Origin of the sequence: Waltera intestinalis (assembly GCF_009695995.1) — a bacterium.
In the GTDB taxonomy this organism is placed as follows: Bacteria; Bacillota; Clostridia; order Lachnospirales; family Lachnospiraceae; genus Acetatifactor; species Acetatifactor intestinalis.
The window spans coordinates 1-57671 of record NZ_VUMU01000018.1 but is presented as its reverse complement, the minus strand read 5'-3'; the positions used below and the strand labels follow the sequence as shown (position 1 = coordinate 57671).

59 protein-coding genes, 4 tRNA genes, 1 rRNA gene and 3 pseudogenes (1 of these 67 running past the window's edge) are annotated in these 57671 nt (G+C 46.7%); 7 read left to right on the top strand and 60 right to left on the bottom strand.

The features are described 5' to 3' along the window. The 22 genes from FYJ59_RS12500 to FYJ59_RS12390 form a co-directional block, all read right to left on the bottom strand. Positions 1 to 242, bottom strand: partial view of an acetyltransferase gene (locus FYJ59_RS12500; RefSeq protein ID WP_154497966.1) — the beginning only. 382 nt of this gene lie to the left of the window's left edge; only the first 242 of its 624 coding nucleotides appear in the window; its start codon is at positions 240 to 242; its stop codon lies off the left edge, out of view. Further along, on the bottom strand, positions 242 to 874 hold the full coding sequence (locus FYJ59_RS12495) for a sugar transferase (protein WP_154497958.1): 633 nt from the start codon (positions 872 to 874) through the stop codon (positions 242 to 244). The genes FYJ59_RS12500 and FYJ59_RS12495 overlap by 1 nt, the downstream gene beginning before the upstream one ends. Next, a complete protein-coding gene (locus FYJ59_RS12490) occupies positions 871 to 2106 on the bottom strand; it encodes a DegT/DnrJ/EryC1/StrS family aminotransferase (protein ID WP_154497954.1) in 1236 nt (411 codons plus the stop codon). The genes FYJ59_RS12495 and FYJ59_RS12490 overlap by 4 nt, the downstream gene beginning before the upstream one ends. Positions 2107 to 2475: 369 nt before the next feature. After that, positions 2476 to 3921 (bottom strand): ISLre2 family transposase, encoded by a 1446-nt coding sequence (locus FYJ59_RS12485; RefSeq protein ID WP_154497950.1) that lies wholly within the window; start codon positions 3919 to 3921, stop codon positions 2476 to 2478. A gap of 115 nt (positions 3922 to 4036) precedes the next feature. Continuing rightward, a complete protein-coding gene (locus FYJ59_RS12480) occupies positions 4037 to 4405 on the bottom strand; it encodes a hypothetical protein (protein WP_154497944.1) in 369 nt (122 codons plus the stop codon). Between the two features lie 76 nt (positions 4406 to 4481). Beyond that, complete coding sequence (locus FYJ59_RS12475; protein WP_154497941.1) at positions 4482 to 4802, bottom strand: Rpn family recombination-promoting nuclease/putative transposase; 321 nt, start codon at positions 4800 to 4802, stop codon at positions 4482 to 4484. Between the two features lie 100 nt (positions 4803 to 4902). After that, positions 4903 to 6681, bottom strand: a complete 1779-nt coding sequence (locus FYJ59_RS13965) for a hypothetical protein (protein ID WP_205839543.1) — start codon at positions 6679 to 6681, stop codon at positions 4903 to 4905. A gap of 149 nt (positions 6682 to 6830) precedes the next feature. Continuing rightward, positions 6831 to 7175 carry a PD-(D/E)XK nuclease family transposase gene (locus FYJ59_RS12460; RefSeq protein ID WP_205839542.1) on the bottom strand — a complete coding sequence of 115 codons (345 nt, stop codon included), beginning with the start codon at positions 7173 to 7175 and terminating at the stop codon, positions 6831 to 6833. A gap of 26 nt (positions 7176 to 7201) precedes the next feature. Next, entirely contained in the window at positions 7202 to 9061 is a 1860-nt protein-coding gene (locus FYJ59_RS12455) for a polysaccharide biosynthesis protein (RefSeq protein ID WP_154497918.1), read from the bottom strand. A 100-nt stretch (positions 9062 to 9161) separates the two neighbouring features. Further along, a complete protein-coding gene (locus tag FYJ59_RS12450; RefSeq protein WP_205839541.1) occupies positions 9162 to 10799 on the bottom strand; it encodes an ArnT family glycosyltransferase in 1638 nt (545 codons plus the stop codon). 14 nt (positions 10800 to 10813) lie between these two features. Continuing rightward, positions 10814 to 11824, bottom strand: a complete 1011-nt coding sequence (locus FYJ59_RS12445; RefSeq protein WP_328597243.1) for a glycosyltransferase family 2 protein — start codon at positions 11822 to 11824, stop codon at positions 10814 to 10816. Continuing rightward, positions 11821 to 13095, bottom strand: a complete 1275-nt coding sequence (locus FYJ59_RS12440) for a glycosyltransferase family 4 protein (RefSeq protein WP_154497912.1) — start codon at positions 13093 to 13095, stop codon at positions 11821 to 11823. Before FYJ59_RS12440 ends, FYJ59_RS12445 begins: the two co-directional genes overlap by 4 nt. A 2-nt stretch (positions 13096 to 13097) precedes the next feature. Continuing rightward, complete coding sequence (locus FYJ59_RS12435; protein WP_154497909.1) at positions 13098 to 14519, bottom strand: glycosyltransferase family 4 protein; 1422 nt, start codon at positions 14517 to 14519, stop codon at positions 13098 to 13100. Positions 14520 to 14534: 15 nt separating this feature from the next. Beyond that, positions 14535 to 15668 carry an EpsG family protein gene (locus FYJ59_RS12430; RefSeq protein ID WP_154497906.1) on the bottom strand — a complete coding sequence of 378 codons (1134 nt, stop codon included), beginning with the start codon at positions 15666 to 15668 and terminating at the stop codon, positions 14535 to 14537. Between the two features lie 110 nt (positions 15669 to 15778). Further along, on the bottom strand, positions 15779 to 16579 hold the full coding sequence (locus FYJ59_RS12425) for a glycosyltransferase (protein ID WP_154497901.1): 801 nt from the start codon (positions 16577 to 16579) through the stop codon (positions 15779 to 15781). After that, positions 16576 to 17775, bottom strand: a complete 1200-nt coding sequence (locus tag FYJ59_RS12420) for a YveK family protein (RefSeq protein WP_154497898.1) — start codon at positions 17773 to 17775, stop codon at positions 16576 to 16578. Before FYJ59_RS12420 ends, FYJ59_RS12425 begins: the two co-directional genes overlap by 4 nt. Before the next feature lie 48 nt (positions 17776 to 17823). After that, complete coding sequence (locus FYJ59_RS12415) at positions 17824 to 19275, bottom strand: exopolysaccharide biosynthesis polyprenyl glycosylphosphotransferase (protein WP_235898039.1); 1452 nt, start codon at positions 19273 to 19275, stop codon at positions 17824 to 17826. 12 nt (positions 19276 to 19287) lie between these two features. Beyond that, positions 19288 to 20049 carry a glycosyltransferase family 2 protein gene (locus FYJ59_RS12410; RefSeq protein ID WP_154497888.1) on the bottom strand — a complete coding sequence of 254 codons (762 nt, stop codon included), beginning with the start codon at positions 20047 to 20049 and terminating at the stop codon, positions 19288 to 19290. 61 nt (positions 20050 to 20110) lie between these two features. After that, the gene (locus FYJ59_RS12405) at positions 20111 to 20989 is read right to left on the bottom strand and encodes a hypothetical protein (protein ID WP_154497881.1); all 879 of its coding nucleotides are present in this window, start codon (positions 20987 to 20989) and stop codon (positions 20111 to 20113) included. Beyond that, a complete protein-coding gene (locus tag FYJ59_RS12400) occupies positions 20986 to 21921 on the bottom strand; it encodes a DUF6077 domain-containing protein (protein ID WP_154497878.1) in 936 nt (311 codons plus the stop codon). The genes FYJ59_RS12405 and FYJ59_RS12400 overlap by 4 nt, the downstream gene beginning before the upstream one ends. 232 nt (positions 21922 to 22153) lie before the next feature. Next, positions 22154 to 22531: a sporulation initiation factor Spo0A C-terminal domain-containing protein gene (locus tag FYJ59_RS12395; RefSeq protein ID WP_235898038.1), complete on the bottom strand. Its 378-nt coding sequence runs from the start codon at positions 22529 to 22531 to the stop codon at positions 22154 to 22156. Positions 22532 to 22693: 162 nt separating this feature from the next. Beyond that, positions 22694 to 23623 carry a glycosyltransferase family 2 protein gene (locus tag FYJ59_RS12390; protein ID WP_154497874.1) on the bottom strand — a complete coding sequence of 310 codons (930 nt, stop codon included), beginning with the start codon at positions 23621 to 23623 and terminating at the stop codon, positions 22694 to 22696. Positions 23624 to 23811: 188 nt separating this feature from the next. Here FYJ59_RS12390 and FYJ59_RS12385 point away from each other — a divergent pair, with 188 nt between their 5' ends. Beyond that, positions 23812 to 24276 carry a divergent PAP2 family protein gene (locus FYJ59_RS12385; protein WP_022153172.1) on the top strand — a complete coding sequence of 155 codons (465 nt, stop codon included), beginning with the start codon at positions 23812 to 23814 and terminating at the stop codon, positions 24274 to 24276. 79 nt (positions 24277 to 24355) lie between these two features. Further along, entirely contained in the window at positions 24356 to 25528 is a 1173-nt protein-coding gene (locus tag FYJ59_RS12380; protein ID WP_154497871.1) for a DUF3048 domain-containing protein, read from the top strand. 474 nt (positions 25529 to 26002) lie between these two features. Here FYJ59_RS12380 and FYJ59_RS12375 read toward each other — a convergent pair whose 3' ends face one another. The 6 genes from FYJ59_RS12375 to FYJ59_RS12350 form a co-directional block, all read right to left on the bottom strand. Continuing rightward, positions 26003 to 26302 carry a heavy-metal-associated domain-containing protein gene (locus FYJ59_RS12375; protein ID WP_235898037.1) on the bottom strand — a complete coding sequence of 100 codons (300 nt, stop codon included), beginning with the start codon at positions 26300 to 26302 and terminating at the stop codon, positions 26003 to 26005. Positions 26303 to 26421: 119 nt separating this feature from the next. Then, positions 26422 to 26841 (bottom strand): transcriptional repressor, encoded by a 420-nt coding sequence (locus tag FYJ59_RS12370; protein WP_117466661.1) that lies wholly within the window; start codon positions 26839 to 26841, stop codon positions 26422 to 26424. 28 nt (positions 26842 to 26869) lie between these two features. Further along, positions 26870 to 27010, bottom strand: coding sequence for a FeoB-associated Cys-rich membrane protein (locus FYJ59_RS12365; RefSeq protein ID WP_154497868.1), 141 nt, complete (start codon positions 27008 to 27010; stop codon positions 26870 to 26872). A 26-nt stretch (positions 27011 to 27036) separates the two neighbouring features. Then, positions 27037 to 29532, bottom strand: coding sequence for a FeoB small GTPase domain-containing protein (locus FYJ59_RS12360; RefSeq protein WP_154497863.1), 2496 nt, complete (start codon positions 29530 to 29532; stop codon positions 27037 to 27039). Between the two features lie 142 nt (positions 29533 to 29674). Then, on the bottom strand, positions 29675 to 29896 hold the full coding sequence (locus FYJ59_RS12355; RefSeq protein ID WP_022154451.1) for a FeoA family protein: 222 nt from the start codon (positions 29894 to 29896) through the stop codon (positions 29675 to 29677). Positions 29897 to 29934: 38 nt separating this feature from the next. Beyond that, complete coding sequence (locus FYJ59_RS12350; RefSeq protein WP_118538857.1) at positions 29935 to 30147, bottom strand: FeoA family protein; 213 nt, start codon at positions 30145 to 30147, stop codon at positions 29935 to 29937. A 309-nt stretch (positions 30148 to 30456) separates the two neighbouring features. Here FYJ59_RS12350 and FYJ59_RS12345 point away from each other — a divergent pair, with 309 nt between their 5' ends. Further along, positions 30457 to 30822 (top strand): metal-dependent transcriptional regulator, encoded by a 366-nt coding sequence (locus tag FYJ59_RS12345; RefSeq protein WP_154497858.1) that lies wholly within the window; start codon positions 30457 to 30459, stop codon positions 30820 to 30822. Positions 30823 to 30923: 101 nt separating this feature from the next. Here FYJ59_RS12345 and FYJ59_RS12340 read toward each other — a convergent pair whose 3' ends face one another. Next, positions 30924 to 31334 carry an MATE family efflux transporter gene (locus FYJ59_RS12340; protein ID WP_154497855.1) on the bottom strand — a complete coding sequence of 137 codons (411 nt, stop codon included), beginning with the start codon at positions 31332 to 31334 and terminating at the stop codon, positions 30924 to 30926. Between the two features lie 224 nt (positions 31335 to 31558). On the opposite strand from FYJ59_RS12340, the gene FYJ59_RS12335 reads away from it, so the two are divergent. After that, complete coding sequence (locus tag FYJ59_RS12335) at positions 31559 to 32044, top strand: TspO/MBR family protein (protein WP_154497852.1); 486 nt, start codon at positions 31559 to 31561, stop codon at positions 32042 to 32044. Positions 32045 to 32276: 232 nt separating this feature from the next. Here FYJ59_RS12335 and FYJ59_RS12330 read toward each other — a convergent pair whose 3' ends face one another. From FYJ59_RS12330 to FYJ59_RS14310, 8 genes are all read right to left on the bottom strand, one after another. After that, the gene (locus FYJ59_RS12330; protein WP_262593674.1) at positions 32277 to 33527 is read right to left on the bottom strand and encodes a type II toxin-antitoxin system HipA family toxin; all 1251 of its coding nucleotides are present in this window, start codon (positions 33525 to 33527) and stop codon (positions 32277 to 32279) included. A gap of 3 nt (positions 33528 to 33530) precedes the next feature. After that, complete coding sequence (locus FYJ59_RS12325) at positions 33531 to 33848, bottom strand: helix-turn-helix domain-containing protein (RefSeq protein ID WP_022154457.1); 318 nt, start codon at positions 33846 to 33848, stop codon at positions 33531 to 33533. A 223-nt stretch (positions 33849 to 34071) separates the two neighbouring features. Continuing rightward, a complete protein-coding gene (locus tag FYJ59_RS12320; RefSeq protein WP_154497849.1) occupies positions 34072 to 34776 on the bottom strand; it encodes a hypothetical protein in 705 nt (234 codons plus the stop codon). A gap of 96 nt (positions 34777 to 34872) precedes the next feature. Beyond that, positions 34873 to 35103, bottom strand: coding sequence for a hypothetical protein (locus tag FYJ59_RS12315; RefSeq protein WP_154497844.1), 231 nt, complete (start codon positions 35101 to 35103; stop codon positions 34873 to 34875). A 153-nt stretch (positions 35104 to 35256) separates the two neighbouring features. Next, positions 35257 to 36468 carry an ATP-binding protein gene (locus FYJ59_RS12310; RefSeq protein WP_154497841.1) on the bottom strand — a complete coding sequence of 404 codons (1212 nt, stop codon included), beginning with the start codon at positions 36466 to 36468 and terminating at the stop codon, positions 35257 to 35259. Between the two features lie 543 nt (positions 36469 to 37011). After that, complete coding sequence (locus FYJ59_RS12305; RefSeq protein ID WP_154497838.1) at positions 37012 to 38121, bottom strand: hypothetical protein; 1110 nt, start codon at positions 38119 to 38121, stop codon at positions 37012 to 37014. Between the two features lie 20 nt (positions 38122 to 38141). Next, positions 38142 to 38921 carry a DUF6033 family protein gene (locus tag FYJ59_RS12300; RefSeq protein ID WP_154497832.1) on the bottom strand — a complete coding sequence of 260 codons (780 nt, stop codon included), beginning with the start codon at positions 38919 to 38921 and terminating at the stop codon, positions 38142 to 38144. Between the two features lie 166 nt (positions 38922 to 39087). After that, complete coding sequence (locus FYJ59_RS14310; RefSeq protein WP_154497828.1) at positions 39088 to 39861, bottom strand: PocR ligand-binding domain-containing protein; 774 nt, start codon at positions 39859 to 39861, stop codon at positions 39088 to 39090. A 286-nt stretch (positions 39862 to 40147) separates the two neighbouring features. On the opposite strand from FYJ59_RS14310, the gene FYJ59_RS12290 reads away from it, so the two are divergent. Next, positions 40148 to 40987 carry an endo alpha-1,4 polygalactosaminidase gene (locus FYJ59_RS12290; protein ID WP_154497825.1) on the top strand — a complete coding sequence of 280 codons (840 nt, stop codon included), beginning with the start codon at positions 40148 to 40150 and terminating at the stop codon, positions 40985 to 40987. 20 nt (positions 40988 to 41007) lie between these two features. On the opposite strand, the gene FYJ59_RS12285 is transcribed toward FYJ59_RS12290, so the two are convergent. The 12 genes and pseudogenes from FYJ59_RS12285 to FYJ59_RS12235 form a co-directional block, all read right to left on the bottom strand. Beyond that, the gene (locus FYJ59_RS12285; RefSeq protein WP_154497822.1) at positions 41008 to 41394 is read right to left on the bottom strand and encodes a hypothetical protein; all 387 of its coding nucleotides are present in this window, start codon (positions 41392 to 41394) and stop codon (positions 41008 to 41010) included. 56 nt (positions 41395 to 41450) lie between these two features. Beyond that, a complete protein-coding gene (locus tag FYJ59_RS12280; protein ID WP_154497819.1) occupies positions 41451 to 42920 on the bottom strand; it encodes a PTS transporter subunit EIIC in 1470 nt (489 codons plus the stop codon). Positions 42921 to 42997: 77 nt separating this feature from the next. Then, positions 42998 to 43477 carry a PTS sugar transporter subunit IIA gene (locus FYJ59_RS12275; protein WP_022154621.1) on the bottom strand — a complete coding sequence of 160 codons (480 nt, stop codon included), beginning with the start codon at positions 43475 to 43477 and terminating at the stop codon, positions 42998 to 43000. Continuing rightward, the gene (gene nagA / locus FYJ59_RS12270) at positions 43471 to 44601 is read right to left on the bottom strand and encodes an N-acetylglucosamine-6-phosphate deacetylase (RefSeq protein WP_154497816.1); all 1131 of its coding nucleotides are present in this window, start codon (positions 44599 to 44601) and stop codon (positions 43471 to 43473) included. The genes FYJ59_RS12275 and nagA overlap by 7 nt, the downstream gene beginning before the upstream one ends. A 21-nt stretch (positions 44602 to 44622) precedes the next feature. Continuing rightward, positions 44623 to 45354 (bottom strand): glucosamine-6-phosphate deaminase, encoded by a 732-nt coding sequence (gene nagB, locus FYJ59_RS12265; RefSeq protein WP_154497789.1) that lies wholly within the window; start codon positions 45352 to 45354, stop codon positions 44623 to 44625. 7 nt (positions 45355 to 45361) lie between these two features. Further along, positions 45362 to 46981, bottom strand: coding sequence for a phosphoenolpyruvate--protein phosphotransferase (gene ptsP / locus FYJ59_RS12260; protein WP_154497786.1), 1620 nt, complete (start codon positions 46979 to 46981; stop codon positions 45362 to 45364). A 36-nt stretch (positions 46982 to 47017) separates the two neighbouring features. Further along, on the bottom strand, positions 47018 to 47275 hold the full coding sequence (locus FYJ59_RS12255; protein WP_154497783.1) for an HPr family phosphocarrier protein: 258 nt from the start codon (positions 47273 to 47275) through the stop codon (positions 47018 to 47020). A gap of 247 nt (positions 47276 to 47522) precedes the next feature. Continuing rightward, positions 47523 to 47962: pseudogene (locus FYJ59_RS14180) on the bottom strand (GGDEF domain-containing protein). Positions 47963 to 48885: 923 nt separating this feature from the next. Beyond that, a complete protein-coding gene (locus FYJ59_RS14175) occupies positions 48886 to 49149 on the bottom strand; it encodes a hypothetical protein (RefSeq protein WP_235898036.1) in 264 nt (87 codons plus the stop codon). Continuing rightward, on the bottom strand, positions 49125 to 49439 hold the full coding sequence (locus tag FYJ59_RS12245) for a hypothetical protein (RefSeq protein WP_328597242.1): 315 nt from the start codon (positions 49437 to 49439) through the stop codon (positions 49125 to 49127). Before FYJ59_RS12245 ends, FYJ59_RS14175 begins: the two co-directional genes overlap by 25 nt. A gap of 17 nt (positions 49440 to 49456) precedes the next feature. Further along, positions 49457 to 50053 carry a sugar O-acetyltransferase gene (locus FYJ59_RS12240; RefSeq protein WP_154497780.1) on the bottom strand — a complete coding sequence of 199 codons (597 nt, stop codon included), beginning with the start codon at positions 50051 to 50053 and terminating at the stop codon, positions 49457 to 49459. Positions 50054 to 50376: 323 nt separating this feature from the next. Further along, positions 50377 to 51453: a GGDEF domain-containing protein gene (locus FYJ59_RS12235; RefSeq protein ID WP_154497777.1), complete on the bottom strand. Its 1077-nt coding sequence runs from the start codon at positions 51451 to 51453 to the stop codon at positions 50377 to 50379. Positions 51454 to 51671: 218 nt separating this feature from the next. On the opposite strand from FYJ59_RS12235, the pseudogene rbr reads away from it, so the two are divergent. Further along, positions 51672 to 52213 (top strand): annotated as a pseudogene (rbr, locus tag FYJ59_RS12230) (rubrerythrin). Positions 52214 to 52229: 16 nt separating this feature from the next. After that, positions 52230 to 52403 (top strand): annotated as a pseudogene (locus FYJ59_RS14470) (desulfoferrodoxin family protein); the annotation flags it as partial. A 90-nt stretch (positions 52404 to 52493) separates the two neighbouring features. Here FYJ59_RS14470 and FYJ59_RS12220 read toward each other — a convergent pair. The 11 genes from FYJ59_RS12220 to FYJ59_RS12170 all read right to left on the bottom strand — a co-directional run. Next, positions 52494 to 52566 (bottom strand) — tRNA-Lys (locus tag FYJ59_RS12220). A 156-nt stretch (positions 52567 to 52722) separates the two neighbouring features. After that, positions 52723 to 53094, bottom strand: coding sequence for a hypothetical protein (locus FYJ59_RS12215; RefSeq protein ID WP_154497774.1), 372 nt, complete (start codon positions 53092 to 53094; stop codon positions 52723 to 52725). 216 nt (positions 53095 to 53310) lie between these two features. Next, the gene (locus FYJ59_RS12210; RefSeq protein ID WP_154497771.1) at positions 53311 to 53970 is read right to left on the bottom strand and encodes a PepSY domain-containing protein; all 660 of its coding nucleotides are present in this window, start codon (positions 53968 to 53970) and stop codon (positions 53311 to 53313) included. Between the two features lie 86 nt (positions 53971 to 54056). Then, positions 54057 to 54800 (bottom strand): peroxide stress protein YaaA, encoded by a 744-nt coding sequence (gene yaaA, locus FYJ59_RS12205; protein ID WP_154497768.1) that lies wholly within the window; start codon positions 54798 to 54800, stop codon positions 54057 to 54059. Further along, positions 54797 to 55255: a thioredoxin-dependent thiol peroxidase gene (bcp, locus tag FYJ59_RS12200; RefSeq protein ID WP_154497765.1), complete on the bottom strand. Its 459-nt coding sequence runs from the start codon at positions 55253 to 55255 to the stop codon at positions 54797 to 54799. The genes yaaA and bcp overlap by 4 nt, the downstream gene beginning before the upstream one ends. A 51-nt stretch (positions 55256 to 55306) precedes the next feature. Continuing rightward, positions 55307 to 56263, bottom strand: coding sequence for an aromatic acid exporter family protein (locus FYJ59_RS12195; RefSeq protein WP_154497762.1), 957 nt, complete (start codon positions 56261 to 56263; stop codon positions 55307 to 55309). Between the two features lie 38 nt (positions 56264 to 56301). After that, on the bottom strand, positions 56302 to 56742 hold the full coding sequence (locus FYJ59_RS12190; RefSeq protein WP_154497759.1) for a flavodoxin family protein: 441 nt from the start codon (positions 56740 to 56742) through the stop codon (positions 56302 to 56304). 328 nt (positions 56743 to 57070) lie between these two features. Further along, a tRNA-Cys gene (locus tag FYJ59_RS12185) sits at positions 57071 to 57142 on the bottom strand. 13 nt (positions 57143 to 57155) lie between these two features. Beyond that, positions 57156 to 57227: transfer RNA gene (locus tag FYJ59_RS12180), tRNA-Glu, on the bottom strand. A 45-nt stretch (positions 57228 to 57272) separates the two neighbouring features. Then, positions 57273 to 57344, bottom strand: a tRNA-Asn gene (locus FYJ59_RS12175). A gap of 154 nt (positions 57345 to 57498) precedes the next feature. Next, positions 57499 to 57671, bottom strand: a 23S ribosomal RNA gene (locus FYJ59_RS12170); the annotation flags it as partial.

Below are 57671 nucleotides of genomic sequence, written 5' to 3'. Positions count from 1 at the left end.
AATTTTTGTTGCAGCTTTTCTCTAATTACGGAATTTCCAATTGCTACAACTACATCAGATTCCTCTTTATCATCTATTGAATCTGTCGTGCCAACAACAGGAAATCCCATGCAGAATTTTACATATTTGTCATCATCTAAAAAAGCAATTTCTTCATATCCACTTTTCATTGCAATATCTGCAACTACTTTTCCATGTCCACTGGCACCGATAATCAATAGTTTTTTCTTTTTTTCGCCCATTACTTATTACCCTTAAATTCTTCCATCGTCACAGCTGTTTCAGAGCTAATCCCTTCTCTTTTGAGCACTGTTCCCACAGTCTGAAAAATGATTTTCCAATCACCCAAAAAAGTAACATGATCCACATAGTGCACATCTTTGTCAAATTTGTCTTCCCATGTGATACTGTTTCTCCCGTGTACTTGTGCGTACCCTGTAAATCCAGGTCTCACTTCATGCCTTCTTGCCTGATTCTCATTATATAATGGTAAATAACGAACAAGCAGTGGACGAGGACCAACGACTGACATATCGCCTTTCAAAATATTGATTAACTCCGGGAGTTCATCTAAAGATGTACTTCGAAGTTTTTTTCCAAAACTTGTGAGCCTTACATCATCAGGTAATAGTTCTCCGGCTTCATTCCTGCCATCTGTCATTGTACGGAACTTATATAACGCAAATATTTTGCCATGTAATCCCGGTCTTTCTTGTTTGAATATCACAGGAGTTCCCAGCTTTATTCGAACAAGTATTGCCGTAATCAGCATCACAGGCGATAGCAAAATGAGCGCCAAGAATGCGCAGCAGAAGTCCTGCGGACGCTTTATATAACTTTCATAAAATCCTTTTTTGTGAGATTCCTCGCTCATCTAAAACATCCTTTAATAATTTCAATAATAATGTCTTGTTGTTCTGTTGTCATTTTATTATCACTAGGCAGGCATAATCCTCTTTGGAAGATATCTGAACCTATATCCAGACAACTACCTGCAATGTAAGCATTAGTTCTTGCTCTTCCATTACCATCACGTGTTATAAAACCATTCATTCGATAGATGGGCTGCATATGCATCGGTTTCCAGATAGGGCGACCTTCTGCATTATACTTAGCAAGTGTTTCCAAGATTTCAGTCGGACAGCTTTTGCCCGGCTCTGTAATATACAATGCTTCCCTCTCCCCTCTGACCTGCTGGCACATCGCGTCTTCATCTATCAACATACAGCTGAGCCAGAAATTGGGCTCCGTATTTTCAGCATCATAGGGATTCATTTGAATCGGTAAATCTTTAAAACCTTCCTTGTACCTTTCGTAGATTGCTCTTTTCTGAGCTATATGCTCTTCCAAATAGGGGTACTGTCCTCTCACTACTCCGGCAATCACATTGCTCATTCGATAATTGTATCCCAATTCCTCATGCTGATACCAAGGGGCATCTTCTCTTGCCTGTGTAGACCACTTTCTTACCTTATTGGCCGCTTCTTCATCATCTGTCAGGAACATCCCACCTGAGGATCCTGTTATAATCTTATTCCCATTAAATGAGATTGCATTATAGTTGCCAAAGCTTCCTGTCTGTACTCCCTTGTAAGTTGCGCCAAGAGATTCTGCTGCATCTTCGATAATCACTGCTCCATGTTTGTCGCAGATCGTTTTAATCTCATCAATTTTGCCCGGTGTGCCATATAAGTGTGCCACAACTACCACTTTTACCTCTGGATAGATTTCAAATGCCTTTTCCAAAGCAACCGGATCCATATTCCACGTATCATATTCCGTATCAATGAATACAGGATCTCCACCTTCATATTTCACAGGGTTCACCGTAGCATCAAAGGTTACGTCTGAACAAAATACTTTTTCACCCGGTTTTACACCGGCTAATTTCACTGCCATATGCAAAGCCGCTGTTCCTGCCGAAAGGGCTACCGCATACTTGCACCCGATTTTCTCACAGGTTAGACGTTCTACTTCATTAATATTTTTACCCACTGTTGACATCCAGTTCGTCTCATAAGCCTCGGTAACATATTGCAGTTCCGTTCCATGCATGGTCGGTGATGAAAGCCAGATTTTATTTTCAAATATTTCAAACTTTTTCATATGTCTCTTCCTCTTTATCTTATATTTGCCTTTCCTTAGCATACAATTAATTATGTGCAAAAAAGACAACCTGCATTTAGTTGCCATAATATTTTCATTATTTTATCACTTGTGGTGTAGAAATGCAATTTATTTGAGCATCCTGGTCGGGTAAATTTACTGTAGGAAATTAATAGACAGAGCATCCCTGAGATATGTTTCAGAATCAAAGTTTTCTCCATCATTATAACCTTTTTATTCCTTTTTACAAACCCCAAATGTGGTTTTTGATAGAGTAAACTTACTGTCAGTTGGAGAGTCGCAGAAGATTCCCTGCTATGGACTTGCTCAGATCGCTTTTCCATAGTCTACTTCTCCTGCATCGTTTTGTCAAATACCTCCCAGTTGCTCCCGGATCGCCAGCTTTTTTCGAATGTCTATACTCGGGATGGTTGCCTGCATTTTTTCGATGTATACCCTGTCATTGTCATGACGGTGGAGCAGCAGTTCCCTCATGTATCCCCTGTTTGGACGCACGGATATCCCTTCTGTTCCTGTTGCTTCTTCCTGTTTATGGTTCCGGCGGTACTTTACCAGTTCCAGGATCTTTTCTTCTCCGTAATCTTTCACATAGCATCTCAACTGACACATCGCATCCGCTCCAGCTTCACTCCAGCCCATTGGACGGGAACTCATCCGGTCGGAATACATATGACTCACATGTCCTTCTGCGCTGCACCCATAGACATTCTTATCCCGCATTCTTCTGACTGCGCTGTCCCAGTTATTCAGCAGGTATTCTTCACAGTCATTCACTGCTTTTTCGTTCGGTGCACATTTCCGAATAGCTTTTATGGTCTTCACGAACTTTTTCTTCTTTCCCTTATACAGGGCTTTCCACAGCCGCCCTTTCGCTTCCCCTGCTTCATCCAGCATCTGGTTGGCTGCCTTGTTTATGTATTTCATCATGTGGAACTTATCCAGTACCGGAACTCCCTTTTCAATGTATTCCGCCCCTGCTTTGATCCATGCTCCGCCATCTCCGCTGATATATACCGCTTTCAGATACCGGCTCTCATAGTTCGTGTCAATGTATTCCTGCATTCTCTCAAACAGATGCCTGTTTGCTTCCCCTCCGCTGCAAAGGTCTCCCAGATAGAAGACATTCTTCAGTTCCTTCCGTCCGGCCTTCTTTTCCTGACTTTCATACAGATACAGCAGTTTCCCGATCATGCTGCTTTTCTTCTCTGTTCCCGTTTTATCCTGCTTGTGGATGTGGTCTTCGTCTGCCTCGATATAAAGGTATTCCACACACTTTTTCTTCTCCGGTTTCGGGAAGGGCAGTTGTGTCTGGATCCCATGTACCTTATCCATGACCGCTGTCTTGCTGATCACCGAATCTTCTCCCAGCACTCTGGATGCACTCGCATAGCTGGTCTTTACCGCCTCTGCCAGCACCTCTGCTTCCGCACGGCTGCTCAGCCTTTCATGGGCATCCAGTTCCATCCATTCATCCAGAAGATAATGGCAGGTCCCGTCCTTACGGCTTCGGAACAGCGTGTGGGTAAAACGAACCGGTCCCACTGTAGTCAGCAACTGGCGTTCATCATGCCTCTGGATGGTATATTTTTCTGCTCTGGAAATATCCTCACACAGCATACGGTTCATGTCGGTGTACAGGGCTGCCATGTGCTCTGCCGCAGCCTTTCTAGTAGCCTCTGCAATCTGTTTCTCGTACAACTCCATGTCTTTCATCCCGGAGGAGAGAAAAAATTCATCCGCCTTTTCAAAATCCCTGTACAGCTTTTCTGCTGAGTATGCTATAATGTTTTTCATGAGAGTACCTCCATCGACTGTGTTTTAGATTCTAGACAAATCCATTATAACAGAGATGTTGGTGCTCTCTCTTTTTCTTTTATTCAACTGACAAAAACTTTACTCTATACTATTTCTACTTGTTGGTCTGCTCTTGGGTCAACTCTTTAATGCTCTTCACCCATTCCTCAAGGCTTTCAGCCTTGATTGCTTTCTTGAACCAGTCCTGCAGAATTTCCAGGTTCTTCTGGCTCTGAACCTTTTGAAGGATGCCATCCGGCACCTCGCCAAATTTAGCTAAAACCTCTATAAGCGAATTGGCCGTTCCCTGTGTTATTCCCTCTGCAATTCCTTCATTCCTTACAAACTCATCTTCCGTAATTCTATCCATGCGCGCAAGATTCTTATAGAACATCCTTATACGCATTCTCTCTAAGAGTCCAAATTCTTTCATCGTTTCAATCGCCTCCCGAATTCCTGGGTTCTTGGTCTTTGCCATCAGCATATTCAAATCCTCCTCTCCCTTCGCATTTAGAAATTCCATCCATTCCGCCACCGGACCACTTATCGTAACGTTCCCTTTAAGCTAACCCCTGAATGTACGCTTTTGACCAGTAGAATAACTGCCGCTTGTCCCAATGCATCTTGTTTTGCAGTTGTATTTCAATTGTTATTCTGCTTCCATCTCTCAGCTCCACTAAGGCATCCACAATCCCCTGTTTTTGCTTCGAATGCTCTCGCCACAGAAATGTATTTATCATCTTAGAAGACTTTATTTCCGTTAGGGGAATTCCCGTGACATCGCTGATAAAGCGTTCGCGGATGGTCTCATTTTCCAGTAGTTGCCGGAATGCGAAATCGCTCTTCGGCAGGATAAACTGCGCTTGCTTCGTTCTTCTCATGTGTCTCCTCCTGTCGTTGGCAGGAAGAGCCCAGTAAATTTGTCAATTCTTTTTGCTTTTTACCGCATATGTAACGTATTCGAAATCTTTTCTACTGGCACTAATTACAATCCTTCACCACATGCACTCCTTGTCCTATGACCTGATTACTAATCTGCTTGAATCCTCCACCTTTCACAAACACATTATTACATTTCACATTGCTGTTTATATTATAGATTAAATTATCTTGAACCGGATTATCCTCCAGAATACTGTTTTCTATGTTCAACAAACCATCTGACACTTGAATTACTCCCTCAGCACAATGATTTTGCGTAAAGACAGAGGATGCAATCGCGATATCCGATTCCTCTGCCTTACATGCAACACTGCAACAGCCTTGTAATTTTCCACCTTCTATGCATACCTTTCTGCACTGATGTATAAAAATTCCTTTTCTGTCCCTTGCCTCAATTTCAATTTGTTCCAGGTTTATTCCAGCGCAATTGTCAAATCGCAAGATTGGTTCTGCTTCCACTTCCTCCGGCACACAATCCTGCTGCTTAAACGAAATGCCATGCAATGTAAGATTCTTGCAATTTCGAAAACACAAACCATCTCCACCATACAATGTGATTATCTTGTGTTGTCCTTCCACCGTCAGATCTTCAACATTTTCTACTATGAGCATATTTCCCCTATATATCGGGTCACAGACAGCATGAACATTCTCCGTTTCCAACGGCGTAATAGAGCAATCTTCCAGCAGCTTAATATGACTGCATCTACCCAGCTTTTCTGCTAATTCCTCGAATGTATAGACTTCTGCATAATTTTCTGAACACTCAGTGATTTCTTGTGTTTTGGGCATACGCTTCTCTATCTCATATGTTTCATCATACGCATACTCGAATTCATGCAATGTATAAAAAATATATTTAATTGCATCAACGTAATCCTCTGCACCGTTATAGTCCTGACATATTTTTTCCAGACAAATTTCCGGTTCTCCTCCTTCAAACCGATAATATTGATCATTCTCTCGAATTGCCCGCTCAACATATTCCTCAAAAGATTGCTTAACCTTCTGACATCCCATTTCTACACTTTGCGCATCCCGAATGAATTTTAGCGTTTTTACCTGCATAATGCCCAGCGTCATTGGACGTTTTCCCAAGAGAAATATGATATTTTCACCCCAGCGCTGTGTTTTCGTCCGATTAAAGTTTTCATAAATCATAATGGAATAGATGACTCTCTGCAAATAATTTCCGGGAGCGATTTCATTGACAATGGAATCATATTTCTCCCTAAAGGCATCATACTTGTCCAAAATGTACTTTTTCTTCATTTGCTGTGTACATACCTTATTCTGACGATTTTTCGCGGATCGCCCAAATGTTCTGATGACAAACTGATACGCCAACGCCAGGAATACCAACCACAGCTGTGTACGAAATTCTTCTACTGTAGAGAGAATCCCCTTTCCCGGCAGAACCAAGGCATATTGCACCGCAAATGCCAGTATCGTCCCCATCATTGCCACCTTGAATTCATAACCCGGATTATATAATTGCCTTTTACCGGAAACGACCGTTATCATAAATCCTCTTACAAGGTAGTAGCAGGGAACGATATAAACCGCATTTTGAGCTAGCTGATTCATTTCAAAATATTGTAATGCCGCAGCAATAAGCAGCATATAGATTATGGGAGCAAAAACATTGTACTGAATATTTACAATCAAAGAGTCCTTGCTGTCTTTGCCAAATACAACATTCTGATAACCCTCACCACTTCCCGTAATATGCTTATCAGCAAGCATCTCTCGTCCGATTATTCCGGTTAATTCATAAAAAATAAAGGCACATCCAAAGCAAAAAATAACTACTGCCACGAGTTTTCTCCTTATGTAAAAGCAAAATACCACCAACAGGCGCACACCTATTGATGGTATTACATTTGTGCATAGCAAACTATATACTTCTTTCCACCCTTTTCCCACAAATGCTATTCCCAAATAGCCTTATAAGAAAATTGTAGCATTCATGTGGTTTTTGTCAAGAAATTTCTATTTCTGCTTGTTGGTCTGCTCTTGGGATCAGCATATTCAAATCCTCCTCTCCCTTCGCATTTAGAAATTCCATACATTCCGCCACCGGACCACTTATCGTAACGTTCCCTTTGAGCTAACCCCTGAATGTACGCTTTTGACCAGTAGAATAACTGCCGCTTGTCCCAATACATCTTGTTTTGCAGTTGTATTTCAATTGTAATCCTGGTTCCATCTCTCAGCTCCACCAAGGCATCCACAATCCCCTGTTTTTGCTTCGAATGTTCTCGCCACAGAAATGTATTTAGTGTCTGCTGATTAAACCGTTTCCGGTTCAAAATCAGCAGACACTAATTATCAAAGTTTATTTTTTAAATTGGTACGTCGGTACGATCTCCTTGATATCCTCGCGGATCCGATCCGTCTCCGCATAGGCATCCTGATAGATCTTGTCCAATTGCTTTTTGAAAACATCATCATCAAATTCAATCGGTTTTCCGATATAGATCATCTTGTTGGCAGTCTTCTTCAATCCCTCTTCGTTCATGAGAAGTTCTTCGTACATCTTCTCTCCGGGACGTAATCCGGTGAATTTGATCTCGATATCCTCACCCGGCTTGTATCCGGACAGTTTGATCAGGTTCGTCGCCAGATCTACGATCTTAACCGGCTCTCCCATATCCAGAACGAAGATCTCCCCGCCTCTGGCATAAGCTCCTGCCTGCAGTACCAGCGATACCGCCTCCGGTATTGTCATGAAGTAACGGATAATGTTCGGATCCGTTACCGTAACAGGACCGCCTTCTGCGATCTGTTTCTTAAACAGGGGAATGACACTGCCGTTACTACCCAGTACATTACCGAAACGTACTGCCACGAAATTGGTCTGTGACTTACGGTTCATCATCTGGATCACCATCTCACACATTCTCTTGGAGGCACCCATGACATTCGTAGGGTTCACAGCCTTATCCGTGGAGATCAGTACGAATTTCTCCACACCGTATTTATCTGCTGCCTGTGCGGTACGGTAGGTACCGAAGACATTGTTCTTGATCGCCTCATTGGGGCTGACTTCCATGAGGGGCACGTGCTTATGGGCTGCCGCATGGTAGACGATGTTCGGACGATATCTGCGGAAGATATCCTCGATGCGTTCCGTATTGCGGACAGAGGCGATCAACACTACCAGATCCAGTGTCGGATACTTACGGATCAGCTCCTGCTGGATCGCATAGGCATTGTTCTCATAGATATCGACGATAATCAGCTGCTTTGGCTGATGCCCGGCGATCTGCCGGCACAGCTCACTTCCGATGGACCCGCCACCGCCGGTGACCAGTATGACCTTATCCTTCACATAGTTCAGGACTTCTTCTGTGTTGATCTCTATAGGGTCTCTTCCTAAGAGATCTTCGATCTCCACCTCTTTTAATTTTGCCACGGAGACATCTCCGTTGATCAGCTGATACATTCCCGGAAGGGTACGCATCTTACATCCGGTCTCTTTACAGATATCCAGGATCTCTTTTTTCACATGGGTATTGGCAGAGGGAATGGCGAAGATGATCTCATCCACATTGTACTGCCCTACGGCGTCTGCAATCTTGTCTCTGCCACCGACGATAGGCACACCACGCAAGAATTTGCCGTGACAACCGGGATTATCATCGATAATGCATTTGGGATTGAGATTCAAGTATCGGCTGGTCTCAATTTCCTTTAAGATAGCATTTGCCGCTGCTCCGGCACCGATAAGCATGACATTGCTGCCGTCCTTTTTCGTCTTTAATTCCGATCTCTTGGAATTGATCAGACGTAAGATCCGATAGCTGAATCGGATCACTGTAGTCATTCCGAATAGCAAGAACCAATAAATCACAAAATAGCTTCGGGGCATCTTCTGATTCAGAATATGGCACAGGATCATCTGTGCTATACTGGCGCAGGTAGTAGCAAATACGATATTCAGCAGTTCTGTCGCGCTGGCATAGCGCCATACACTTTTGTACAGCTTCCATAATGCGAAGAAGAGTAATGTCAGTATGATATTGTAAACAATAATATTTTCAAATTTGATAAGGTATTCCTGAGGGATTCCCTCGAAACTGAAGTCAAAACGAATGTATAATGCAGCAAATGAAGCCACAACAATAGACATTATATCTAAAAGGATCAACGCAATAATTCGATTGATTGGTATTTTCAAGAAATTCTGCTTCATCTTCTTACTTCCCTCTCGGCACATAAAAATAATCATAAGTCATTTTATTGTACCACGCAGGGAAGTAAAAAGCAATTTTCACATAAGAATCCACAAAAAATTAAGATTTCGATCGGTCTTTTACCACATAAAACCGGTCATAGATAGAAGTGATCTCATACTTCTCCGGATCGAACAGTTCTCTCTGCCCGGAATCCACGATATACACTACCCGCTCTCCGGACGCCTCATTGGCCGCTATGGTCTCTGCCGTGACGTTTTCATAGTGGTAGCGTTCTTTATACGGGCGGAGTTCCACGCCGTCCTGTACGTTGCTGATGCCCTGATAGTAATGTGCATCGATCTGGTGGGTGTACATAGTCAGGATCTCGCCTAAGGTAGCGCCGGCATCGATTCCCTGGGGATCCGGATAGATATAATAGGCATCGCAATCGATGGTATGTGCGTAGTTCAGCGCCTGAATGTAGGGATCGTAGTAATATGTCCGGCTGAGTTCTCCCCAGCTGCCAAAATACATCTGTGCCATCATCAGTGCCATCACGCCATAGACCGCTGCAATGGGTACGGACAGGAGGTGCACCTTCTGGATGCAGTGTGCGATACCGATGCCCCCGATGATCAGTACCGGATAGAATATGATATTGATACGGTTCACCGTCACATTTTTGGTAAGGATGCCTACCCACAGTCCCATGCCCAGCCATGCTAACAGTGCGACATAGGGGTAACGCTCCGTTTTATCCATTCGCCGGAGTCTGCGGAGGATGCTGACCAGTCCGATGACGAAGAACAGATCCGTGATATAGTACACCGGGCCGAATCTCACCATGGTGTTGGTCACGCTCTTGTCCCCGGATCCCCAGGTGGTAGTAACGGTCCATACGATATTCTCCCACAGCTGTTTCCAGGAAAAATTAGCGAACAGAATATCATTGCCGCGGTTGCTGGAGAGGAACGACGGGATCGTAAAAAGCGGTGTCTCGATTCCGGGCTTTCCCAGCAGGGTAAGCAGCATGGATAAAAATTCCGGCAGCACGATCACTAGGTACAGCACAAAGCAGGCTGCCAGTTCCTTCCAATTCACTGCCTGCTGCCGCAGGAGATAAATAGCAACCACCAGTAAAAACAGCGGTACCGAATAGTCCGCAATTCCGTAGGCATAGGAGCACAGTCCGAACATCACCATGGAAAGGTACAATAGCGGTTTCTTTTTTAGTCCGGCGATCAGCAGTACTACCGCGATCAGGAACACATGGGGGAACAGGTTGCAGTCAAAGGACCACCGGCTCTGCATATAATGCCAGGGGCTGATGATCCCCAGGATCAGCACGATCATGCCGGTCCATTTGCCGGCCAGCTGTCTGCCGAAGAGGTACAGTGCCAGCAGTCCCAGGCAGCTGATCACCAGCATCGGCAGTCTCGTGGATACCGTGGAGAATCCCAGGAGCTTAATAAACGGGATCATACAGTAGGACAGTAATACGCTCATCTGGCTGGTACGCCACGCCGTAAAATGCACCGGATACCGCATTCCGTAACGGTCTGTACCGTAGTCCGCCAGTGCTTTGGCATCCACGGCAGCCATGGCTTCGTCCTGATGTACGCCGATGGGCGGCGCTCCGAAATGGTATGCCCGGATGACGATAGCCGCCAATAGGAGCAATGCCACCAGCAGCAGCTCTATTTTTTTCGATTCCAATATCTTCTGTTTCCATGGATATTTCAATGAATATTTCAATGAATGAATCCTCCTCATTGCAAATGTTTCACTTTTCTGTGCAGCACCCGGATCCCTTTCGGTGCTATGGCGAACAGTGTATGATAACACTTATTCTTTTTCGTAAGGTAAGGGTTTCTCATGGCGCGCCACCATCCCTTCCGCAGGCTCTTCACGACGCTGCGGTAGAACGCATTGTCCCCGGTCATCTGTGCTATGGGAATATGCAGCATGTAGTCAAGTCTCTGGAAGACACCGAAACGGAAGGCGATCTCCGTCAGCTCCGGGTATCTCGCCTCCACCAGCCGCAGTACCATATCCGCGTTATCGATGTTGTCCGCGAACACTCTGGAGAAGCGGTTTTTATCTCTGGTGTTGCTGTCCGGGCGGTAAAAGACATGATAGGTCTGGCCCGGAATGCACGCGATCCCGGGAACGATGTTCTCCTCATCCGTCAGCAGCTTCACCAGCAGGTGGAAATCCTCGTTCAGCGCTCCCACCGGGAATTTTCCCTTTGTGAACAGATCCTTTTGCAACAGCTTGGTACAGAAAGAGCAGTCTTCCCGGTGCATCAGCAGCTCTTTTAAGAAATCCTCTGCCGGGATCACCTGTTCTTCGGATACCGGCTCACAGATGTTCGGCAAGATGTTACCGTCCTGATCGATCTCATCCCTGCCCACCTGAGCAATGGGCATATGAGTAGTCGCGATCGCCCGGTACAGGCGCTCGTACATATCGGCATCCACATAGTCATCACTGTCCACGAATCCCACGTATGCTCCGGCGGCCTGCGTCAGTCCGAAGTTCCTCGCGGAGGAGGGACCTCCGTTCTCCTTGTGGAAGACGCGGATACGCGGGTCATTTTCCGCCAGCCGGTCGCACAGCGCCGGGGTGTCATCGGTGGAGCCGTCGTCGATCAGCAGGATCTCCAGCTCCGGATAGGTCTGCTTCTGCAGGCTCTCCACGCAGCGGGGCAGATAAGGTATGATATTGTACACCGGCACGATCACACTGATCAGCGGCTGGTTGGTCTCATTACTGTTCACGTTCTGTCCTCTTTATTTCTTTCCGTTAAATATCGATACATCCGTCGCTCCGGGATCACCGGGGCCGGGGAGCAGGGGCCGTCTGTCCACAGCAGAGGGACAGATGGTGCCGGAAGGCACTGGTCGCCTGCGCACAGGGCTGGCTCTGCTGGTCCTGTGCCGGGATCACCGGCGAGGAATCCCATCTCACGACTCAGTCTGACCAGTCTCTCCGCGGCGGTCCGTGCATTCCATTCCGTCCGGACGGTCTGCTGCGCCGCTTCTCCCAGTCTGCGGCACTCTGCCGGATCCTGCAGCAGCTCTGCAACGTATTCCTGCAGCTGCTGTTCACAGCCGTCGTGATAGAGGATCCCGTTTTCCCTCTGTCGAATCATCCAGGGAGCCGCTCCGATCATATGATCCGTCACGACGGCGCAGCCGCTGTTCATGGCTTCGTTTACTACCGCTCCCCAGCCTTCCTTCCGGTCACTGGTGACGAGGTAGATCTCCGATTCCTCCATAGCTGCCCGGACCTCCTCCGGGCTCCGGAAGCCTGCGAAGGTGATCTTATCCGTCACGCCAAGCTCTTCTGCCAGGCTGTGTACTTCTTCCTCCAGTTCTCCTCCGCCGATCATCGTAATGTGAAAAGGAATCTCTTCCAAATGTTCTTTCAGATAAGCGGCTGTCTTCACTACCAGCTCCGGATGTTTCCAGTCGATCATCCGCGCCGCCCACAGGATGCTTCCTTTTTTCTTGCGTGAAAACGGTTCCCCCGGCGCATACTCTCTGGTCTCGGGGAAATACCCGAACCGCAGCATTTTCTCCGGATAGGCATGAATGATCCCCAGGTCGCAGGGCACATAGGCTCCGGCACACAGGAAGTACACCGGTGCCTTGCGGTATCTGGTGTGGTCTTTATACTTTTGCAGCAGTCCTCTGGGAGAGATGGCTTTCCATTGTCCTTCTTTATACAGCCGCTCGTTGTAGCGGAAGATAGGTTTTCCCGCCGCCAGGCGTTCCCGGATGTAGCTCTCGTCATCGCATCCACCGAAGATCACTACGTCAGCTGTCAGCAGCAGGTTCTGCCATTCCGGGCCGTCCGTAGTCGTACCGTCCGCCTGTACATAGCGCACGTACGGTCTCTCCTCGGCCTGCCACCCCATCTTCACCCGTTCTTCTTCCATCGGCTGGGTCTGCAGAAAGCAGAAGCTTCCCTCCAGGAGTTCATACAATGCGTCGCAGAAGGACAGCTGGTGGTGATTAAAATAATTGGAAACGAATACCACCTGCATTCTCAGCCCTGCCTTTCTGCTATCTTTGCATAGATTTCCTGCAATTTTGCAAAATTTTTCTCTTTATCGTAGGTTTTTCTTGCATGTTCTCTTGCATTTTTTGAGTATTCCAGCATTTTCTCCGGGGAACTCCACATTTCGATAATGGATTTTTCCATGGATTTTACAATATTTTCCAATTCTGTTGTTTTTGATCCTTTTGAATTGCATGTGTTATTTTTATTTTCAGCCGTATCTGACGTATTTCTGCCGGTTTCAGCCGTTTCTGTCAGCCGGTGTCCTTCACACCACAGGCCGTCCCTTCCGCCGTCAAACAGGCTGGGGATCCCGCCCACCTTCGTGCTGACGCAGGGTACTCCCAACAGCATCGCCTCTCCCAGAGAGTTCGGCGAATTTTCCAGGGAAGAACAGCACAGGAACAGGTGACTTCGGAGGAATCGTTCCCGCATCTGTTGTTCTGTCAGTTTCCCTGTGAAATGCACGCAGTCTTCCAGCTGCCCCTCCCGGATCAGATTCCGGAGATACTGTCCGTAGGCGGAGATCTTCAGCTTCTGCTTCAGCGTGTGGTATGCCGTCAGATCATTTCCCGCCACATACACCTGCACATCGGGGAATTTCCTGCGGATCCCGGGCAATGCTTTCAAGAGATAATGCAGGCCCTTCAGCGGATAATCTCCCTGACTGACGAAGATGCTGTGGGGGTCACAGTGCTCCGGGTCCCAGCTGCCTTCATAGAAGGAAGCGCGCAGGGTCTCATTCATAGGATAATACTGTGCTTCGGGATTCCACCCGGTGGTCACTTCCCGGTCCCATGCCGTCCTGCCGGTGATATTTCCCGCTAGACCGATGGCTTCTCTCTCCATCACACCTCTGCGGGCGAATTTCTCCTGCTGACTGCGCAGGCTGTCCCGTTTCACCAGATCCCGGAAGGTCACTTTGCGCTTCACACGCTCCGGGAGATCGGCGAAATAGGCTTCCGCACAGAGGCTGCAGATGCCCTGGATCCCCAAAAGGATCCTCTCCGGATGCGGATAGGCACGGCAGACCGCCAGCGTATGGGGATATTCCGTACCAAAGCAGTGGATCACATCCGGATCATAATCTTCCATAATCTTACGCAGTTCTTCTTCCAGCTCCGGCTGGTAACGATCGGGGTGTACTGTATCCTCGCAGAATCCATAACATGTGATATTGTATTCATCCGTCGCGCAGGGGTTCGTCCGGGGTACCGGCACGCGGAGTCTCCACGGTGCTTCCGCATCTGCGGGTGCCGGGAACGCCACTGCCAGCGTCATATCGGTGTCTTCCCGGTCCACGATCTGCGACAGCAGTCCGGACAGCCAGCCTTCCTTATTGGAAGCTTCTCTATGCAATGCCTCGGCGATCACCGGGAGCATGATATTGCAGACCCACAGTACTCTCATAAATCAAATCCTCTTTTAATTAAATATCCAATTCAGGTAAGGTAACAATCTGATCTCCACATCGTACATGCCACGTAACAGCATTACGAAATACAGCAGATATGCCGCGACGACTCCGACAATGCACAGGTTGCGGAACCATCCCTTTTTCGCATTCCATAGCACGCCCGGGATCAGGAAGATCTGGGACTGGATCAGGTAATAGGCCACCCGGGACACCTCCGGGATGAAGGAACCACAGGTATAGAGCACCAGTCCCGCCAGGTTCAGATAGAAATAGTAACGGTTCCTGCGATCATCCCGGATACTGTCCTTCCAGTAGATCAGGCACAGGATCAGCACCGCCAGACATTTTCCGATATTCACGTAGGACAACTGGCCGTTGTCGAACATGGAATCCTTATAATAGGGATAAAACTTAAAAATAAGATTCCGATAAAAGCCCTGTCCGAAGATCAGGGATAAGATCAGCAGGAGCCCAACCGCGTAGTGCCATTTTTTCAGTCGTACCCGCGACAACAGATCTGCTGCGATATAGGCCGGAATGATCAGCAGCACCGATTTATGGATCGTACATCCCAGCAGCACCCAGAGGATAAACTTGCCGTACTCGCCCCGCAATACGTATTTTTGCGCATACATGGCCAATGCCAGTGCGAAATAATACCGCACGGAATTCATGCTGTTAAAATAGAAGCCCTGGGTCAGCAGTAAAAACAGGGACACTACGTACCAGTCCGCCTGATCATGCAGTGCTTTCAGGAAGAAAAACACCGTGACCAGCGAAAAAAATCCGAAGATCGGCAGATAGGAGCCCTCGCCGAAGATCCAGTGGAACAGCTTCACCAGCCCGACGAAGCCTTTTTCATAGGACACATGGCGTCCCTGGTCGATCAGCTGGAATTTCAGCCAATAGACCCAGTAGTCACCACCCACCGCAATACGGCAGGCCGAGACTCCCGCCAGGAGGCAGAATACGGCGGTCTCCGCCACCAGGTTCCTCGCCTGCTGCCGGTCGTATCCCACCGGTGCTCCAGACATCCGCCTGCCCGACAGGTATCCTGCCGTATAGGCGCTGTTGCGCACGCAGAAGCCGAATCCCACCGTTACGAGTGTTAATACAATATATACCAGTGCACTTTTTTCCATGTGGGACCCCCTTTCTGCCTACGATGTCTGTCTCAATTTCCGGCGTATTTTCTCGCGATGTCCGCCGCGGTTCGCGCGTATTTACCTGCGATGTCTGCCGCGGTTCAGGCTCAGCCGCGCTTTCCTGCTTCGCGGATGCCGTCCCGCATCCACTGCTTCGCCTGTTTTATCGTTACCTCACTGCACAATGTCCCCTTATGGGCATACAAAAACCGCAGTGCCAGCGGTCCTGCCAGCCTTCCATACAGATAATGATACAGTACACCACGGTCATGGAAAAATTTCTCATTATAGCCATGGAACCATGTGGAGTCTCCCGCTTCCTCTCTGCCGATGGTCACGGGCGCGGTATAGACCTTATAGCCTTTCCGGAGGAACTCCGCCAGGAACAGGCTGTCCTCACCGTTGCTGTATTTCGCTCCGCCGCCGAACAGCAGGGAGAAGGTGCTCCCGGATGCCAGCAGGCTGTCCCTGCGTACTGCAAAGCTCACCGCTCCGTACCGGCCACAATTATACCAGTGCACTCGTTTCCGCTCCGCGATGTGGTAGGTGCGCCGGGATTCCTCAACTTCGATATTGAAAATGATCATGTCTGCCTGCGGATTTTTCTCAAATTCTGCCAGGATCGCCGTTTCATATCCGTCCTCATACACGATATCCGCATCCGAAAAAAGGCAGATATCCCCTCTCGCCCGAAGGATGGCTTCATTCCGGCTTCTGCCGATGCCCCGGTCCGGGAAGCTATAGAAACGGATTGTTCGTGCCTCTCCGTTTTCCTGGGATATCTGCATTTCCTCCTGCCCGAGTCTGTCGCATTGGTTGATGATCACCGCATCGGACTGCAGGTTCATATGTTGTACGGTTTCACGAAGAGAAGCGTTCATTACCGATGCCAGTACTTCTACCTTCATGCCTGCTCTCCTTCTGCCTGGGTAGTCTTTGTATGTTCCATTTCTGTATTTCTCGTATTCATATCGTTATCTGCTGTATCGGAACCAATCATAGGGAGAAAATAATAGCTCCGGATCAGCGTCTCATCCGCATTCCATAAAAAGGCTCCGTCCACCTTACAGTCCTGTGCGGTCAGATACTCCAGCACAGCCTCCAACCGCTTACCCACCGTCGCTCCGGCCGGCACTGCCAACAAGACCACATCCGCCGCCCGCAGAGTCTCTGCGCTCTCAGGGCATAGCAGCGGACTGGGAACTGCGATCCATTCTCTGTCGATGGGCTGCACTCTGCCGCTGGTCTGCTCTCTACCGGCGGGCTGCAGCTCGCGCAGTCTGTCCACGGCCTCCTGTGGATCTGCCTCCGGCAGGGCACCGCAGACGGCGATCTTATGGGCATCCGCTTTCTCCAGCAGATATTTCACATTTTCCGCAAATCCCGTACTTTCCACTGTACCCAGACTGTGTAATCCATACCGTCTGCGGAGAGTGGCCGGGAGCCAGATGCTGTCCCGGGACAGCTCCCATAACAGGAAGATCACCACTACGAAAAACAAGGACAGCACCGCCGCTAGGATCACGGCCCGTACCGGACGCACATCCGGCACCACTGCCTCTGCGAAGTCTCCATGATCCAGCACTTTGATCCGCGTGATCTCCGGCATACTCTCTGCGAACTCCCCGCACATGGTCTCTTCCGCGGCATGGGCCAGCGCAATGCTCTCCCCGGGATCCTGTGTCGTAGCCTTCGTCACCGGAATACTGAAATCGGAAGGCAGGGCAGCCGACAAAGCTTCGATCCAGCGGTCTCTGCCCTGTTCCAGCACTGCCGCAGCACCGGTCTCTCCGCGCTCTGCCGCTTCCTGCAGATGAGTCTCCACACCGTCCAGGAATTCTCCCGTGTGGAGCAGGCTGTTCCAGGTGGCTTCGTTGATATAGTAAGCCCCGACCGCATTAGGGTTCTCGACATATTCTACCTTATAAGTGGAAGAAGCCGCATACCCGGGATCGGGCTGCAGCAACACATTTTTGACATAATAACCGCCGCCGAACAGTACTGTACCCAGTATCGTCAGTGCCAGTATTTTCCATAGATTACGGCCCAGCCGCAAGAGCAGCAGCCGCAGATCGAAGGGTTCCTTACCATAGCTTGCTTCCATGAGGCTTCCTCCCATATTGTCATATTGTCATATTCTCATACGTTCAGATCAGTTATCGTCTTTTTCCGCACGGCCGTCATACTCTGCCTTGAAAGCCGTCACCTGTTCGCTCTCGACACCCTCCGTGCTGTCCGGCCAGAACAGTACTTTCAGTGTCAGAAGCATCAGCTTCAGATCGAGCCATACAGAATAATTTTCGATATATGTTAAATCCAGCTTTAACTTATCATACGGAGAGGTGTTGTATTTTCCGTATACCTGGGCAAATCCCGCCAGTCCCGCCTTCACCTTCATACGGAAGGTGAACTCCGGCATGACTTCGGTATACTGGGCAATGATCTCCGGACGTTCCGGTCTGGGACCGATGAAGGACATATCTCCCCGCAGGATGTTGATCAGCTGGGGCAGCTCGTCCAGACGGCATTTGCGGATCACTTTTCCGATCGGAGTGATGCGGTCGTCATTTTTCTGTGCCAGGCGGGCTACGCCGTCCTTCTCCGCATCGGTGCGCATGCTGCGGAACTTCATGATATAGAACTCTCTCTGGCCGATGGTACAGCGTACCTGCTTGTACAATACCGGGCCGCCGTCATACAGCTTGATCGCCAGTGCCGTCAGGAGCATCAGCGGAGAGGTGATCACCAGCAGGATCAGGGAGCAGACCACGTCGATGGAGCGCTTGATGAACCGCTGCTCCATGCTGAGGGAATACTCTCTGGTCAGCAGGATCGGCGTATCAAATACATGTAATTCCTCGGATCCTACTAAAATAACATCTGATATTTTAGGCATTACATACACACGGATGGACTGCGAATAGCAGAATTTCAATATAGTGTTGCGGTCCTTCTCATTAATATCCCAGATCACGACGGCGTTGATCTCACCGTTCTGATACTCACTCAGGATCTCTTTGCAGAGTTCCGCCGCGCCTTTTTTGATATGCTCATATTTCGTAATCTTGTATTTATCCTTACGGCTTTCGAACTTTTTACAGATATCCGCGATGGGACGATCTCCATGGATCAGCAGGAGTTCTCTGGGCGGGAACGCCGTACGATAGATTTTATTCGCAATATTGGCATAGATGATCACTGCCACAATCTGCAGTACTACCATGAGCAGGAACATATCCGGCGGGAACACACTACGCGCCATCATACACAGCTCGGCATAGATCAGTACATCCGCCATCAGTGTTGCAAACACCTGGGAAAATATGATCTCCGTATTTTTCATATAACCCAGACGCATTCCGCCGTAGGTCACGGAGAAAAAGATCAGGATCACGCTGTAGATGCCGTTCTCCAGCAGGAAGCCGCGGTACCAGATCTTCTGCAGCGGGTCTACCAGCTGGAACTGGAAGTGGAACTGCCACATGTAGGCAAACAGAGCAATTTCCAGGAACAGGCAGATCGCCGACAGTCCTATATTGATCAAGCGCTTGAAGGATTCCCTCCTGCGCAATCTGTTCACATAATAATTACCGTTTGTATTCAACACAAACTCCTCCTATATTCTGCGCTTCACCGCACGTACTGCCCAGAAGCAGAAATGCCAGGCGCTGTTTGGCACAGACATTCCCTCTGCCTTACGATACAGATTCCAGATCCTGCGCAGAGCTTCTATCTTGTTGGAAGACAGGGATTTCCCCGCTCTCCGATATTTTACCAAATTTTCATCCAAACCACAAGCTACAGTACCCCCGCGCAGTATTCTCCACCATAACGCGGTATCCTCACTCTTGATCTGCGGCATCTGCAGCTCTTCTTTTGACAGCTGTTCCATGTCGAACATTACTGTGCTGGTGAAGATTGTGGTATTTTTCAAGGCTTCCTTATAATTTATGGTCGTCGGTACATGGACTATTTTCCCCGTTCCTATGCCGTTCTCGTCGGCGAATTCATATCCTGTGAACACAAAAGCAGCCTTCTGCTCCTTCATAAAAGCAAGCTCCCGCTCCAGCTTCTCCGGTACCCACAGATCGTCCGCATCCAGATAAGCCAGGTAACGTCCCTTTGCCTCATTCACTCCCAGGTTCCGCGCCCTGGCGGCTCCCAGATTCGTGGGATGGGTCAGCAGCCGGATCCGCCGGTCTCCGGTCCGCCGGATATATTCTTCGATGAGTTGTCTGCTGCGGTCCGGCCCGCAGTCTTCTATTAACAGCAACTCCCAGTTCGTATAGGTCTGGGCCCGCACACAGTCAAGTGTCTCTTCGATATAGTTTTCCGCCCGGTATACCGGTACCACTATACTGATCAAATCCTGTTCCATATTGCAATCCTTCTGTTTATCTGAATTCTGAGTCGGTTTTTATCTGATTTCTATCCGATTTCTATCCGATTTCTATCAGGTAATATCCTGCTGTAGTCTTCAGCTCTGTGTCTGTCCCCAGGGTCTCCTGCAATTTTTCCACGGTATCCTTCGGCAGATCCCCCGGCAGTAAAATGTAGTCTACTCCTGCGGCCGCCGCACTGTCAAGGCAGGTTCTGAAATCAATGGTCCGCTCCCCGGTATTTTCCTCCGTGCGGACATACTCCGGTTCACCGGTCTCCTCCAGATGGTTCATCCACAGATACAGGTCCTCCTGCCATGTCTCGTAGGTGTCGTACGAATAGCTTCCCAGCGCGGCATCCCAGATGCTTCTCCCATACACGGGATGGATATCGGCACTGTATGCCCTGGCCGCCGCCAGGATCTCCTTCGGAGCCCATAGGCTATATTTCGTCTCTCCGCTCTCTTCCAGGTGATATTCCGACAGCTGCCTCAGCGTCTCCCGGGGTGCCTCCACCTGTGTCAGCTGTGAATCGGTCCGGTCCGATACCGGATTCCCGCTCAGGATCACAATTCCCGCCAGGAGCAACGTGGCTGCCACATTCCGGATACTTTTTTCTCTCCACAGGGTATACAGGAACTCCGTACATGCCCAGGCGATCAGTGCTGTCTGGGGCACTGCGGCCCAGATCCATACATAGGAATAAAACGCGGTCTGGTATTTCATCAGGATCACCGCTGTCACCGGACAGATGCAGGCCAGCGTGATCAGCACCGCATATAAATAGAACAGCGGCTGCTTCCCACCGTTCCTTGCTGCTTTGCTTTTCCACAGGCAATACCCCAGATAGAGGATAGCTGCCAGCAGCAATGCTGCATATTTCCCATGCTGCGTATAATCGAGCCAGCCGTTCGTGGCGGACTTCAGAAGTGTCATCATTCTGCGTCCTCCTCTCCCGGTGCTGTCTTCACAGCCTGTGTTTTCTTATGATCGCTGCGGCTGCACATTGTCCACAGCCACCGTAATGCCACCCATGCCACCGTCACGAGCAGGCACACTCCCGCGCCGTACAGTGTCCAGACCATACAGGCTTCCGCCAGGATACAGAGCACCGCACCGAGATATTTTCTCTCGAACAGGCATGAAAACAGATATGGAAGCAGCACTGCCGCACGGATCGTCATCCCCCGGAAACCTCCGTAGAAAATATCAAATCCGTCCACGCCGGGCATATAAGTCCCCGCACAGAACAGTATTCCCACTATGATCAGGAAGATATTGCATTTTTCTCTATTATGATCAAAAAGCACAGCACCCAGCCTGCCGTAAGCCAGGTATCCCATACATAAAGTCAGGCAGGGGATCAGCCGGTATACTACCGTTTCAGGGGCCATACCGCTCCAGCGGCTGATGGTTCCGTACAGAGTAGGCAGGCACAGCAGCTTCAGACGGAAAGACATGCCCTGTGTATACGGTTCCCCCGTGAGGGGATCCACCGTATAGATGCAGTTCTCCTTCAGGAAGGTATTGACGGTCTCCAGCGTCATATCGCCGTCCGTCCACACACGTTCTCCCGTAAGGATCCATAGCACCTGCAGCAGAATGAAAAATACAAGTACTACTGTCAAAATCTGTTGTCTTCCGCTCGTTTTGCTGTTCTCCGGTGCCGGTTTTCCGATGATGCTGTTTTTATGTGCGATCAGACCGGACAAGCTCAATCCAAGCACCGCTACGGCTATCTCCGCCAGCAGCAGCTCCGTTACAGCCAAAAAAGACCACCCCAGCAGGCAGCCCGCCAAATGGGCGACTTCCGTCAGCCCGATGATGATCAGACAGCCTCTGATCAGTAAATCCGATATCCGAAAAGTCATGTTTTCTCCCGGTGCCCGCTCCGTGGATCCGGGCAGGCTCTCTATTGCTCTGAATCGTTATCATCTTACCATATTTATCGGGACTTGACAAATATTACGTGGCACGCATGAAAAAGCATAAAAATGCCGCATACCGTAAATCTCTTCCGGCATGCGGCCCCGTCAGTGTGTAAGAAAGAATACTGCATCGAAACGTTAACTTTCCTAATTTAAAAAGAATAAATTCAATATGTTACATAGTCTTATAATCCAGTCGGATGTTGTCTGCGATACGTGCGATATATTCGCTGTTCGTCGGTCTGTTCCTTCCGCTGGCTGCTGAATATCCGAATATTTTCTCAAATGTCTCCACATTTCCCCGAGTCCAGGATACCTCAATGGCATTCCGGATGGCGCGTTCCACTTTCTGGTCTGTGGTCTTGAAATGTTTTGCGATCGTAGGATACAGAAGTTTGGTAACGCTGCTTACCACTTCCATATCTTTTCCTGACAAAATAATTGCATCACGTAAGTAGTGATAACCCTTCAGATGCGCCGGCACCCCTATCTCCAGCATGATTTTGGTTACATATCTCTCCAGTTCAGAATCTTTTACTGCTACAATATCCAAAACAAGTCCCCCCTTTATACTTGTCGAGTATTGCTCTCCTACCGTGACTGACAGAGAAATAATATCATAACTGTCGTTTTTTGAAAAGACATTTTCCCGTTAAAATATAGTTAAGAAAGCAAAAATGTTACATTTACCCCCTGTTTTGTAACAGTAAAATGCCTAGATTTCTTCCTTTACCAGATAGATCGGTCTGCGTTTTACTTCCATATAGGCTTTCGCCAGATACTGTCCGAGAATACCGGTACAGAAGAACTGGATGCCGCTGGTCATCAGGATAATGCACACCAGGGAAGGCCAGCCGGAGACCGGATCACCGAAGATCAGCTTCCTCACAATGATAAATACGATCATCAGAAAAGCGATCACGCAGAACAGGATCCCGACAAAAGAGGCGATCAGCAGCGGTGCTGTGGAAAAAGCAGTGATCCCATCTATGGAATATACCAGCAGTTTCCAGAAATTCCACTTGGTCTCTCCCTTGGCACGTTCCACGTTTTCATATTCCAGCCATTTGGTACGGAAACCGACCCAGCCGAAGATTCCCTTGGTAAAACGGTTATACTCCCGCATGGAAAGGATCGCATCTACCATCTGTCTGGTCATCAGGCGGTAATCTCTGGCACCGTCCATCATCTCGGTCTGGGATATCTTCTTCATCAGATGATAAAATCTTCTGGCGAAAAAGCTGCGGACCGGCGGCTCCCCTTTTCTCGTAACGCGGCGGGTAGCCACGGAATCATATCCCTGCCAGATATATTCGAACATTTCCGGCAACAGGGAAGGCGGATCCTGCAGATCCACATCCATCATGACCACATAGTCTCCCCGAGACTTTTCCAGTCCGGCGAACATGGCGGCTTCCTTTCCGAAATTCCTGGAGAAGGAAATAATATGCACGCGCGGATCCTGCTCGATCAGCTTTTTCACTTCCCGCACAGTACCGTCTTTGGAACCGTCATCGATATACAACAGCTCCAGTTCTATTTCTTTTTCCTTGAAAAAAGGATCATTCTTCGTCAGTTCCCGGTAAAACAGGGCTACACTTTCCTCTTCATTATAACAGGGCACTATTACACTCAACAGGCTCATTACTGGTCTCCTTAGGCTTTGGTTATAGATTCCACATGACACTATTATACGTTTCTTCCCACATCATTTCAAGCCATTCTTCCCACATCATTTCAAGCCAGGCACTGTACTTTTTCCTTCTTTTGGATTATACTGAATTTATATATGCCTGTCCTTCCAAATGGGGCGTGGCAGAAACGAGGTTATTTATGACTTTTTTTGAAGAATTTTTCAGTAATCATATTTTTCTGACTGCAGCCTGCGGCTGGTTCGTGGCGCAGATCCTGAAGACTCTGATCCATCTGATCATTTCCAAAAAATTCGTGGCAGAGCGTCTGGTGGGCAGCGGTGGAATGCCCAGTTCGCATTCTGCTACCGTGTGTGCACTGGTCACTGCGACATGCTACGAATACGGCGCCGGCAGTTTCGAGTTCGCCATCTCTCTGATCCTGGCGATCATCGTGATGTACGATGCCATGGGAGTACGCCGCGAGACCGGTATTCAGGCGCAGGTGCTGAATGATATGATGAAGATCTTCGAGGATATGGGCCGCAGCGAGATTTCCCCTCATGACAAGCTGAAGGAGTTCGTGGGACATACGCCTCTGCAGGTACTCATGGGTGCGCTGTTAGGTATTTTCTGCGGTGTGATCATTTATACTTTTGTGATCTGATCAGGGATAAGGTTTGATGGATTTTTTTGATCGGTAACGCTTTTGATAAATACCGTATTATGGTCGAGGTGACTTTTACATGATTTCTCATAATAATAAAAAACGGACATGGCACAGAGCCGCTGCGCTTCTGCTGTCCGCTTCTCTGCTGCTGACCGCCTGCGGCGCACAGAACAATAACGATAATATTTTCAGTCCGATCCTGCCGGACAACAGTCCTGCTTCTTCGACGGATCCCGATGACAAGCTTCCGGATCCTGTGACGATCGTGGTGGAAGATGATTCGGTGGCGCCCGCCGAGGGAATGGTGCGCAGTCGTCTCACCAATGAATGGGTGGATGCCGATGTTGCTGCCACGCGCCCTATTGCTGTCATGATCCCCAATGAGGCTGCCGCGATCCCTCAATATAGTCTGTCCGAGGCTTCCATTCTCTACGAAGCAAATGTTGAGAACCGCATGACGCGTATGATGGCAGTCTATGAAGGCTGGGAGGATCTGGACAAGATCGGCAACATCCGGAGTCTGCGTGATTATTATGCCTACTGGGCATTTGAATGGGATGCGTTCCTGGTGCATTTCGGAGGGCCCTTTTTCATCAATGAATTGCTGGCGCAACCGGACACGCAGGATATCGACGGTACCTCCGGCACGGATGAAGGAGCCTTTTTCCGCACCAAGGATCGCAACAAGCCTCACAATGCTTATGCTTCCGGGGCCGGTCTGCTGCCGGTGATCGGCCAAAAAGGCTACAGTCTGGAATATCGTGGGCTGTCCGACGAAGAGCATTTCCGTTTTGCCACGAAGGCTGAACCCAATACGCTGGGGCAGTACGGTTCCAAGGCCAAGGATGCCACTTATATCGATATGTCAGGGTGTTACCCTCTGACCAGATGTTATTTTGAATTCAATGAAGATGACGGTCTCTATTATCGTTCCCAGCATCTGTCCGGCAGTACGGACGGACCGCATATCGATGCATTGACCGGCAAGCAGCTGACTTTCAAGAATATTCTGGTGCAGAATACCTTTTATGAAGAGTTGGGCGAGGGATACCTGGCATTCCAATGCCACGACACCACGAGAGACGGCTGGTTCTTTACGAACGGCCGGGGGATTCACGTGAATTGGGAGAAGACCTCCGATTACGGTGCCACGAGGTACTACGACGACAATGGTGATGAGATCGTCCTCAATGCCGGCAAGACTATGATCTGCATCGTGGAGGACGGCGATTCCTTCACTTTCCATTAGAGATATAAATTGAAAGTTAGTGAAATAATCCCGTAGCCCTTGGCAGGGTATAAGAAACGCGGCACGCTCGCGCTCTGTCGCAGAGCGTAGCGGTACATAAGCGGTCACAATACGACCGCTAAGTACCGACGTCTGCTTACGGCACTGCTTATTCTTATACCCAGCCAGGGCTACTGGTTTTTGAAAGCTTTTCAAAACGCAGAACTCCCGGAGTATGCGGTGCCATGTCGAAGATGTTTGTCGGAGGATGTTGATATTTTCTAGAAAAGTGCTGAAAGACAGGGGGAAAGCGGACACGATGTCCGCGTCAGCCGATTGTCGACATGGATGTCGACTGTAGGCGGCCCCGTCATGACGAGAACTACTCATCACTTTTCGTAGAAAATTCACATCCGGAGACCTTACATCGAGACATGTGTATCGCATGCTCCGGGAGTTCGTGGATTTTGCCAATGTATTCAACTAACTTTCAATTTACATCAATTCAATAGAAGTAACTTTATATCCCAGCTTCTCCACAGCCTCGCGCAGTTCCTCTTCGGGGATATCCGCGCCGAGTTTTACGATTGCTTCGCCCTTCTTGAAGCTTGCCTTGGCATTGACCTGGGCCATACCGTTGAGGGCATTCTCAATGCGGTTCTGGCAGTTTGCGCAGGACATTCCTTCGATCTGAAGCTTTTTCGTTGCTACGATGGTGTCTAAGTGCTTTTTGGATCCCAGTAATGCTGCCACGATCACTATGATCAATATTCCGCATATCATATAAGTCCCCATATGTTTCACTCTCCTTGTATAAATAAAACCGGTGCAGGAAACAGCTCTGTCCATCCAGATTTCCTGCCCCCACACCGGTTTTTTACTTATTTCTAATTTTTTCTAATTTTTTCTAATTTCTAGCATACCTGTTCCGCACACTCGCACGGTCTGATCGTCACGTTACTCACCCTCTGGTCTACGAGGTATCCGCACGACTTGAGTCCCGCCCGGATCACGGAATTCCATTTTTTTGCTGAGAGATGATGTATCGAACCATCATCCAGTTCAATAGTACAGGCATTTTCCATCATGCAATTTTCAGAGTAAGCTACCTTGTACATGTTCTTACGACTGATAGCACCGATCTCTTCTAACAGGTTGACCATGCGGTATACGGTTGCGACTCCGAGCTTGTCATCCTCTTCCAATGCCCGGTAGAAGATCTCCTTACAGCTGGAGCATTCGTTCTGGAGGATAATATCAATCAGCCGAAGACGCTGTTTTGTAATGCGGCAGCCTTTTTCTTTCAGCTTGGTCAATATGATCTCTCTCTGCATTTTCGTGGTCTGATAGCTTACCTGTTCCTTAATGTCCACAATGACCTCCGCAGTGGCTGCAATCGCCACCGCACTGAATGGATTTTCCATTCTTTTTGTCTTTGATCATTTTGCGGACAATCAATACGACTACACCGGCCAGTATCGCCAATACAACTACGGTTCCCATAGACTGCCTCCTTACTCTTATTTTACTTATGCAACCTTCCTGCTGTCAACCTTCAGAGTGGTACTCTCCTTGTAAGGACGGAAGAGCAGATAAATGAAGCCGATGATCAGAAGGAATGCTACTACAGTGCCGATACCGAAAGCACCGGTGGTGATCAGCGTACCGATCTGATATACACACAGGGATACCACGTATGCCAGACCACACTGATAACCAACTGCGATCCAGAACCATCTGGTGTTGTTCATCTCACGCTTGATCGCACCCATTGCTGCGAAGCAAGGTGCACACAGCAGGTTGAATGCCAGGAATGCATAACCGCTTGCTGCGGTGAAGTGAGCTGCCATGTTAGCATATACGGAACCTTCACCTGCGCTGTAGAGGATACCCATCGTACCTACGATATTCTCCTTAGCTACCAGACCGGTGATGGATGCAACAGTTGCCTGCCAGTTACCGAAGCCCTGAGGTATGAAGATCCATGCCAGACACTGACCGATCTTGCCCAGGATACTCATATCGATCTCATCCTCAGCCAGCATGCGGAAGCCGTCCTCGGTGAATCCGAAATAAGTGGTAAACCATACAACGATGGTGGACAGAAGGATGATGGTACCTGCCTTCTTGATGAAGGACCAGCCACGCTCCCACATGCTGCGCAGTACCGTACCTACGGTAGGCCAGTGGTAAGCGGGAAGCTCCATAACGAAAGGAGCGGGATCGCCCTCGAAGATCTTGGTCTTCTTCAGGATAATACCGGAGCAGATGATTGCTGCGATTCCCAGGAAGTATGCGGAAGGAGCAACCCATGCTGCGCCGCCGAAGATAGCACCTGCTACCATGGCGATGAAAGGAAGCTTTGCACCACAAGGAATAAATGTGGTAGTCATAATCGTCATCTTACGGTCTCTGTCGTTCTCGATGGTACGGGAAGCCATGATACCGGGAACACCACATCCGGAACCGATCAGCATAGGAATGAAGGATTTACCGGACAGACCGAACTTACGGAAGATACGGTCCATGATGAATGCGATACGTGCCATGTAACCACAGGACTCCAGGAATGCCAGGAAGATAAACAGTACCAACATCTGGGGTACGAAACCAAGCACTGCACCGACACCGGCTACAATACCGTCAAGGATCAGACCTTTCAGCCAGTCGGCACATCCGATCGCATCCAGACCGCTCTCTAACAGTGCAGGTACGCCGGGTACCCAGATACCGTAGTCTGCGGGATCGGGAACTTCTGCACCGTCTGCTGCGTATACATCAACTGCCTCTGCCAGCTCAGCACCGGTGTAAGTAACATCCTCTGTTGCCAGAGTCTCTTCATCTTCCAGGGTGTAATCTGCGGTAGCGGATGCATCGATGCCTGCTGCGAACTCCTGAACAGCTGCTACTGCTGCTGTGGGATCGTAGTCTTCAGACTCGCTGTCGATGACTGCTGCCAGATCTTCATCACCGTCAGCCTCTACGAATGCGTTGATCACATTCATTGCATCATCATACGGCTCGGCTGCTTCTTCATAAGCACCGGTTCCGATGGTGAACAAATGCCAGCCATCACCGAATACGCCATCGTTTGCCCAGTCGGTAGCCCAGGTACCGACGGTAGTTACAGATACATAATATACGATGAACATAACCACTGCGAAGATCGGCAGTGCCAGCCATCTGTTGGTCACGATTTTATCGATCTTATCGGAAGTCGTTAACTTCTGGCCTTCCTTCTTGGTGTAGCATTCTTTGATGATAGAGGAAATGTATGTGTATCTCTCGTTGGTGATGATACTCTCAGTGTCATCATCCATAACAGCTTCCAACTGCTTGATCTCTGCGGACACATCGGGAACGCTCTTCATCTGTGCCTGGATCTTGTCATCCTTCTCTAACAGCTTGATAGCGAAGAATCTCTTCTGTTCCTCGGGAACATCAGTCAGCTTCTTCTCTACGGTCTCGATCACGCTCTCAACCTCAGGCGCAAATTTATGTACCGCAAATGCTGCACTCTTCTTCTGTGCCAGTTCGATCGCTTTTTTGGTAGCGTTCTCGATACCGGTCAGTTTCAGAGCGGAGATCTCAACAACGGGGCAGCCCAGCTTCTCAGAAAGCTTGCCTACGTTGATCTTGTCGCCGTTCTTGTTCACGATATCGATCATATTGACAGCCATGACAATGGGGATACCCAGTTCCATCAGCTGTGTGCTCAGATATAAGTTTCTCTCAATGTTGGTACCGTCTACCAGGTTCAGGATCGCATCGGGTCTCTCACCGATCAGGTAGTTACGTGCTACCACTTCCTCCAAAGTATACGGAGACAGGGAATAAATACCGGGTAAGTCCATGATGATCACGTCATCACCGTTACCGCCGTACTGTTTCTTTAATTTACCTTCCTTTTTCTCAACGGTTACGCCGGGCCAGTTACCTACGAACTGATTGGAACCGGTCAGAGCATTGAAAAGTGTCGTTTTACCGCAGTTAGGGTTACCTGCAAGTGCAATCTTAATTGCCATTTTTCTACCTCTTTCCTCTAAAATCATTTAATAACTATTCAGAGCCCATTCGCAAAACGCTCTTTCAGAGCTTCCTTTTTGCTTGTATGATTAGCTTTCACTAATTAGTTACGGCTAACCTTCCTGCTAAAAAAAAGATCATTTACTCAACGCAAATCATCTCAGCGTCTGCCTTACGAAGAGACAGCTCATAGCCTCTGACAGTTACTTCCACGGGATCTCCCAAAGGAGCAACCTTTCTCACATAGATCTCAACACCTTTGGTAATGCCCATGTCCATGATACGTCTCTTGACAGGCCCTTCACCATTCAGTTTAGTTACCTTTACGGTCTGTCCGCAGGGAACTTCCTTCAATGTCTTCATTTTCTCCTCCTATTAGCATCTTTTGGTACAGCTTCCCGCTACACCATGATTTTATTGGCCATATCCTTGCCGATGGCTACTCTGGATTCCTTGATATTCACAATCAGGTTGCCTTCGGTCCGGGACACAACTGTCACTTTACCACCTACTACAAATCCGAGGGTCTCCAAAAACTTCTTCGTCTCCTCTTTGCCGCCGATCCTCTGGATCGTGTTCTCTTCACCGGCACCTACCATACTCAGGGGCATCATACACACTTCCTTCCCTTCAATAGTATTGAACTGCTTGTGGTTTCTCATTAGCTCTTAATGAGATTCATTCTCAATTCACGTGGTTAGTATATACTAACCTTTTTTTACTGTCAATATATTTTTTTCGATTTTTTTCATAGAAATCTCATAGGAATTGCTTATTGATATTTTTTCTCATTAAGTTGAAATCTTGCATTTCCTACCCTTTTCTGCTATTCTTATTGTAATGCCTGCGGATGGTTAAGTTTCCACATGTAGAGCAGGTATTTCGGTTCAAAATGCTATGTATGAGAAGGGTATGGTCATTACATGAAAATACAGGAATCTGCTGAGAATTATCTGGAAACGATCTTAGTGCTGAAGAAAAAGAACGGTGTTGTCCGTTCCATTGATATTGCCAAAGATCTGGGTGTGTCCAAGCCCAGCGTCAGTGTCGCTATGAAGAATCTCCGCAATGGGGAATATATTGAAATGGACAAGGAAGGCTACATCACCCTGCTGGATAAGGGGCGGGAAATCGCAGAGAAAATCTATGAACGTCACACATTTCTTACAGACTGGCTGACTTCCATCGGTGTGGATCCCACTGTTGCTGCTGAGGATGCCTGCCGGATTGAACATGTGATCAGTGCAGAGACTTTCAGTGCTATGAAAAAGACATTGAAGACGAAATAGAACTCACAGTAACTCATTGCATATTATTTGAACGCAAGAACTCCCGGTGCGATATTGCTCCGGGAGTTTTGTTATTATCATAAGCTCATTACCTGCGCTCATTAAATCTTAATTGTCACCCATTTTCCCTGTCGGAACCGCATCGACGCAAACAGAAATCTGGATACCTGATCCGCGAATCCCACCGTCAGTGCACTGATGATCACCGCTGCCACAATGCAAAAGCAGATCGTCATCACCAGAATCTCGTTGGCCGCCTGCTGCCTCTTCTCTCCAAATCGTCTCGCCACCAGGGCGGAGATTGCTACATTCGCTGCGATGAACAGTGCCAGCCCCAGGAACTTCGGCTGTGTGGTCAGCCCTACCGCTGCCACCGCATTGGCTCCGAGCGTACTCACCATAAAAGTATCCACCATACCCGCCAGTGCGATAAAAAAGGATTCGCAGACCGCCGGCCACGCCAGCCGGATTGCCTCTTTTGTCAGGGAACCCTGTGTGTGTTCTGTGCTCATAGCTATGTTACCTATTACCTTTTCTTGGATATTTCCTGTTTCTGATAGTCATAATGCTTTATTACACTCTTAATCATACACCAAAACCACAGCTTGCCGAAAGTCCCAAATTTTTATCCTTTTTTATGGTGAGATACATAATTTTTGTCTCATTTTCATACAATACTAATCAGAAATACACGGATATTGACACATGCAAAATCGTATTTTCAAAGGAGGCTCCCATGCAATTCTCCGACAAATTTCACAATATTCCCTGGAAAAATCTCATCACTGCCGTTGCCATCCCTCTGGCGGTAGGCGGACTCTCCGCCTGGATCACCAAAGACGGTATGAAAGCCTTTGAAACAGTGAATCAGCCTCCCCTGACGCCGCCCATGTGGCTCTTCCCGGTGGTGTGGAGCATCCTGTTCGTCCTCATGGGAATCGCCTCTTATCTCGTTGTCATGCAAAAAGGTGAGGACACGAAAGCCCTCACCCTGTATACCGTACAGCTTATTTTTAATTTTTTCTGGTCCATCTGGTTCTTCAACCTGGGATGGTATCTTTTCGCCTTTTTGTGGCTGGTCGCTCTATGGATCCTGATTCTCGCCACTACCGTTGCCTTTTACCGCATCTCGAAGCCTGCCGCATGGCTGATACTGCCTTATCTGGTGTGGGTTGCGTTCGCGGGGTATCTGAATCTGGGGGTGTGGTGGCTGAACCGGTGAAAGAGTTTTCAAAAAAACGAAACACTGTTTCACTTATTTAATTTGATTGCAAAAGGCTATCTTATAAACGCACGCGTGCGTTTATCGTGCGTTTATTTAATCATTTCATAATGCGCTGATCTGCCATTGCCGATTGTAATCTATTTCTGCACCAGGCTGGTGCAGCTTTCTCCAAATGAACTTAACAGCATGGATTCTTAATTATTTCGCAACAGCCTTGACGTTTACATATCTATACATCCCCCTGAAATGCCGGACACATTCTTTCGATTTCCCCACGGCTGATTCCATATTTTCCGGCAAGTGACCGCCAATTATCTGCTACCGTTTTTCTAATGGCTGTGACATTTTTCTTCGCCTGTTCTGTTGATATCTCATAGTATGGCGCTGCCTCTATTGCCAAATCAAAATCTATCGCAGAATTATCTTCGTCCACATTCAGTGATAAAAATTCTCCATAAATATCCGGATTCACATCATACATCGGAGAAAGTACCCACCCTTTCTCCTCCAGAATAAATCCATGATTTCTAAAATGATCGTCTGTATTGGACACTGCCATGCTAAACACAATACGCTTCCACAATTCCTGTATATCTTTTTTAGGTGTTGCTCCGTTTGCTTTCAGAAAAGAAACTATTTCAAGATAACTACTTCCGTCCGCTGCGTTTGCACCATCCTTTTTACCAAGCATAGTCATTGCTGAAGAAAAGTGAATTCTTCGGCTTTCTATTCTGTCAAATCGCTTTACAAGAAATGTCGTTCCCAATCTGGAAAATTTTTCAGCTTTTGCCTCCGGAACATTAAGTCCACACATAACAGCCAGTTCATGTACTACCATTTCCCATGCCCCGGAATTAAAATCATCATGTTTAGACGGAAATTTGGCAATCCAAAGTGAGCCATCCGTCGCCAGCACAGAGGCTTTGGGTCTCGCCCCTCCCAAAGAAGATCCGGGAGCAAGTAATTGCTTTAACCATTTCTCATTCAGCCCCTTTTCATCATTTTCAAACGCAATCGATGCCTGTTCGAGTTCTCTTAATGACGTCCACGGTGGTGTTGCAAATTCCCTGTCATTGGACAAGAATTCACCTTCCAACTCCGTTTTAAAACGCAATCCGCCCATTCTTGCTTCATCATACACTCCCAGAAGATAATCACTGTCTAAAAGCTTTCTAGGTTTTTCACCTGCATTTTTGGCACGCAATTCCTCTCTGCGTTTCATCAGACGCTGTCCCCATCTATCAGGGCAGGAATCGGCAAATACTCCGAATATCTTCTTATCATCGTGAATATATTGCCTTCCCTTATACATCTGTAAATCGGGATCTAATATCATATTTCCCTTTTCCAGCCATTTCTGATCATACTCAAAAGAGTAAAATTCCTTTCCTCTCGTCTGCGAAACATAGATTGTACCTATAATTTCTTCGTGATAAGGCTGAAAATCAGCAAAAACAAAAATCTTTTTTTCTTTATCCACTCCCTATCCCCTCCTGGGTGCGCGCTTTCTTACAGGCAAATCAAGATCCTGTAATTTCCGTCCCAATTCATCATCTTTAGCAACAAGCAGTAAATCCTTATCCATATAATTCAATGCATGAAGCACAGCCGCATAGCACCCCATTGCCACAGAAGGTGAGCCTTTTTCTATGGATACTAAAGTAGCTCTGCTGATTCCTGCTCTTTCCGCAACCAATTCCGACGTCAATTTTCTGCGCAGCCTTGCATACTTTATCTGTAGTCCCATTTGCTCAAGTATTTTTTCTGTTTCAGGCAACAACACTATTGTTTTTTTCGGCATAATCCCATCTCCTTATGTAAATATTATTAAACATTTATATCTACTTTGTCAAATTTTATTTACACTATTGAAAAAATATCTCTGTCACGGATCCGACAGAGATATTATATAGTATGCCTATTACTCCGTTATCCTATAACGAATAACATACTGTCAAATATTACGCACAGCAATCTGTTAGCTACTCCCCATTATTTTGTAGAAATTAATTAGATTCAACTTCCTATGCTACATCCTCTGCCTGAATCTCCGGCTCGGTATCGGCGATTTCAATCTGATCCGCCAAATCCATGCAATCTATATAATGATCTCCTATCCGGAACGCATAGAAACTTCTGTAATCCGAGGTCATAGGGTCTGTATCCTGATGCTTTCCGGCATTATTATCCTGAAAATATTTCGGAAGGTAGTCAGACTGCATATGTATGTCCTTTGCATCCATGTTCTGCAGATAAACATAAATAATGGTATTACTATCGTCTAACGTGATGGCATATTCATATCGGTCGGTCCAATTTGCCATCGCCACATACGCAACGCTGCAATAATTTTCTTCATCCTGATAGAGCATATTCGTCTGATCCTGATAAGAGAATTTCAAATTCCGCAGACGTTCTGTTTCTGCCTCATACTGTTCCCTGGTATATTGATTTTCCAAATAGATCTGGCAGGTTGCTGCAAATATTTCATCACGGGTCTGATAATAAAAATCTTGTGAAACGGTGTCCATATCTGCGGAAGGAAACACCGCTAAAGGGCTGTAGACTCCCTTTCCCTCTAATTTGTGGTATGCTTCTCCCTCCCGGGAAGTGATTCTTGTCCCATAAATAAAATGATAGCATACGTAAGACAAAATAATCCCCAGCACAATCACTGCTGCCGCAACTGCAAATACTACTTTCTGCTTTTGGGTCATCTTTTCGTTCATTTTCCTTACCTGAATTCTCCTCCCACAAGCATTCACACAAACGATATTTTTATCACAATTTCATTAACTGATGCTAATTATTTTGATATTGTCAATTTAAAATATCCCAATCACATAATCGTAACTATAGGTGTGCACATACAACCGATCATCCTTCTCTGTCATGAGGTCCGGCATCTTTTTCAGGGGCAGGCGGTCGATCACTTCTCCTTTCACAAGGAAATTCATGCTGTTGTAGGTCTGGTCGGCGCTCCGCCACAGCAGCTTCTCATTTTCCAGATCATAGGCAAACATAAAACAGGTGTCCGGCTGGGCATAGCCGTTCATTACCGAAGCCCCATAGAAGATCCCGTTCTCAAGGCGGGCGTTGTTGCCGTTGACGTACCATTTGTCTGTGGGATATTCCAGTACAGACAGGCAGTCAGCGCCAATGCTGTTAATTTATATTGTTTTTTCATAATGTCCTCTTTCTATTTTGCTTTATTTTTCCAACAGGAAATCTACAATGTTTTTTTGTCGGATGCCTCCCCGGTTAATGTGTAATAAAGTGTCCATAGATAACACCACTTTTTCATAATTATCTGTGATTGCCTCTAAGGGAGCGAATTCCCGATTTGTATTTTCCGGTGTCAGAATGTAGCATACCTGAACATATAATCTTTCATCCAGCCTATCTGCCACAAAGTCCACTTCTGCAACACCCTGTTTTCCTATCGTCACTGTATATCCTCTGCGAAGCAGTTCCTGATATACAATGTTTTCCAACACTCCTGCAATATCATTATCTTGATATCCCATAACCGCATGTCGGATTCCCAAATCCGAAAGATAATACTTTTCCTGCGTTTCCAGTATTTTCTTCCCCTTAATATCAAATCTTACAACCTTATGAATCAGGAATGCGCTCTCCAAAGCCTTTAGATAATTATAAACGGTTTCTATGCTTAGCTTTCTTCCCTGACTCTTTAAAAAATCAGTAATTGTTTTTGCTGAAAACGTATTTCCGATATTGTCCATAAGATATCTAATAATACTTTCCAATAATGCAGTATCTCTGATATTATTCCTTGCAATCACATCTTTTAATAAAACAGAATTATAAATGTCCTGAAGATATTGCATAATCCTACTTTCTTCCCATGTCATCTGATGGATGCCCGGCAGCCCCCCAAATCGAACATAGTTGGAAAAATTTTCCTGAATGGACAATTCTGCTTCTCCTTCATTGGTTCCAGAAAACTCTAGATATTCCTTAAAATCCAAAGGATATACACGAATCTCCACATATCTGCCTGCTAGCAACGTAGCCAGTTCTCCGGATAGCAATCTTGCATTCGACCCGGTCACATAGATATCACAGTCAATATCTACACGCAGAGAGTTGATTGCCTGCTGCCAGCCGTCCACTTCCTGTATCTCATCCAGGAGAATGTACAATTTTCCCGAAATCTTTTCCTCTAGTTCTATCAGGTTCCGATATAAAGCTTTATATTCTTTTAAATGATCGTATCTTAATGATTCAAAATTTATATAAATAATATGATCCGGATCTTTGCCCATACCAAGCAGTTCCTGCCTCGTCAATTCCAATAGGGCACTTTTTCCGCTTCGTCGCATACCGGTGATGACCTTTATGACCGGTTTATCAATAAAATCTCTGATATTGTCCATATATCTTTCCCGAATAATCATTACTTCCACCTCCAGTTCTTTTATTATAGAATTTTTGCAGAAAAATATCAATAGTTTCTAGTGTAGTAGAAACTATTGATATTTTATCGTTTTGTTTCTTATATATTATTATCTTTTTGTTATGTATTAATTCATCTTTCTAACACCAGTTTTCCGGAGACCGTCTTTATCACCCGCCATATGGCATCAGATCATTAAAAGTCGCCCAAGCTTCCTCATAAGTGTAATCCGCCAGCTTAAGCCACCCCCGGCAAGGCATAGTCGATGTTTTATAGACTCTCTGTAATTATAGTCTACATTCTACCGACCCGTCTGTCACGTGCTTACTTCTGCACCGCTTCCATCAGACGCTCCTGCCAGTCATAGAAAGCCTGGCCGTCCACCAGGCAGCGTTCGTTCTCACCTATCCATAATCCCTGTTCTTCCGACGCGTAGCGAAAGGTCCTTGTCTCACCGTCTGCATAAACAAACTGAAAATATCCCGATTTTCATGTCTTTTAATGTATGAAAATCGGGATACCCTAAGTTCCTCAGAATACTACTTTATAACGAAATATCGATCACCGGAGCAGGTGCGACCTGAGCACCGATTCCAGCGGCATCGGCAGAAAAAGATGTCCCGGAGTATCCGGCAGATAAGCTCACGCCGCCTCCGGAGGGAATGACGGGATTGTCCTTCATTTTCTCCAGATGGTCAAACACTGCCTTGAGGTATTCCGCATCTGCCTTGACGATTTCTTTCATCTCTTTGTTGCGGTGTTTGATCTTTATCATCTTGAGGTCTGCGGGATCCATCTCCCTATTCACAGAGACCGCACTATCTGATAATCCATCCAGCCCCATCTCTTCCATCAGGTTGCGTAAGCTATCGGACATCTCTTGCATCATCTCCGAGGTGAAATCGCTCATTTCCGACATAAAGTCTCCTGTCTGCGCATAGAATGCATCTATGCCAAGATCAATATAGTCGGATATATCATAGCTATCCCCTGCATACGCCTCACTGCCTGCATACTCATATGCGGAGAGATCCCTTGACATTTCTTCCGCATTCTGCACATTTTCCGCTTCTGTGTCCTGCGCATCCTTCGTTTCTTCTTCGCTGATCCGGTCTCCCTGGCAGATTCCGCCGGCTGCCTTCGCCAGTTCCTCTTCTTCTAAGTGTTTCGCCTTTTTCTTCGCTACACGCTCCATGGCTTTGGCATGGTTGATTGCTGCTTCGATCTCGTCATCATCATAATTTCCGCTCTGCTTCTGCCGTTTCAGGCGCAGGACTTCTCTCCGCGCCTGCCCGGCTGCCTGCTTTGCCGCCTGGGACGTCTTGCTCCGCAGTATTTTGGATGAAATATTTTTAAACTGATATTTCAGTTTTTTCAAAGCCAGCGTCGTGTTCTTCGTCTGCTGCCTCTGATTGCGCAGCGATTCACTGTAACTCAGGGAACTTGTAACGATGGAATCCTGGCTCCAGCTGTTCGCCGCCTGCATCTGGCCGTTCCGGTCATCTCTCGCCAACATCCGCCGGATATCGGTAACAGAACTTTTATTTTTTGCTCCGAAGATACTCTTCTGATTGTTCTGCGTCTTTCTTCCTCCGGAAAATGCCTGCGGCAAACCGGTATTGCCGCTCCCGTAAACACCTCCGGTCTTCCCCATAGAAATCATGCAACCTCACCTTACCCTCTGAAGTCAAAGTTCTGGCCGACCTGCCGTTCGTCTGCGGTCTGCACACTGTCACTCCGTGTGTTGAAATTGTAGGTTTCTATCTTAGACAACAGTTCTTCTATGGAAATGGCGCTGATCGTTACCGTATCCGACTTCTTGTCTTTTAGCCGTTCTTCCTTTTCTTTCTTAGCTGCCTTCTTCTCCGCAGCCTTTTTCTCTGCTCTCTTCTGCTCGCCTTTTTTCTCGATTCTTGCCTTCTGATCTGCGCTTGACTTCTTCAGCACTGCAAAAAATGACAGTGTTCCTCCATCATTTACCTGCATTCCAAAGCCCTTGACATTCGCACCAGAACTCTGCAGGCTGGTCTTTAACTGCTGTATCTGTGCAGCAGCACCACTCAGGATTCCCTCATACTGCTTCCGGAATTTCTCATCCGTCGCCATCTGTTCGATCTTGTCCTCATCAATGAGAACAACCGTCTTATAGCCATTGGCATATTTTGCAGCATTGGCTTTTGCATTCTCCTTCTGATCTCTGCTGACCAGAATAAAATCATAATTTCCGTACTTCTTCTTCAGCTGCTCATAGTATTTCGCAGCCTTCTCCGACAGCTCCGGCTGACCGATGGTCCTGCCGTAATTCCCAGTCGTTCCCTTCGTCTGTTTCGCTTCAGAAGTGCCGGCCGTGCCTGCAGCACTCGTCGTATCCTTCATTGTCTTGTTCTTTGTATTCTTGCTGTAATTACTCTGCGCAGCATATGCACCGATGCTGCTTACCCCTATCTCTGTCATACTGATCTCCTCCTTGAAAATAGATGCCAAATCCGTTTGTTTTCACAGTTATCTTACTATGTATATCGTCTTCTTTTCTGAATACATTGATAGTAATAATGCCAAAAGACCACATTTCCGATCCTTGTCACCGATCAGAAATGCGGTCTTTATATTATATTTTTTCTTACTGATTCAAATTGTTGATCGTATGAGATAACTGTCCGAGAATCTTCTTGATCGCTTCACTGGAGGTCGCCATATCTCTCGCCAGCTTCTGGACCTCCGTTGCTACCACCGCAAATCCCTTGCCCTGATCTCCGGCTCTGGCTGCTTCAATGGATGCATTCAGTGCCAGGATCTGCTGTCTCTTGCTATAACCGTCGATTTCCTTCGTTCTGTCTTCCGCTTCTGCGATCTGCTGTGCAGCATCTGCAATACCGCCTTTTAATTCTCCTACCAGATTTGTATTTCTACGATGAGCATAGCTTGATCTCACAAACATATTGATGACATCGCCTAAAAGCTCAGCAGATGCGTCAATCTGCTCCTTAGTCTTCACATTTACCTTTTTCAGGGCCTTAATATATTTATCCTCATCAATACCCAGCTCTCTCGCTGTCTGACGGAACTTCTCCTCATCCGGATTCTCCGGCAGCACCTGTCCTCCGATAATACTGCCCAGCACGGTTCCATCCTCCAGTGTGATCGGAATACCAAAATCCACAAGTCCCGCATGGCAGGGATACACACCATGGCCTTCTCTGTCACACTGCTCGCAGCGCTTTTTTCCCTCTGCGCTTCCTCTCGTCAGATCAATACAGAACTCCGTAAAATTATAACAGTCACTGATGTATTTTCCGTCTGCACCTACAGCCACGGTTGCCAGTCCTGTGCTGCTTGCCCAGTTCTTCATGATCTGCTCAAATTTGTTCATGTCACAAAAATCCTGAATCTTCATATAGCTTCCTACTTTCCCGGTCATCTTAACCGTTGAGCGCATCAAAGCCGGAAATTTTTGATCCCGGCATCATCTTAGATTTACACAAAAATTATACCACAAATTGCAATATTTTTCGCCATTTTCGCCATTTTTACCAATATTTTCACAACATTTTCTATCTATGCTTCCTTCCTGCTTTCTTCCCTCCAAACGCTCTAAAATAGATGAAATGCAATGTCATCTATTGTATAATTATCTGGATGCAGATATGAGTGCTGATCGTGGAAAAAGGAGGTGCCGTTAATTGAAGAAAACGAAGATATTCTTAAGAAAAATATATGTTCTCGTTCTGATATTATCTGCCGCCCTGCTCAGTGCCTGCTCCGCTGATCCTTCCGATGAAGCAGAAAAATACGTTGTCCTGATCGGCGAAGATTCTGAAATCACAGAAAAACTTTCTGACATTGATCTGCTTGTCATAGATGCGGAATATTTTTCCAAAAATGACATTGCCCGTTTAAGAGAAAATGGTATCCGTGAAATCTACTCCTATATCAATATTGGATCGATCGAGAGCTTCCGGTCCTATGATACAGACTTTGAGAAATATACTCTGGGTGCCTATGAGAATTGGCCGGAGGAAAAATGGATCGATGTCTCAGCTCCGGAATGGCAGGCATGTACAGCTTCCAGAGTAGACGCCCTGGTACAGAAGGGTGTGGACGGCTTTTTTGTCGATAACACGGATGTATACTATAACTATCCGCAGGAATCCATCTATGACGGAATCCTTACAATTCTGGACTATATGGACCATACCGGCAGAAAGATCATGATCAACGGTGGGGACTGCTTTGTAAAAAAATATCTTACAACAGAAAAAAACGTTCTCATCGATGGGGTAAACCAGGAGAACGTTTTTACTGCGTATGATTTTTCAAAGGATATCTATACTAAAAATGATCAAAGCACGCGTGAATACTATACTGAGTATCTGGACCTGGCTATGTCACACGGCTGTACCGCTTACACCCTGGAATACGCAACGGATCCCACCATCCGCAGGCAGGCAGCCGCCTACGCCGGGAAGCATGGGTACATCTGCTATATTTCTGATAATATCGGGTTATGTCTGGGAAGATAACATATTCCTCTCAAGCGCCATCACAGAAATGTTGTCGCACAGGTATCCAGATGCTTATTTTTCACACTAGCATTATCACTTAGGCACTCATCACAATAATAATAGATATTGTATCCCCCCTTCCCTCGTGTGTCCTCTGTCACCGAGAAATATCCGGCCTGCATTTTGGCTGTCGATCTGTTCAGAAAATGAATTTCACGCTGCTTCAGCGAATCCGGTATATCCGAAGACATGCTATATATTGCCGGGTTATACTTTCCTGTAGTAATATAATCCAGCTGGATCTCCGTAAAATAGTTCTTCAGATTCGCCTGGTCTGCAGCGACCTTTGCCTTATGTATATAAGACAGATACTGTGGTGCCAATACTCCCACCAACATTGCCCTGAGTATAAGAAAGACCCGCATGGTCTTCCCAGGCAGGTCTTTCTTCCGGTCATATATTCAGTTTTATCAGTTCTCTATTATTCGCAAAGCTTGGAAAATGCATCCGCTACGAACTGAACCTTAGGTCCGATGATTACCTGAACGGAGGTCTTACCGGGTTTCATGACACCGGCTACGCCTGCAGATTTGATCACCTTATCATTCACTGCGGTAATGTCTTTTACTTCCAGTCTCAGTCTTGTGATGCAGTTGTCAATGCTTGCAATGTTGTCCTTGCCGCCGCAGCCTTCCAGAATGGTTGCTGCGATTGCTGCGAAATCATCATTTGCCAGCTCGATCTTCTTCTCTGCTTCTACATCATCATCTTCTCTACCGGGGGTCTTCAGATCCCATTTCTTGATAGCGAAGAGGAATACGAAGTAGAATACAGCAAATGCTGCGATCCCCAGAGGGATGATCAGCCAGATCTTCTGTGCGGCAGGCAGGGAGGATGAGAACAGCAGATCCATCGCACCTGCGGAGAAGCTGAAGCCTGCACGGAAGCCGAGGGCAACAGTGATCATGGTGAAGATGCCGTACAGTGCTGCGTAGATCACATACAGTCCGGGAGCTAAGAACATGAATGCAAACTCAAAGGGCTCGGTAACGCCGCAGATGAAGGAACAGATTGCTGCAGAAGCTACCAGACCGATCGCTGCCTTTTTCTTGGCGGGCTTTGCACATTTTACCATTGCCAGAGCCGCACCGGGGATACCGAACATCATACAAGGGAAGAAGCCGGACATATACATTCCAAGGCTCCAGGATACATCAGCGCTTGTCTCACCTGCCCAGAAGTGCTGCAGATCTCCAAGTCCGATGGTATCGAACCAGAATACGTTGTTCAGTGCGTGATGTAATCCGGTAGGGATCAGCAGACGGTTCAGGAAAGCATAAACACCTGCGCCGACTACATCCAGACCTACAATGGCTTCACCGAGAGCTACCAGACCGCCGAACAGTAAAGGCCATACGAACAGCAGTACAACAGACGCCAGAATAGATACCACACCTGCTACGATAGCTACGCAGCGCTTACCACTGAAGAAGGACAGCCAGTCGGGAAGCTTGGTATCCTTGAACTTGTTGTAGCACATGGAACCGATAATACCGGCAATAATACCGATAAAGGGATTCGCAATCTTGTTGAATGCCAGTGTCTTGGTAGCATCCTCAGCGATGGAGGGCATAATGGTCGTAACAAATCCGGTAGACAGAAGTGTTGTGAGCATCAGCCAGGAAGCCAGAGCTGCGATGGCTCCGGTACCGTCATTTTTCTCTGACATACCGACACCTACACCAATTGCGAACAGGATCGCCATGTTGTCGATCAAAGCACCACCTGCTTTTACGAGGAACAGACCGATCAGATTTGCTACACCCTGGATCTCACCACCCTGCATTGTTGCCGGGCACAACCAGTAACCAATACCCATGAGGATACCGCAGATCGGCAGAACCGCTACGGGAAGCATTAACGCTTTACCCAGTTTTTGAAGAAACTTCATACATTTCTCCTCCTTTACATTATACTAAACCGGAACAGTTCCGGTCAGTTTCATTAGTTGATACGGACGTACTGCTCTTAAGAGATCTGGAGCACGTCCTCGCCGGGAGATACCTCTCCCTCTTTCAGAATACTGATCTTGTTATATTCATCAGTATTGCAGACCAGGACCGGAGTGATGATATGCAGTCCAGCTTCCTGAATCTTCTCCAGATCCGCATCCAGCAGAAGATCGCCCTTTTTGACATGGTCTCCGGCAGCAACATGTGCTGTGAAGGGGGCTCCCTTAAGTGTCACGGTGTCCAGTCCGATGTGGATCAGAAGCTCCGCTCCCTGATCCGTTGTCATGGTGATCGCATGGAGCGTATCAAATACCACGGTCACCTCTCCGTCTGCGGGAGCATATATTTTACCCTCAGAGGGGATCACTGCAAATCCGTCTCCCAGTATTTTCTCGGAAAATGTAGGATCCGGTACCTCCGTAAGAGCAACTGCCTTCCCCTTACATGGAGATCCGATACAATTACCTTTTCGCTTACCTTTCAAAAAATCTAACATGTGAACTCCTTTCCGTCGATATATACCGCTGCAATGTTCAGTTCCTGATCCAGGAGTACGAAATCTGCCCTCTTACCAACGGATATACTGCCCACTTCATTGAAAATGCCGATCTCCTTCGCCGGATTCTCCGTGGCACACATCACTGCCGTCTCTAACGGGAGGCCTACGGTTTTTACTACAAACCGCATACAATCCATCAGATTCGTCGCCGATCCGGCGATCGTGCCGTCATGCAGGGTAGCCAGATTGCCTCTGACAGTAACCGGCTGTCCTCCCAGCGTATATTCACCATCCTCCAGGCCCGTTGCACGCATACTGTCACTGATCAGGATCATGCGGTCAGCACCAAACATCGCAAATGTTGCACGGATCACTGACGGATGAATGTGTACACCATCACAGATCAGCTCCGGATGACATTTCTCTGAATCTCTCACTGCTCCGATCACGCCGGGCTCCCTGTGGTTCAGCGGCGGCATTGCATTATACAAATGTGTTGCATGAGATGCTCCATGTTCAATGGCTTTCCTTGCTGTATCATAACCGGAAGCTGTATGCGCCAGTGAAATGACCACTTCTCCTTTGGCTCTGTCGATAAATTCCATCGCTCCCGGCTCCTCCGGTGCGATATCTACCAGCTTGATCAGCCCATTCGCCGCTTTCTGCAGCTGACTGAAATATTCATAATCGCAGTGCATGATATTTTCTGCAGCCTGAGCACCCTTTTTCGCCGGACTGATAAAAGGTCCTTCCATATTAATGCCCACCAGGTGGGATCCACCGGAATACTCATAGCTGCCGGCATTTTTCATGACCTCCAGCAGTTCATCCTTAGGGATCGTCATGGTAGCCGGGCAGACACTTGTCACACCGACAGATGCCTCATATGCTGTGATGACATCCAGTGCTTCCTTCGTATCGTCACACATATCCGCGCCCTTACAACCATGGAAATGAATATCCACCAGGCCCGGTATCAGATACATGCCTTCCGCATCCACAACAGCTTCCTCACCTGCCGGATCCCCGGTACAGCTTACGAACCTGCCGTTCTCCACGGCTGCATCTCCTCTGACAAACCGATGCTCCTCTGTATATATATTTGCATTTCTGATTCTCATGACCTATCAGCTTCCCCTTTCTTATTCAGAAAGCTTACTGAGCGCTGCTTCGTCTGCCACCAGTGTCACATCATTATGAAGCTGTAATACCGATGCCGGCACCTGCGGTGTGATGGGTCCGAAGAAAGCTTTCTGTACGATCTCCGCCTTGTCTTCGCCGCTGGCTACGATCAATATTTTCTTCGCCTGCATAATGGTCTTGATCCCCATGGTATATGCCTGCTTCGGGACATCCTCCGCCGATGCGAAGAATCTCTTGTTGGCTTCGATCGTAGACTCTGTCAGGTTCACACAATGTACCTGCTTGTCAAAACTCTCTCCCGGTTCGTTGAAGCCGATGTGCCCGTTATGTCCAATTCCCAAAAGCTGCAGGTCCACGCCGCCCAGTGACTGGATCAGTTCCGTATATCTACGGCATTCTTTCTCCGAATCCGGTTCCATTCCGTTTGGCAGATGTGTATTTTCCACCGGGATATTCACATGGTCAAACAGATTCTGGTGCATAAAATAGTAATAACTCTGATTGTTTTCCCGGCTCAGCCCCTTATATTCATCCAGGTTCACCGTCATAACCTCAGAAAAGTCCAGGTCTCCCTTGCGGAACCATTCCACCAGCTGTTTATACAGACCGATGGGTGTGGATCCCGTAGCCAGTCCGAGAACACAGTTCGGTTTCATGATAACCTGTGCCGATACGATATTTGCAGCCTTTCTGCTCATATCTGCATAATCTTTCGCTTTGTATATTCTCATGAATCTCTCACTCCATTTCGCATATTTTACTACGGACATTCAGTACCATGGACGGTGCCACACTGAGTTCATCAATTCCCATCTGTACAAATCGTGTTGTCAGTGTCGTATCCGCTCCCAGTTCTCCACAGATGCCGACCCATTTTCCATGCTTATGTGCTCCGTCAACAGTCATCTGTATCATACGCAGGACTGCCTCATGATGTGGATTATAGAATCTGTCCAGTCTGTTGTTCTGCCTGTCGATAGCCAGAGTATACTGTGTCAGATCATTCGTGCCGATACTGAAGAAATCAACATGCTCCGCCAGCTCCTCACTCATCATGACAGCTGCAGGAGTCTCGATCATAATTCCCTGTTCCGGAATTGCGTAAGGAAGCTTTTCTTCCTCCAGCTCCTTAGCCACCTCAGCCACGATTTTCTGAATATCCAGCACTTCCTCCACGGAAATGATCATCGGATACATAATAGCCAATGTTCCGTATTTTGCCGCCCTGAGAAGTGCTCTCAGCTGGGTCTTGAAGATCTCCGGCTGCTCCAGACAGATCCGGATCGCACGGTATCCCATGGCAGGATTATCTTCCTTGCCCAGTCCGAGGTAATCTACATTTTTATCCGCACCGATATCAAGGGTACGGATGATGACCTTTTTCCCTGCCATCATCTGCAGCACCTGACGGTAAGCATTGAACTGTTCTGTCTCATCCGGAAGAGAATTCCTTCCGAGATATAAGAATTCACTGCGGAACAGGCCAATTCCCTCCGCATCATTCTCCAGTACATATGCCACATCCGGTACGCTGCCGATATTTGCATATACATTGACCTTGCGTCCGCTCTTTGTCACGGATTCACGTCCCTTGTATTCTGCCAGCAGGCTTCTTAGTCTCTGTTCCGTCTGCTGTGCCGCTTCTGCCTGCCGGATCTGCTCTTCCTCCGGATCCAGGTAAAATACCGCTTCCCTGCCGTCCACAATAGCCCGGGTTCCGTTATGGATTTTCTCCAGTTCCAATGGTACCCCTATCAGTGCCGGAATATTCATCATACGTGCCAGGATCGCAGTATGGGAATTCGTCGAACCATGTACTGTGACAAAGGCCAGGATCTTACTCTTATCCATCTGTACCGTCTCACTGGGTGTCAGATCATCTGCCACAATGATCGACGGCTCCATAGTACTCCAGTCAATCTGCTCCTCCCCGGACAGATTGCGGACGAGCCGGTTGGAGATATCCCTGACATCCGCAGAGCGGGCCTGCATATATTCATCATCCATGTTGGCGAACATCTCTGCGAAATTATCACCGGTCACTGCCACCGCATACTCTGCATTCACTTCTTCGTTCTGAATCATGCTGTGAATGGCATCCTGATAATCGTCATCCTCGAGCATCATCTGATGCACCTCGAAAATGGCTGCATTGACTTCTCCGACCTCCTGCAGAGCCTTCTCGTATAACTGTCCCAGCTGCGTCATCGTACGTTCCTTAGCCGCATCCAGCCGTTTCAATTCTTCCGTTGTGTTGTCGATATGGATCCTCTTAACGAGACTGTCCTTTTTCTTCAAAACACTCACAGGTCCGATCGCTGTTCCCTTATATACGGATTTTCCAATATATTTTTCCATTTTCTACCTTCCAAACTCTGTCGTGCAGGTCTTCTCCTAGAGGTTCTCACGGAAAAACTTCTGAAGCTCTGCTGCGGCGGTATCTTCATCCGCTCCTTCTATCGTGACTTCCACATTGTCTCCGTGCTTCACGCCCATTCCCATGATCGCCATCAGTTTGCCTGCTGCAGCTGATTTTCCATTACAGGAAAGTGTCACTGTACTCTGATACTTTTTCGCTTCCTTGGCGAGCAGTCCCGCAGGACGTGCATGCAGACCGATTTCATCCTTAATGATATAGCTGAACTGTTTCATCGGCAATATTCCTCCTTATTTTATATTTCTTGCTTTATTTATGTAGCATATTGTACATACTTTTCGTTCGTCTGGCTGATTATATATACATATTACCCATTTTTTTATTGTTTGTCTACATCGTTTTTGATATATTGTATATTTTTGAACATTATCGTAAAATTTTGTAAACTTTTTAATAAAAAATTTATAGAAAAAGGATGCCTGCTTATCTGGCACCCTTTCTTGGATCATTCTTTTGGTTTTGTTATTTTCTGTAGTCAGCATCCGGCTGCTGTTCCTCCAGCTCCTCATAAAACCGGTAATTATTCTTGCCGTTCTGTTTGACATAATACAATGCCTTATCCGCTTTTATATAATATTCTTCAAAGTTTCCTCCCTGTCTGCACATGCACAGACCGCAGGACAAGGATGCCGGTGAAGTCTCCGTCGCAGCATTTTTTGCCGCACGAAAGCTGTCAAACAGCTTTCTCACCCGCGTGTTCATCTCTGCTTCCGATACCTCCGGCAGATAGAACAGGAATTCATCTCCTCCCAACCGGCAGACCACTGCGTTCTCCATGCACTCTGTGAGCACCGCTCCTACCGTCTGAGGGCACGATCCCCCGCCTTATGTCCATAGACATCATTGATCTTCTTCAGATTATCCATATCCACAAATCCCAGACAGCCATCCTGCTTCTGCATTTTTTCAAGGATCAGTGCCTCACCCTTATGACGAATGGGAAGACCTGTCAGATAATCCAGGCTTTCCCTTGCCTCTCTCTGCCTGGCCAGCTCCAGCTCACGAATACGATCCATTGTCTGGATCAGCGTAACGACCAGCAGGACCACCAGTCCGATTGCGATAAAGATCCCGGACAGTGACACCACCCGATACACCGCTGTCACCTCCAGCATGACTGCGATCATGGCAGCTACCAGTCCGATCAGCGGAAGCTTGTAATGTTTCGCCGTTCCCTTGATGAGATCCCGGCAAATGGTGATAAATATTGTTAGGACCGTTCCTGCGATCACCAGATGGGACAAGAACATTGTCGAGATAAAATCTGCAATATTCAGTACCTGTAAGACCGTGCATATCACAAAATTCACACAGGTGATACACTCTGCCACATGATAGACCTTCCGGTACCTTCCCTGCTGTACACTGTCAATATAGAACAGGATTGGAACCGGGCAGAGCATCACAGCGAAGAAGCACATATTCGACAGAATAGAAGCATTGGAAACAAACAGCTGGCGCAGCTTCGATTCTCCCAACATCCACACTGCTCCCAGGAGCATGCACCATCCCAGATACTCCAGATCAAATCTCGTCTTATATATAATATCAAGCACCAGACTGATGATCAGCACGACCAGCCCGGCAAACAGCATGGCGCAGGCGATCAGAGTTACCATAAAATAGCAGTGGAACATATATGCCCAGATATCTGATTTATCCCCGCAATATACCTTGTTGACAACACCTGAATACTTTTTCGTAAAGCATTGCAGCTCTATCCGCACTTCCTGTCCCGCATCCTCATCGGATGTCTCGCAGAATACATACCGGCTGGCAGAATTTTTTCCAAAAGGTCTGGTATTCTCCGTATCATACACCGTCCTCAGTTCCCCACCGATGTAAATACGCACATTCTCCAGAGAGGATCTGATGGCGATCGTATTTCCAGAAGCTCTCCTGCAGGCACATCACATCTGCCCGGGACCGGAATCTCCTCTTCTGTTCCATCTGCCAGCACCCGATAAAAGGTTCCCGTATAAGTAATGCTTTCCTCCGTGACCGTTTCCCGTTCACTTGGGTAAATATATTGTCCCAAAAGGAATGCCGCAAGCAGCACACATATCACCACATAAAATAATCTTCCCATGCAGCGTTTGCTGCTTCGTAATCGTCCTGTCCTTTTTGAGCATCACTGTCTGCAGACATTATGGCATCCAGATTCGCACCGGTATCCTGGATCTGACTCTCCAGCTTCTGAATTTCCTCTTCACAGGATGTCATAACGGCAGCATCTGATTCTACCAGATGCTGATACTGTTTGATTCTGTATTTCGCAGTCATTGTCTCTAAATCCTGCAGATATTCCAATGACGGAGACCAGACCTCCGTGATCTTCTCTATATTTGAACGGATCACTAATGTCGAGATCAGTGCCACCAACACTAAAAACTATCTTACATATGGTCTTTTTCGGTTATTTTGCGAATAACACGGCATGGGTTGCCGGCTGCCAGGCTATACGGAGGAATATCTCTGGTCACAACACTTCCTGCTCCTATTACACATCCCTCCCCAATGGTAACACCACCACATACAACCACATTGGATGCCAGCCAGCAATTATCTTTTATAGTGATCGGCTTCGCATATTCAAGAGTATAAAGGCTGCCATCTTCTCTCGTCCTGACATTACGTTCCTCCGGCAATAAGGGATGCATAGGAGTTGCCAATGTAACATTAGGACCGATCATCACATTATCCCCTATATGTATTTCACATACGTCTAAGCATGTGAAATTAAAATTAGCATAACTACATTTTCCGAAGGAAGTGTGACATCCATAATCAAAATAGACCGGGGCCTGCAAATACGGAAGTTCCTCTGTTGCCGGCAATAATTCCCTCAATATCTGATTTTGCTCTTCTTGCTGATCTTCATCTATCAAATTATATCTTCTTGATAATTTACGTGCATGCAAACGTAATTGTTCCAATTCGTTATCCGACGAATCATACAACTCTCCGCTTAACATTTTTTCTCTTTCCGTCATTTCTGATAGCCTCCTGATCTCTTTTTTCATATTGTTATGTTTGCTGGTCAAAGTCTCGCATTATCTTGCTGTGATAAAGTCTTTTTTGATGTCAAGAAACGCGTAATAGTAATCATCCTCTGTGATCAGATGATTATTCATATATCGTAATGCCTTTTTTTCAGATTCACAAGCATTGCATCCAGTTCATCAAAGCAACTTCCTGTATAATCCGTCTTGTCCTCCAGTTCAATGGTAAATCACATCAATAATACAACAAGGCCTAAACTTCATGGTTCGACACCCATGAAGAAGGTTCTGAAGTCATTTGACAATTGAGTTCCTTAACGTGAACATAAATTACGCTTCTTACATAGTTTTTTATTTTCATACATATAGGAATCTGCCTTATCCAATAACATCTGCAGTGTGCAGGTTCCTTCATCCGTTGAATGTGCCCATCCGCATGCATAGTCGATCGGGATTTGATCTTCATTACTATTTAATCTGTCTTTTTCTCTGCTTAAGCTTTGTAACAGTTCCCCAATCTCCGTTTTATCTGTATGGTAAATCACAGCCATGAATTCATCTCCGCCATATCTTCCCACAAAATCCTTGTCCGGAATCACGCTGCGTAAAAGCCGGGAGAAATTCATGATCAACCGGTCTCCTGCCGAATGTCCCATGGTATCGTTTACTGTCTTCAGATTATTCAAGTCAAACATGATGCAGGCTGTAGGCTCAATGATCATATCCTGATCTCTAAGCAGAGCCTCACAGGCAGATTTATTAGGCAATCCGGTATGGGCATCCGTATATGCCCTCTGTTCTAACAGCTTATTTTTCATTGCCATCTTCATAGCTGCCAGCGTCTGCATAATAACCAGAATCACTAGACACAACATATTAAGCGCTGACAACAGTTCTATCGTACGAATCTTTACTGCGATTTTTTCTGAATAATTTTCCGCAGCAAATACCGTTTCATCTGCCATATGAAAATAAATTTCGCTCATATTAACAATATCTGTATTTTCATAGCCACCGCTTCTTACTGCCTCGATTTCTTTTTTTAATTTCTCCCAATAATCACTCTGAACCTGCAATTTATCCTGATATTCTTTATCGTGGAGCTTTACCAGATCATAATGTCCATCCTGATATCTTAATCCGCTCAGAATATCATCCAGATATTTTATCAATTCATCGCTCCGGCTTCCTGTAATTTCTAATTTCACCATGCGCTGCGTGTCTCCACGCACCAGACCTGCATAATTGATCACACGCGCAGTCCCTTGTAACCTGGTAATCTGTACCATTATCATAATAATAAGAAGCACCAGGATCAATATAAGACAGCTTTGTATCATACCTATTATATTTTTGTTTTTCCTGTCTGATCGTATTTCTCTGTTTAACATGTTAACCTCCTCGAATGCTCTATATAAAATCATATCATAGTTCAATAAGAAAATCAAAAAGTTACACGAACGTTTAGACTGGTATTATGACTGTGCATCAGACGAGGGGCGATCACGCTGCGGGATAAAGATGGATGGAATCACTTAAAATGAAAATATGTTTTTTACCACGAGTCCGTGTTATAATATGAGCAGAAAAGCTGAAAGGAGCATCAACCATGAAAGAAACGAAATACGCAGGAACTCAAACCGAAAAAACCTGATGGCTGCCTTTGCCGGTGAATCCGAGGCACGCAACAAGTATACCTATTTTGCATCCAAGGCCAAGAAGGAAGGCTACGAGCAGATCGCGGCGCTGTTCCTCAAAACCGCTGATAATGAAAAGGAACACGCCAAGCTGTGGTTCAAAGAACTGAACGGCATTGGCGATACCTCTGAAAATCTTCTCTGCGCCGCTGAGGGTGAGAACTATGAATGGACGGATATGTACGACGGCTTCGCCAAAACCGCCGACGAAGAGGGTTTCCACGAGCTTGCCGCACGCTTCCGTCTGGTCGCCGCCATCGAAAAGCACCATGAGGAGCGCTACCGTGCCCTGCTGCACAATGTGGAGATGGCAGAGGTCTTTGCTAAGAGTGAGGTCAAGGTATGGGAGTGCCGCAACTGCGGTCATATCGTAATCGGTGAGAAGGCACCCGAGATCTGCCCTGCCTGCAACCATCCCCAGAGCTACTTTGAAATTCACGCGGAAAACTATTAAAAAAAAGAGAATCATCATAGAGCAGAAGTTTTACATTTGCAAACATTGCGGCAACATCATTGCCAAAGTTAAGGACGCAGGTGTCCCTGTCATCTGCTGCGGCGAGCCGATGAGCGAGATCGTTCCTGGCACCACCGACGCCGCCCGTATCCGCCGACTGGATGAACATGCACAGATCATAATGATCGAGCGTAGCGGCTATGTCTCCTATGCCAACTGTGGTCTGCCGTCATTCATTTTTCTGCTGAGACTCTATCTATAAACATCTATTTAGCGGTAGTGCTCCTCATGGGACTCGAACCCACAACCTACCGGTTAAAAGCCGGTTACTCTACCAATTGAGTTAAAGGAGCATAAAAAAATACCGCCTGCCCTCATCTAAGGTAAGCGGTACGTTCAAACTGGTTTCTATTTCTGTATCCTTCCAGCTACTCTCCCAGTCCGGATACAATATCACAGAATTTTGCACTTGTCATTATACCTGTAATATAAAATATACTATTTGTATCTCATTCCGGTTTTAATTCTGCCAGATCCATAAATTGCTGCTTCCTTACAGCATATTCCTGCTTTCTTTCATCCGGAAGCTTTCGGTAGATCTCTTCAAAGCCTGCTTCCGCATCCTCTGTCCCATATACAGGCTGCATCACTTCACTGTAAAGCCACTCATCCCACAATGCTTCAAACAGTTCTTCTGCATTACGATATACCTTATTTCTATCAAAGCAGGATTTCCGCTCCCTATAATATGTTAAGTATACAAATCCAAATTCACCTGCATCCAGGACACAGGTATCACCTAACATATCATACAATTCCCGGAAAGCTTCTGCAACCTTTTTACATTTATCATGCTCTTCTTTTGAGTACTTTTCTCCCATGCATAAATACCTCATTTCTTGGAATATCTATCATTTAACTTTTCACTATCATTATTGTACTTATTCTTTACTGCATGGAATAATATATGTATAATTATATCGAAGAATTGATATGAAAGGAAAAAGGATAGCGCTTCCCGCCATGCGGTTACGCTATCCTTTTTCTATACATGATTGTTACCGGGGATACAACCCCTTACTTTTTTATGAGCATAACTAACGGACGCTTTCAGCCTCCCACTCTATGACAGCTCCACTGGATGCATCGATCGTAAAGTCATATTCCGTTCCGCCATAGATGATCTTGCCTTCGTATTCCGAACGTCCATCGTCATAATCGAATTGCCATTCGTAGATGTCCTTTTCCGTTGCACCGCTTACACGGCCAAGTGCTGTCTGCTTCGCATCTGCCTCACTAATAGTGACGTTACTGCTATTGCTGCCACTCCATCCGGATGTTTTTTCATCGTATCCGGAACTTAAAATCTCACCGGTATCCACGGCTATTTCATAGTCGTACTTCTTACCGCCTGCGTACCATTCAATTTCATATACCTGGCGTCTGCCTTCATAGTCCAGCTTTGACTTGGTGATCGTTGCATCCGTTGCCTTCACTCCGGCATGCTCAAGAGCTATCTTCTGTGCTGTTTCCTCATCCACCGCGCCGGTTACCGTCTGCGCGGAAGCTGCGACAGAACTCTGCGTTGTGGCAGAATCGGCAGCGGGGACTGTCGTCTCCGTCTGTGCCTGGGTATCTACCGCATTCTTCTCCTGGCTGCTTGGCTGCTGATTTATCACTGGTTTACCGCCACATCCGGTCATAGCCACTGCCAGGGACAGTGCTGCGCCGGTTAAAATCAACTTACGTTTCATCATCTATCTTTACCTCCTTCAATTCAAAGTGAATTGCGTAGATTGTAGCAGGCAGCCATATCCATACTCATATCAGCAATTCACATTAATCATTTTCGTTCAAATACATATTCCGATTCAGATGACAAATCTCTTCTGAAAGTATATCCAAGTCTGTCAAATTTTCGTATCTCTTCAGGATTCTCAATTTCTCTTTCTGCCATGAACCGGACCATCTCCCCTCGGGCCATTTTGGCATATGTCCCTTTCGTTACCAGTTTATTTCCCGATAACTCACAAAAGGAGATCGTAATATAGGTATCCTTAGGTGTCAGATACTTTTCTATGCATTTTGAGTATTCTTTTGATGCCAGATTAATGATAACCCTGCTGTCATCAATCACTGAACGATATAATCTCTCCCCCCAGTAATCATACAGATTTTTTGCATCTCCTATCCCGACCTTTGCCTGCATTTCTAACCGGTACGGTGTCACCCCATCCATTGGTTCCAAAACCCCATAAAACGCAGACAGGATTCTCAAGTTCTTTTGTACATATGCAAGCTGTCTATCTTCAAACACAGCTGGTGCCATATACTGAAATGCGATTCCTTCATAGGATAATACTGCCGGAGTAAGTCCACGGTACAGATCCATAGTTTCCAGTCTGTGAAAGTTCTGTTCGGCAATCTTATCGTTACATTTCCAGACTGCTTTCAGCTCCTCTTTGGACTGACTCTTCATAAAACTCAATATCTCTGCTGTCTGATCCATATGTTTTGGCACATTAACCGGTGCAAGGCTGTCCGTATCGCTTACCATTTTTTTTGCAGGAGACAGTATGATTTTCATCCTTCTAATTCCTTAAGCATATTTTCAGGGTCATCTGCTGCTTTGACTTTATCATTAGCCTTGATGATGACTCCCTGTTCATCGATAAGATATGTGGTCCTTACCACGCCCATAGATAATTTTCCATAGTTTTTCTTTTCTTTCCAGACATCATAGGCTTCAATAACTTTACGTTCCGGATCAGCTAAAAGTGTAAATGCCAGACCATATTTTTCTTCAAATCTCTTATGAGAAGCCACGGAATCTTTACTAACTCCAAGAATGACCGCACCCTTTTCCACAAACTGCGGATATCTCTCTGAAAAACCGCATGCCTGTTTCGTACATCCGGGTGTGTTATCCTTTGGATAAAAATATAAAATCACTTTTTTCCCTGCATAATCACTTAATTTATGCATTACGCCGTTCTGATCCGGCAATTCAAAATCGGGTGCTTTTTTTCCTGCTTCTAACATATATGTTTTCCTCCACTTTCTTATCTAATTTGGTTTTTACATTATAATACATCACCTTGCTGTGATAAAGTCTTTTTTGATATCAAGAAACGCTTTCATATCTTCCAGGATATGATACAGCATGGACCGGTTTTCAAATTCCTGTCGCGTGACCGGGAGCTGCTGCTGTTCATAATAGTGGTGCAGTCTCTCTAACTCCGACAGCAGGGTTTCCACATTATTTTGTTCTGCAAACTCATCGGCAGTCTGACGTATAAAATCTGCCAGTGCTTTCCCCTGCTCCGGTGTAGTGGTCAGACGGATGATGTCTGCATATATTCTTTTCAGTATCACGCACTGTCTTGCCCGCATCTGCATATATTCGTAATAGTAATCATCCTCTGTGATCAGATGATTATTCATATATCGTAATGCCTCTTTTTTCAGATTCACAAGCATTGCATCCAGTTCATCAAAGCAGCCTCCAGTATAATCCGTCTTGTCCTCCAGTTCTATATAGATCGCCATTCTGCGTAAGATGTACACGATTTTGTCATCCACTGTTTTCTGATAATCCAACAGTTGTCTTCTGCCATCCGGCATATAGAGATTCCACAGTGTGCCTATCCCCGCTCCGATCACCAGGATCAGGAATTCGTTCAGAATCATGGACGGACTGCAGCTCTTAGCTGAAACATAATGCGTACAAAGCACTGCAATAGGAGCAATCGCTTCCTTCATGTCTAATGCCATGCAGCTAAACAGATATGGGATCAGTACAATACCGAACGCCCACACGTGATATCCGGCAAGCGGAAAGATCACTGCTGACAAGATTGTCATGATCACAAATATGATCATGCGCTTCGCTGTTATCCGCACAGTTTCCTTCTTCGTATCCTGGATCGTCAGGAGAGTAATAATTCCTGCGGCATACGCAAATTGAAGCTGCAGGGCTGCTGCAAGCAGTACGGCCGCTACGGAGCCGGTAACATATTTGATAAGTTTTATGGTTTCCTCAGTTTTCATTTTACTATCTCGAATCTTTGATCCTTTGCCATTTCTGTCTACCTCCGAATGATTCCTTTATAAAATGTTACCGCATCTGCCAGATCTTTATCATTGGGATGTCCCTTTGCAATCCCCCCAACCAGCTTGAACGGTCCGAAGGTATCGTACCCCTTACAGGAAAATTTCCCGACAACCTTCCCCTGCTTGCTTTTTATAATTTCTTCTATTGACCGGAATGCCGCATTGCCGCCACAGGTGCAGATCAGAAAAGCATCTTTATTTGCCGGTAAATTGACAGAAGCAAAATTGAGTACTGTCTGATGAAATTTTCCATAATACACCCCGGAAGCAAAGCCGATCAGGTCATATCCAGACAAATCTCTTTCTTTTTCCTTCGTGGCATCGATCAGATCTACCACGTTTTCACCGGCGATTGCTTCCACCACCTTTTTGGTATTTTCATGATGAACCGATGCATAAATAATTGCTACTTTCATGTACTCATTCTCCCTTGTGTAAACTCATATACACTACAACCAGATAGTCCAGTTCCTGATTTCCCATAGTCTTTCCCCAGCAGTACCTTCTTTTACATTTTTATTTCAATTATAAAACAGTCATTTTATGCTGTCCGGATCTTGAATGGCACTTCTATTTGATCTTCTTTCTGTGTAAATATACCGTAAGTATAATTTTCCTGTCACAGTTGCTTTTCTCTGTACTATGGATTTGTTTTACGTGCATATAAGCATCTCTTTTCTTTTATGCGTAAGCTTTTTTAGAAAAAAACCCCAGAAACATTACATTTCTGAGGCCCTTCAGGAGAGGCGCAGACCGGATTTGAACCGGTGGATACTGGTGTTGCAGACCATTGCCTTACCACTTGGCTACTGCGCCATATTTAATTAAATGACTCCAACGGGAATCGAACCCGTGTTACCGCCGTGAAAGGGCGATGTCTTAACCGCTTGACCATGGAGCCGCGTGTTATCGCCGCTTGGCGTATCTAATGTATCTGATAAAAAAACTCCCCGAGTAGGGCTCGAACCTACAACAACTCGGTTAACAGCCGAGTGCTCTACCATTGAGCTATCGAGGAAAATATCTTGCTTCATAAGCTATTTAAGAGAATGCTGCGCATTCTCAAAAAGTTACAAAGCTAAATGTGAAGAAATATTTATTCCCTCAAAACCGAACACTGAAACCTCATCTCTTATATCCTGACTTACATCCTGCTTTCCTATCCAAAACCTTTGGTCAAGCCCTCGACCGATTAGTAAATGTCAGCTGAACACATTGCTGTGCTTACACCTCATTCCTATCTACCTCGTAGTCTTCAAGGGGTCTTACTCATTTCTGAGGGATATCTCATCTTGAGGGGGGCTTCACGCTTAGATGCCTTCAGCGTTTATCCCTTCCGGACTTG

Excerpts from the sequence above, each read along its gene's own strand:
- FYJ59_RS12495 (WP_154497958.1), bottom strand. The coding sequence starts at position 874 with ATGAGCGAGGAATCTCACAAAAAAGGATTTTATGAAAGTTATATAAAG.
- FYJ59_RS12490 (WP_154497954.1), bottom strand. The coding sequence starts at position 2,106 with ATGAAAAAGTTTGAAATATTTGAAAATAAAATCTGGCTTTCATCACCG.
- FYJ59_RS12485 (WP_154497950.1), bottom strand. The coding sequence starts at position 3,921 with ATGAAAAACATTATAGCATACTCAGCAGAAAAGCTGTACAGGGATTTT.
- FYJ59_RS12480 (WP_154497944.1), bottom strand. The coding sequence starts at position 4,405 with ATGCTGATGGCAAAGACCAAGAACCCAGGAATTCGGGAGGCGATTGAA.
- FYJ59_RS12475 (WP_154497941.1), bottom strand. The coding sequence starts at position 4,802 with ATGAGAAGAACGAAGCAAGCGCAGTTTATCCTGCCGAAGAGCGATTTC.
- FYJ59_RS12455 (WP_154497918.1), bottom strand. The coding sequence starts at position 9,061 with ATGAAGCAGAATTTCTTGAAAATACCAATCAATCGAATTATTGCGTTG.
- FYJ59_RS12440 (WP_154497912.1), bottom strand. The coding sequence starts at position 13,095 with ATGCAGGTGGTATTCGTTTCCAATTATTTTAATCACCACCAGCTGTCC.
- FYJ59_RS12435 (WP_154497909.1), bottom strand. The coding sequence starts at position 14,519 with ATGAGAGTACTGTGGGTCTGCAATATCATGCTCCCGGTGATCGCCGAG.
- FYJ59_RS12430 (WP_154497906.1), bottom strand. The coding sequence starts at position 15,668 with ATGGAAAAAAGTGCACTGGTATATATTGTATTAACACTCGTAACGGTG.
- FYJ59_RS12425 (WP_154497901.1), bottom strand. The coding sequence starts at position 16,579 with ATGAAGGTAGAAGTACTGGCATCGGTAATGAACGCTTCTCTTCGTGAA.
- FYJ59_RS12420 (WP_154497898.1), bottom strand. The coding sequence starts at position 17,775 with ATGGAAGCAAGCTATGGTAAGGAACCCTTCGATCTGCGGCTGCTGCTC.
- FYJ59_RS12410 (WP_154497888.1), bottom strand. The coding sequence starts at position 20,049 with ATGGAACAGGATTTGATCAGTATAGTGGTACCGGTATACCGGGCGGAA.
- FYJ59_RS12405 (WP_154497881.1), bottom strand. The coding sequence starts at position 20,989 with ATGATGACACTTCTGAAGTCCGCCACGAACGGCTGGCTCGATTATACG.
- FYJ59_RS12400 (WP_154497878.1), bottom strand. The coding sequence starts at position 21,921 with ATGACTTTTCGGATATCGGATTTACTGATCAGAGGCTGTCTGATCATC.
- FYJ59_RS12390 (WP_154497874.1), bottom strand. The coding sequence starts at position 23,623 with ATGAGCCTGTTGAGTGTAATAGTGCCCTGTTATAATGAAGAGGAAAGT.
- FYJ59_RS12385 (WP_022153172.1), top strand. The coding sequence starts at position 23,812 with ATGACTTTTTTTGAAGAATTTTTCAGTAATCATATTTTTCTGACTGCA.
- FYJ59_RS12380 (WP_154497871.1), top strand. The coding sequence starts at position 24,356 with ATGATTTCTCATAATAATAAAAAACGGACATGGCACAGAGCCGCTGCG.
- FYJ59_RS12375 (WP_235898037.1), bottom strand. The coding sequence starts at position 26,302 with ATGGGGACTTATATGATATGCGGAATATTGATCATAGTGATCGTGGCA.
- FYJ59_RS12370 (WP_117466661.1), bottom strand. The coding sequence starts at position 26,841 with ATGCAGAGAGAGATCATATTGACCAAGCTGAAAGAAAAAGGCTGCCGC.
- FYJ59_RS12365 (WP_154497868.1), bottom strand. The coding sequence starts at position 27,010 with ATGGGAACCGTAGTTGTATTGGCGATACTGGCCGGTGTAGTCGTATTG.
- FYJ59_RS12360 (WP_154497863.1), bottom strand. The coding sequence starts at position 29,532 with ATGGCAATTAAGATTGCACTTGCAGGTAACCCTAACTGCGGTAAAACG.
- FYJ59_RS12355 (WP_022154451.1), bottom strand. The coding sequence starts at position 29,896 with ATGAAGACATTGAAGGAAGTTCCCTGCGGACAGACCGTAAAGGTAACT.
- FYJ59_RS12350 (WP_118538857.1), bottom strand. The coding sequence starts at position 30,147 with ATGATGCCCCTGAGTATGGTAGGTGCCGGTGAAGAGAACACGATCCAG.
- FYJ59_RS12345 (WP_154497858.1), top strand. The coding sequence starts at position 30,457 with ATGAAAATACAGGAATCTGCTGAGAATTATCTGGAAACGATCTTAGTG.
- FYJ59_RS12340 (WP_154497855.1), bottom strand. The coding sequence starts at position 31,334 with ATGAGCACAGAACACACACAGGGTTCCCTGACAAAAGAGGCAATCCGG.
- FYJ59_RS12335 (WP_154497852.1), top strand. The coding sequence starts at position 31,559 with ATGCAATTCTCCGACAAATTTCACAATATTCCCTGGAAAAATCTCATC.
- FYJ59_RS12325 (WP_022154457.1), bottom strand. The coding sequence starts at position 33,848 with ATGCCGAAAAAAACAATAGTGTTGTTGCCTGAAACAGAAAAAATACTT.
- FYJ59_RS12320 (WP_154497849.1), bottom strand. The coding sequence starts at position 34,776 with ATGAACGAAAAGATGACCCAAAAGCAGAAAGTAGTATTTGCAGTTGCG.
- FYJ59_RS12315 (WP_154497844.1), bottom strand. The coding sequence starts at position 35,103 with ATGAACGGCTATGCCCAGCCGGACACCTGTTTTATGTTTGCCTATGAT.
- FYJ59_RS12310 (WP_154497841.1), bottom strand. The coding sequence starts at position 36,468 with ATGATTATTCGGGAAAGATATATGGACAATATCAGAGATTTTATTGAT.
- FYJ59_RS12305 (WP_154497838.1), bottom strand. The coding sequence starts at position 38,121 with ATGGGGAAGACCGGAGGTGTTTACGGGAGCGGCAATACCGGTTTGCCG.
- FYJ59_RS12300 (WP_154497832.1), bottom strand. The coding sequence starts at position 38,921 with ATGACAGAGATAGGGGTAAGCAGCATCGGTGCATATGCTGCGCAGAGT.
- FYJ59_RS14310 (WP_154497828.1), bottom strand. The coding sequence starts at position 39,861 with ATGAAGATTCAGGATTTTTGTGACATGAACAAATTTGAGCAGATCATG.
- FYJ59_RS12285 (WP_154497822.1), bottom strand. The coding sequence starts at position 41,394 with ATGCGGGTCTTTCTTATACTCAGGGCAATGTTGGTGGGAGTATTGGCA.
- FYJ59_RS12280 (WP_154497819.1), bottom strand. The coding sequence starts at position 42,920 with ATGAAGTTTCTTCAAAAACTGGGTAAAGCGTTAATGCTTCCCGTAGCG.
- FYJ59_RS12275 (WP_022154621.1), bottom strand. The coding sequence starts at position 43,477 with ATGTTAGATTTTTTGAAAGGTAAGCGAAAAGGTAATTGTATCGGATCT.
- nagA (WP_154497816.1), bottom strand. The coding sequence starts at position 44,601 with ATGAGAATCAGAAATGCAAATATATATACAGAGGAGCATCGGTTTGTC.
- nagB (WP_154497789.1), bottom strand. The coding sequence starts at position 45,354 with ATGAGAATATACAAAGCGAAAGATTATGCAGATATGAGCAGAAAGGCT.
- ptsP (WP_154497786.1), bottom strand. The coding sequence starts at position 46,981 with ATGGAAAAATATATTGGAAAATCCGTATATAAGGGAACAGCGATCGGA.
- FYJ59_RS12255 (WP_154497783.1), bottom strand. The coding sequence starts at position 47,275 with ATGAAACAGTTCAGCTATATCATTAAGGATGAAATCGGTCTGCATGCA.
- FYJ59_RS14175 (WP_235898036.1), bottom strand. The coding sequence starts at position 49,149 with ATGGGAAGATTATTTTATGTGGTGATATGTGTGCTGCTTGCGGCATTC.
- FYJ59_RS12240 (WP_154497780.1), bottom strand. The coding sequence starts at position 50,053 with ATGACGGAAAGAGAAAAAATGTTAAGCGGAGAGTTGTATGATTCGTCG.
- FYJ59_RS12235 (WP_154497777.1), bottom strand. The coding sequence starts at position 51,453 with ATGTTAAACAGAGAAATACGATCAGACAGGAAAAACAAAAATATAATA.
- FYJ59_RS12215 (WP_154497774.1), bottom strand. The coding sequence starts at position 53,094 with ATGGGAGAAAAGTACTCAAAAGAAGAGCATGATAAATGTAAAAAGGTT.
- FYJ59_RS12210 (WP_154497771.1), bottom strand. The coding sequence starts at position 53,970 with ATGATGAAACGTAAGTTGATTTTAACCGGCGCAGCACTGTCCCTGGCA.
- yaaA (WP_154497768.1), bottom strand. The coding sequence starts at position 54,800 with ATGAAAATCATACTGTCTCCTGCAAAAAAAATGGTAAGCGATACGGAC.
- bcp (WP_154497765.1), bottom strand. The coding sequence starts at position 55,255 with ATGTTAGAAGCAGGAAAAAAAGCACCCGATTTTGAATTGCCGGATCAG.
- FYJ59_RS12195 (WP_154497762.1), bottom strand. The coding sequence starts at position 56,263 with ATGAAAACTGAGGAAACCATAAAACTTATCAAATATGTTACCGGCTCC.
- FYJ59_RS12190 (WP_154497759.1), bottom strand. The coding sequence starts at position 56,742 with ATGAAAGTAGCAATTATTTATGCATCGGTTCATCATGAAAATACCAAA.